The 55,718-nt window shown below is 68.6% G+C and carries 55 protein-coding genes (1 of these 55 cut by a window edge); 26 read left to right on the forward strand and 29 right to left on the reverse strand.

What is annotated here, in order from left to right:
• The 17 genes from JJL56_RS18415 to JJL56_RS18495 form a co-directional block, all read right to left on the reverse strand.
• Window positions 1–415: the start of an AMP-binding protein gene (locus tag JJL56_RS18415; protein WP_247891133.1), read on the reverse strand. Its footprint begins 1,241 nt before the window's first position; 415 of the gene's 1,656 nt are visible here — the first part of the coding sequence; the start codon lies at window positions 413–415; the stop codon falls past the left edge of the window.
• 14 nt (window positions 416–429) lie between these two features.
• The gene (locus JJL56_RS18420) at window positions 430–1,503 is read right to left on the reverse strand and encodes an SDR family oxidoreductase (RefSeq protein ID WP_200485861.1); all 1,074 of its coding nucleotides are present in this window, start codon (window positions 1,501–1,503) and stop codon (window positions 430–432) included.
• A gap of 27 nt (window positions 1,504–1,530) precedes the next feature.
• Window positions 1,531–2,265, reverse strand: a complete 735-nt coding sequence (locus JJL56_RS18425) for an ABC transporter ATP-binding protein (RefSeq protein WP_200485862.1) — start codon at window positions 2,263–2,265, stop codon at window positions 1,531–1,533.
• Window positions 2,262–3,965 carry a branched-chain amino acid ABC transporter ATP-binding protein/permease gene (locus JJL56_RS18430; RefSeq protein ID WP_200485863.1) on the reverse strand — a complete coding sequence of 568 codons (1,704 nt, stop codon included), beginning with the start codon at window positions 3,963–3,965 and terminating at the stop codon, window positions 2,262–2,264. Before JJL56_RS18430 ends, JJL56_RS18425 begins: the two co-directional genes overlap by 4 nt.
• Before the next feature lie 15 nt (window positions 3,966–3,980).
• Window positions 3,981–4,844, reverse strand: a complete 864-nt coding sequence (locus tag JJL56_RS18435; protein WP_145627553.1) for a branched-chain amino acid ABC transporter permease — start codon at window positions 4,842–4,844, stop codon at window positions 3,981–3,983.
• Between the two features lie 210 nt (window positions 4,845–5,054).
• Window positions 5,055–6,212, reverse strand: coding sequence for an ABC transporter substrate-binding protein (locus JJL56_RS18440; protein WP_200485864.1), 1,158 nt, complete (start codon window positions 6,210–6,212; stop codon window positions 5,055–5,057).
• Window positions 6,213–6,287: 75 nt separating this feature from the next.
• On the reverse strand, window positions 6,288–7,034 hold the full coding sequence (locus JJL56_RS18445; RefSeq protein ID WP_200485865.1) for an enoyl-CoA hydratase/isomerase family protein: 747 nt from the start codon (window positions 7,032–7,034) through the stop codon (window positions 6,288–6,290).
• Window positions 7,031–7,432, reverse strand: a complete 402-nt coding sequence (locus JJL56_RS18450) for a MaoC family dehydratase (protein ID WP_200485866.1) — start codon at window positions 7,430–7,432, stop codon at window positions 7,031–7,033. Before JJL56_RS18450 ends, JJL56_RS18445 begins: the two co-directional genes overlap by 4 nt.
• Window positions 7,433–7,434: 2 nt before the next feature.
• Window positions 7,435–7,818, reverse strand: a complete 384-nt coding sequence (locus JJL56_RS18455) for a MaoC family dehydratase (protein WP_145627545.1) — start codon at window positions 7,816–7,818, stop codon at window positions 7,435–7,437.
• Between the two features lie 26 nt (window positions 7,819–7,844).
• Window positions 7,845–8,285, reverse strand: coding sequence for a Zn-ribbon domain-containing OB-fold protein (locus JJL56_RS18460; RefSeq protein WP_247891134.1), 441 nt, complete (start codon window positions 8,283–8,285; stop codon window positions 7,845–7,847).
• 2 nt (window positions 8,286–8,287) lie between these two features.
• A complete protein-coding gene (locus JJL56_RS18465) occupies window positions 8,288–9,436 on the reverse strand; it encodes a thiolase family protein (protein WP_247891135.1) in 1,149 nt (382 codons plus the stop codon).
• Complete coding sequence (locus JJL56_RS18470; protein ID WP_200485867.1) at window positions 9,433–10,281, reverse strand: IclR family transcriptional regulator; 849 nt, start codon at window positions 10,279–10,281, stop codon at window positions 9,433–9,435. The genes JJL56_RS18465 and JJL56_RS18470 overlap by 4 nt, the downstream gene beginning before the upstream one ends.
• Before the next feature lie 217 nt (window positions 10,282–10,498).
• Window positions 10,499–11,665 (reverse strand): iron-containing alcohol dehydrogenase, encoded by a 1,167-nt coding sequence (locus JJL56_RS18475; RefSeq protein ID WP_200485868.1) that lies wholly within the window; start codon window positions 11,663–11,665, stop codon window positions 10,499–10,501.
• A 100-nt stretch (window positions 11,666–11,765) separates the two neighbouring features.
• A complete protein-coding gene (locus tag JJL56_RS18480) occupies window positions 11,766–12,488 on the reverse strand; it encodes an ABC transporter ATP-binding protein (RefSeq protein ID WP_200485869.1) in 723 nt (240 codons plus the stop codon).
• Window positions 12,481–14,277 (reverse strand): branched-chain amino acid ABC transporter ATP-binding protein/permease, encoded by a 1,797-nt coding sequence (locus JJL56_RS18485; protein WP_200485870.1) that lies wholly within the window; start codon window positions 14,275–14,277, stop codon window positions 12,481–12,483. The genes JJL56_RS18480 and JJL56_RS18485 overlap by 8 nt, the downstream gene beginning before the upstream one ends.
• Before the next feature lie 9 nt (window positions 14,278–14,286).
• Window positions 14,287–15,213, reverse strand: coding sequence for a branched-chain amino acid ABC transporter permease (locus JJL56_RS18490; protein WP_345772603.1), 927 nt, complete (start codon window positions 15,211–15,213; stop codon window positions 14,287–14,289).
• Window positions 15,214–15,371: 158 nt separating this feature from the next.
• On the reverse strand, window positions 15,372–16,583 hold the full coding sequence (locus tag JJL56_RS18495) for an ABC transporter substrate-binding protein (protein WP_200485871.1): 1,212 nt from the start codon (window positions 16,581–16,583) through the stop codon (window positions 15,372–15,374).
• 539 nt (window positions 16,584–17,122) lie between these two features.
• On the opposite strand from JJL56_RS18495, the gene JJL56_RS18500 reads away from it, so the two are divergent.
• The 9 genes from JJL56_RS18500 (at window position 17,123) to JJL56_RS18540 (ending at window position 27,153) form a co-directional block, all read left to right on the forward strand.
• Window positions 17,123–18,136: a thiamine pyrophosphate-dependent dehydrogenase E1 component subunit alpha gene (locus JJL56_RS18500; RefSeq protein ID WP_247891136.1), complete on the forward strand. Its 1,014-nt coding sequence runs from the start codon at window positions 17,123–17,125 to the stop codon at window positions 18,134–18,136.
• A 6-nt stretch (window positions 18,137–18,142) separates the two neighbouring features.
• The gene (locus JJL56_RS18505; protein ID WP_145629632.1) at window positions 18,143–19,117 is read left to right on the forward strand and encodes an alpha-ketoacid dehydrogenase subunit beta; all 975 of its coding nucleotides are present in this window, start codon (window positions 18,143–18,145) and stop codon (window positions 19,115–19,117) included.
• A gap of 24 nt (window positions 19,118–19,141) precedes the next feature.
• On the forward strand, window positions 19,142–19,930 hold the full coding sequence (locus JJL56_RS18510) for an enoyl-CoA hydratase/isomerase family protein (RefSeq protein WP_200485872.1): 789 nt from the start codon (window positions 19,142–19,144) through the stop codon (window positions 19,928–19,930).
• 2 nt (window positions 19,931–19,932) lie between these two features.
• On the forward strand, window positions 19,933–21,180 hold the full coding sequence (locus JJL56_RS18515; protein WP_200485873.1) for a dihydrolipoamide acetyltransferase family protein: 1,248 nt from the start codon (window positions 19,933–19,935) through the stop codon (window positions 21,178–21,180).
• Window positions 21,181–21,198: 18 nt separating this feature from the next.
• Complete coding sequence (locus JJL56_RS18520) at window positions 21,199–22,371, forward strand: acyl-CoA dehydrogenase family protein (protein WP_119509756.1); 1,173 nt, start codon at window positions 21,199–21,201, stop codon at window positions 22,369–22,371.
• A 49-nt stretch (window positions 22,372–22,420) separates the two neighbouring features.
• Window positions 22,421–23,935 carry an AMP-binding protein gene (locus tag JJL56_RS18525; protein WP_145629629.1) on the forward strand — a complete coding sequence of 505 codons (1,515 nt, stop codon included), beginning with the start codon at window positions 22,421–22,423 and terminating at the stop codon, window positions 23,933–23,935.
• On the forward strand, window positions 23,932–25,338 hold the full coding sequence (locus tag JJL56_RS18530; protein ID WP_145629628.1) for an MmgE/PrpD family protein: 1,407 nt from the start codon (window positions 23,932–23,934) through the stop codon (window positions 25,336–25,338). Before JJL56_RS18525 ends, JJL56_RS18530 begins: the two co-directional genes overlap by 4 nt.
• Window positions 25,339–25,367: 29 nt before the next feature.
• On the forward strand, window positions 25,368–26,024 hold the full coding sequence (locus JJL56_RS18535) for a TetR/AcrR family transcriptional regulator (protein WP_247891137.1): 657 nt from the start codon (window positions 25,368–25,370) through the stop codon (window positions 26,022–26,024).
• A 697-nt stretch (window positions 26,025–26,721) separates the two neighbouring features.
• Window positions 26,722–27,153: a DoxX family protein gene (locus tag JJL56_RS18540; RefSeq protein WP_145629050.1), complete on the forward strand. Its 432-nt coding sequence runs from the start codon at window positions 26,722–26,724 to the stop codon at window positions 27,151–27,153.
• Between the two features lie 63 nt (window positions 27,154–27,216).
• On the opposite strand, the gene JJL56_RS18545 is transcribed toward JJL56_RS18540, so the two are convergent.
• Genes JJL56_RS18545 through JJL56_RS18555 form a run of 3 tightly spaced genes read right to left on the reverse strand, consistent with a single transcriptional unit; the run spans window position 27,217 to window position 31,145 of the window.
• Window positions 27,217–28,308, reverse strand: coding sequence for an ABC transporter ATP-binding protein (locus JJL56_RS18545; RefSeq protein ID WP_145629052.1), 1,092 nt, complete (start codon window positions 28,306–28,308; stop codon window positions 27,217–27,219).
• 17 nt (window positions 28,309–28,325) lie between these two features.
• Window positions 28,326–29,753, reverse strand: a complete 1,428-nt coding sequence (locus JJL56_RS18550) for an amidase (protein ID WP_200485875.1) — start codon at window positions 29,751–29,753, stop codon at window positions 28,326–28,328.
• Window positions 29,754–29,765: 12 nt separating this feature from the next.
• Window positions 29,766–31,145: an aminotransferase gene (locus tag JJL56_RS18555; protein WP_145629056.1), complete on the reverse strand. Its 1,380-nt coding sequence runs from the start codon at window positions 31,143–31,145 to the stop codon at window positions 29,766–29,768.
• 202 nt (window positions 31,146–31,347) lie between these two features.
• On the opposite strand from JJL56_RS18555, the gene JJL56_RS18560 reads away from it, so the two are divergent.
• The 4 genes from JJL56_RS18560 to JJL56_RS18575 all read left to right on the forward strand — a co-directional run bounded on the left by JJL56_RS18560 (window position 31,348) and on the right by JJL56_RS18575 (window position 35,454).
• Complete coding sequence (locus JJL56_RS18560) at window positions 31,348–32,316, forward strand: transketolase (RefSeq protein ID WP_200485876.1); 969 nt, start codon at window positions 31,348–31,350, stop codon at window positions 32,314–32,316.
• The gene (locus JJL56_RS18565; protein ID WP_200485877.1) at window positions 32,313–33,308 is read left to right on the forward strand and encodes a transketolase family protein; all 996 of its coding nucleotides are present in this window, start codon (window positions 32,313–32,315) and stop codon (window positions 33,306–33,308) included. Before JJL56_RS18560 ends, JJL56_RS18565 begins: the two co-directional genes overlap by 4 nt.
• Before the next feature lie 61 nt (window positions 33,309–33,369).
• Window positions 33,370–34,683, forward strand: a complete 1,314-nt coding sequence (locus JJL56_RS18570) for an aspartate aminotransferase family protein (protein ID WP_145629060.1) — start codon at window positions 33,370–33,372, stop codon at window positions 34,681–34,683.
• Window positions 34,684–34,776: 93 nt separating this feature from the next.
• Complete coding sequence (locus tag JJL56_RS18575; RefSeq protein WP_200485878.1) at window positions 34,777–35,454, forward strand: GntR family transcriptional regulator; 678 nt, start codon at window positions 34,777–34,779, stop codon at window positions 35,452–35,454.
• Between the two features lie 136 nt (window positions 35,455–35,590).
• Here the strand turns inward: JJL56_RS18575 and JJL56_RS18580 are convergent, their stop codons facing one another.
• The 7 genes from JJL56_RS18580 to JJL56_RS18610 all read right to left on the reverse strand — a co-directional run bounded on the left by JJL56_RS18580 (window position 35,591) and on the right by JJL56_RS18610 (window position 42,250).
• The gene (locus JJL56_RS18580; RefSeq protein ID WP_145629064.1) at window positions 35,591–36,334 is read right to left on the reverse strand and encodes an SDR family NAD(P)-dependent oxidoreductase; all 744 of its coding nucleotides are present in this window, start codon (window positions 36,332–36,334) and stop codon (window positions 35,591–35,593) included.
• Complete coding sequence (locus tag JJL56_RS18585; RefSeq protein WP_145629066.1) at window positions 36,331–37,134, reverse strand: ABC transporter permease; 804 nt, start codon at window positions 37,132–37,134, stop codon at window positions 36,331–36,333. Before JJL56_RS18585 ends, JJL56_RS18580 begins: the two co-directional genes overlap by 4 nt.
• Before the next feature lie 30 nt (window positions 37,135–37,164).
• The gene (locus tag JJL56_RS18590) at window positions 37,165–38,415 is read right to left on the reverse strand and encodes an ABC transporter permease (RefSeq protein ID WP_200485879.1); all 1,251 of its coding nucleotides are present in this window, start codon (window positions 38,413–38,415) and stop codon (window positions 37,165–37,167) included.
• 25 nt (window positions 38,416–38,440) lie between these two features.
• Window positions 38,441–39,499, reverse strand: coding sequence for an ABC transporter substrate-binding protein (locus JJL56_RS18595; RefSeq protein WP_200485880.1), 1,059 nt, complete (start codon window positions 39,497–39,499; stop codon window positions 38,441–38,443).
• 80 nt (window positions 39,500–39,579) lie between these two features.
• The gene (locus tag JJL56_RS18600) at window positions 39,580–40,500 is read right to left on the reverse strand and encodes a polyamine ABC transporter substrate-binding protein (RefSeq protein ID WP_200485881.1); all 921 of its coding nucleotides are present in this window, start codon (window positions 40,498–40,500) and stop codon (window positions 39,580–39,582) included.
• Window positions 40,501–40,736: 236 nt separating this feature from the next.
• On the reverse strand, window positions 40,737–41,189 hold the full coding sequence (locus JJL56_RS18605; protein WP_200485882.1) for a hypothetical protein: 453 nt from the start codon (window positions 41,187–41,189) through the stop codon (window positions 40,737–40,739).
• A gap of 161 nt (window positions 41,190–41,350) precedes the next feature.
• Complete coding sequence (locus JJL56_RS18610; protein ID WP_200485883.1) at window positions 41,351–42,250, reverse strand: LysR family transcriptional regulator; 900 nt, start codon at window positions 42,248–42,250, stop codon at window positions 41,351–41,353.
• 146 nt (window positions 42,251–42,396) lie between these two features.
• Between JJL56_RS18610 and JJL56_RS18615 the strand changes: the two genes are divergently transcribed.
• Both JJL56_RS18615 and JJL56_RS18620 read left to right on the forward strand, forming a co-directional pair.
• Complete coding sequence (locus JJL56_RS18615; protein ID WP_200485884.1) at window positions 42,397–43,320, forward strand: pirin family protein; 924 nt, start codon at window positions 42,397–42,399, stop codon at window positions 43,318–43,320.
• Between the two features lie 35 nt (window positions 43,321–43,355).
• A complete protein-coding gene (locus JJL56_RS18620; protein ID WP_145629079.1) occupies window positions 43,356–43,952 on the forward strand; it encodes an NADPH-dependent F420 reductase in 597 nt (198 codons plus the stop codon).
• 137 nt (window positions 43,953–44,089) lie between these two features.
• On the opposite strand, the gene JJL56_RS18625 is transcribed toward JJL56_RS18620, so the two are convergent.
• Window positions 44,090–45,031 (reverse strand): LysR family transcriptional regulator, encoded by a 942-nt coding sequence (locus tag JJL56_RS18625; protein ID WP_200485885.1) that lies wholly within the window; start codon window positions 45,029–45,031, stop codon window positions 44,090–44,092.
• A 156-nt stretch (window positions 45,032–45,187) separates the two neighbouring features.
• Here JJL56_RS18625 and JJL56_RS18630 point away from each other — a divergent pair, with 156 nt between their 5' ends.
• From JJL56_RS18630 to JJL56_RS18685, 11 genes are all read left to right on the forward strand, one after another.
• Window positions 45,188–46,159 (forward strand): MBL fold metallo-hydrolase, encoded by a 972-nt coding sequence (locus JJL56_RS18630; protein WP_200485886.1) that lies wholly within the window; start codon window positions 45,188–45,190, stop codon window positions 46,157–46,159.
• A 239-nt stretch (window positions 46,160–46,398) separates the two neighbouring features.
• Window positions 46,399–47,163 carry an SDR family NAD(P)-dependent oxidoreductase gene (locus tag JJL56_RS18640; RefSeq protein ID WP_200485888.1) on the forward strand — a complete coding sequence of 255 codons (765 nt, stop codon included), beginning with the start codon at window positions 46,399–46,401 and terminating at the stop codon, window positions 47,161–47,163.
• 48 nt (window positions 47,164–47,211) lie between these two features.
• Window positions 47,212–47,523 (forward strand): putative quinol monooxygenase, encoded by a 312-nt coding sequence (locus tag JJL56_RS18645; RefSeq protein ID WP_145629087.1) that lies wholly within the window; start codon window positions 47,212–47,214, stop codon window positions 47,521–47,523.
• A gap of 19 nt (window positions 47,524–47,542) precedes the next feature.
• Window positions 47,543–48,391 carry an oxidoreductase gene (locus JJL56_RS18650; RefSeq protein ID WP_145629089.1) on the forward strand — a complete coding sequence of 283 codons (849 nt, stop codon included), beginning with the start codon at window positions 47,543–47,545 and terminating at the stop codon, window positions 48,389–48,391.
• Between the two features lie 40 nt (window positions 48,392–48,431).
• Entirely contained in the window at window positions 48,432–49,199 is a 768-nt protein-coding gene (gene budC, locus JJL56_RS18655; RefSeq protein WP_200485889.1) for a meso-2,3-butanediol dehydrogenase, read from the forward strand.
• Window positions 49,200–49,352: 153 nt separating this feature from the next.
• Window positions 49,353–50,276 (forward strand): AraC family transcriptional regulator, encoded by a 924-nt coding sequence (locus JJL56_RS18660; RefSeq protein ID WP_247891138.1) that lies wholly within the window; start codon window positions 49,353–49,355, stop codon window positions 50,274–50,276.
• Between the two features lie 144 nt (window positions 50,277–50,420).
• Complete coding sequence (locus tag JJL56_RS18665; RefSeq protein ID WP_145629095.1) at window positions 50,421–51,257, forward strand: oxidoreductase; 837 nt, start codon at window positions 50,421–50,423, stop codon at window positions 51,255–51,257.
• 92 nt (window positions 51,258–51,349) lie between these two features.
• Window positions 51,350–51,493, forward strand: coding sequence for a hypothetical protein (locus tag JJL56_RS18670; protein ID WP_200485891.1), 144 nt, complete (start codon window positions 51,350–51,352; stop codon window positions 51,491–51,493).
• A gap of 177 nt (window positions 51,494–51,670) precedes the next feature.
• Window positions 51,671–51,835, forward strand: coding sequence for a hypothetical protein (locus JJL56_RS18675; protein WP_186453067.1), 165 nt, complete (start codon window positions 51,671–51,673; stop codon window positions 51,833–51,835).
• Window positions 51,832–52,785: a zinc-binding dehydrogenase gene (locus tag JJL56_RS18680; RefSeq protein ID WP_200485892.1), complete on the forward strand. Its 954-nt coding sequence runs from the start codon at window positions 51,832–51,834 to the stop codon at window positions 52,783–52,785. The genes JJL56_RS18675 and JJL56_RS18680 overlap by 4 nt, the downstream gene beginning before the upstream one ends.
• Before the next feature lie 178 nt (window positions 52,786–52,963).
• On the forward strand, window positions 52,964–53,737 hold the full coding sequence (locus tag JJL56_RS18685; protein WP_200485893.1) for an SDR family NAD(P)-dependent oxidoreductase: 774 nt from the start codon (window positions 52,964–52,966) through the stop codon (window positions 53,735–53,737).
• A gap of 15 nt (window positions 53,738–53,752) precedes the next feature.
• On the opposite strand, the gene JJL56_RS18690 is transcribed toward JJL56_RS18685, so the two are convergent.
• Entirely contained in the window at window positions 53,753–55,477 is a 1,725-nt protein-coding gene (locus tag JJL56_RS18690) for a sigma-54-dependent Fis family transcriptional regulator (protein WP_200485894.1), read from the reverse strand.
• Window positions 55,478–55,718: the final 241 nt, after the last annotated feature.

A 55,718-nucleotide genomic window follows, 5' to 3' on the forward strand; every position in this document is an offset into this window, starting at 1 on the left:
AGACGCGCATCGGCGGCAACCGCTCCGCGACCGCCTCGACCCGCTCCGCCAGTTCCCCGTCCACCACCAGGACGGCGGGCGTGGCATTGGTCAGGGTGTGGACGAGATCCTCCCCCACCAATCCTGCGTTCAGCGGCACCCAGATCGCCCCCAGCTTGCCGGCGGCGACCCAGGTCAGAAGATGCTCCGGCGCGTTGCGCAGGAAGCAGGCGACCCGGTCCCCCTTGCGCACCCCCAGCCGGTGCAGGTTGGCGGCGACACGGGTGGACTCCCCGTCCAGCTCCCGGTAGCTCATCGCCCGCCCGGCGACGGTCAGCCGGGGCGTGTCCCCGTGCTGAGCCGCGCGGGCGGCGACCAGCGCCGGCAGGGTTTCCCACTGCACCGGAACGCCGTGAATGCTGCGCGTGATGGTCATGCGGCGGGCCTCTCTCATTCCGGCAGGATGCGGCGCTTCTGAAGTTCCTGGAGGAGATCGACGAACATCTCCTCGCTGTCCACGCAGTCGTGGAAGCCCAGCTTGCGCGCCTTGATGGTGCTCATGTGGTGCGGATTGGGGCGCTGGCCGTAGCCGAACAGGAAGTCGGCGAACTGCCAGGACGGCACCACCTCGGTGTACTTGTAGGGCTTGAGACCGTGCTTGGCGACCACACGGTCCCAGATCGGCTCGTTCTGCGGCATGATGCGGGCCAGCGAGAAGGGCTGTGCCGGTTCCAGCTCCATGCGGAACAGCTCCGCCACCTTGGGGAACACGTTCTCCCAGACATAGACGTCGCCGTTGGCGATGTTGAAGACCTGGTTGGCGCATTGCGGGTTGGTGCCGGCCCATTCGGCGGCCTTGGCGATCAGCCGGGCGTCGGTCGCCTCGCCGATGCGCGACGCCCCGCCGGGGAAGCGCAGCGGCAGGCCGTATTCGCGCGACACGGCGGCGAAGACGCCGATGGCGGTGATGATGTTCAGCGGGCTGCCGACCGCAAGGCCGCAGACGATCTGCGGGCGCAGCACGCTCCAGCTCCATTCCTTGCCCTGCTGGCGTTCGCTGATCCAGTCCTGCTGGTCGTAGTAGAAGTTGGGGCGCATGTAGCGCGGATCGCTCTCGCGCGCCGGCTGGCGGAAGGGACCGAGATGGCCGCCATAAGCCTTGGTGCCCTGCAACAGTGTGATGTGGCGCAGGTTGGGCGACACCGCCTCGACATTCTCCACCACGTTCTTCAGCATGGCGAGGTTGGTCTCGACATGGTCCCATTCCGACCAGCCGCGCGTCACGTCGGGCTTCTCGTAGACGGCGGTGTAGCAGATGTTGGTGACGCCCTTGATCGCGCGCAGCTTGCGGCAGTCGTCGGGGTCGCGCAGATCGACGGCGGCCCATTCGGCGGTGGTCTCGAAATCGGGGGTGCGGCGCGACACGCCGCAGACGTCCCATTCCGTGGAGGCTTCGAAATGCTCCAGCATCGGGCGGCCGACGGTCCCCAGCGCACCCACGATCAGCATCTTCTGACGGGCCATGAACACGATCCTTCTGTGCGGAAGTCTTCAGAAAAGGGTCATCAGGTATTGGCGGTCGCCCAGCGGTTCGGGCGGACCCTCGTAAATCTTGCGGCCGGTGCGCAGCACGGTGACGCTCTGTGCGATGGGCAGGGCGTGGACGACGTTCTGCTCGACCATCAGCACGGCCATGCGCAGCGTCCGGTTGACCTCGGCGATGGCCTCCATGACGCGCTGGACGAGGTTGGGGGCGAGGCCGATCGACGGCTCGTCGAGGATCATCACGTCGGGGCGGTGCATCAGCGCCATGCCCATCGCCAGCATTTGCTGCTGCCCGCCCGACATGGTGCCGGCGATCTGGCCGGCGCGTTCGCGCAGGATCGGGAACAGGTCCATCACCGCGTCGCGGTTCGTCCGGATCTCCGCCGGGTCCTGCGCCGTGTAGGCGCCGAGTTCCAGGTTCTCGCGCACGGTCAGGCTGCGGAAGATGCCATGCCCCTGCGGAACCAGCGCGATCCCCGCCTTCACGTTGTCGGCGCAGCGCCGCCGGGTGATGTCCTCCCCCCGGTAGCGGACGGTCCCGGATGTCGGCCGCAGCAACCCGAAGACGGAGCGCACCAGCGTCGTCTTGCCGGCCCCGTTGTGGCCCAGCAGCACACGGATCTCGCCGGCCCGCACCGTCAGGTCCACCTCATGGACCACCGCCCGCTTGCCGTAGCCGGCGCTGAGGCCGCGCACCTCCAGGACGGGTTCGGCGATCGGCATGGTGTGAATCTCGGTCATCCGAAATACCTCTCGGCGAGTTCGCGGTCGCGCATCAGCGTGTCCGGCGGTCCCTTGGTCAGCACGCGGCCCTCGTCGATGAAGACGATCTCGTCGCAGACGCCGCGGATGACCTCCAGATTGTGCTCGATGATGCAGACGGCCTTGTTGGCGCGGGCGAGGTCGCGGATCACCCCGCAGATGCGCTCCACCGTCACGGTGTCCAAGCCGGACAGCGGCTCGTCGAGCAGCAGCACGTCCGCCCCGGTCGCCAGCAGCCGGGCGATGACCAGAAGCTTCTCCTCCGCGTAGGACAGGTTGGCGGCGGTCTCGTCGGCCTTGGCGAGCAGTCCGACGAAGGAGGCGATCTCCAGCGCGCGGGCGACGTTCTCGCGGTCGGCCCGGCGGACCAGGCCGGGGCGGAAATAGACGTCGAGCGGGCGGTCGCCCGGCTGCGCGGGCAGCGAGACCAGGATGTTCTCCACCACCGTCAGCTTGGTGAACAGCTTCAGGTCCTGGAAGGAGCGGGCCAGCCCGGTGGCCACCACCTCGTGCGGCTTCAGTTTCGTCACGTCGCGGCCCCGGTAGAGGATGGTGCCGCCGGTCGGGCGCAGGAAGCCGGACAGCAGGTTGAAGGCCGTCGTCTTGCCGGCGCCGTTGGGGCCGATCAGCCCGACGATCTCGCCGCGCTTCAGGTCGATGGTCAGGTCCTTGACCGCCTGGATGCCGCCGAAATGCTTGGACAGCGAGGTCGCGGAGACCACCACCTCCCCCGGCGTGCCGCTCGCGCGCTCCAGCGCACCCGTCAGCGGACCGTTGGCGGGAACGCTGGACCGCGCGGCCCCGGTCGGGGTGCGGAACACCGTCTCGGGGAACAGCCCCTCAGGGCGCAGGCGCAGGATGACGATCAGCACGACGCCGTAGATCACCTGTCGCACCATGTCGGCGATGTCGCCCGGCACATGGACGAACTTCAGCCCTTCCGGCAGCAGCACCAGGATCGCCGCCCCGGCCAGCGAGCCCCACAAATTGCCCATGCCGCCCAGGATCACCATGGCGAGGATGAGGATGGTCTCCTCGATGGTGAAGGATTCCGGGTTCACGAAGGCGATGTAGTGGGCGACCAGCGAACCGGCGACCGAGGCCAGCCCCGCCGACATCGCGAAGACCACCAGCTTCATGCGGACGAGGTTCTTGCCGACCGCCTGGGCCGCCGCCTCGTTCTCCCGCATGGCGCGCAGGGAGCGTCCGAAGGGCGAGGCGCCGAGCCTCCAGGCGACGGCGCAGCACAACGCCGCCATCACCGCGGCCAGCGGCAGGAAACTGACCGGGCTGGTCAGCGCGGTGCCGAACAGCGACACCGGGGGGATGCCGGGGATGCCGTCCGGCCCGCCGGTCAGCGGCTTGCTGTTCATCAGCACATCGATGGTGATGGCCTGCAACGCCAGCGTGATGACGACCAGATAGTGGCTTCCCACCCGCATGGCGGGAAAGGCGACCAGCAGGCCGATGGCGGCGGTGACCACCGTGCCGGCCAGCAGGGTGAGGGGAAAGCCGATGCCGAGCTTCGTCGCCAGGATGCCGGCGGCGTAGGCCCCGCTGGCGTAGAAGGTGGCGTGCGCCAGCGCGAAGATGCCGCCGAAGCCGATCAGCAGGTTGAAGGAAGTCGCCAGGATGCCGTAGAGGCAGACCATGACGAGGATGTGAGCGAGATATTCCATGGCTGTGCCTCTCCCTCAAGCCCGGCGGACGATGCCGGAGGGGCGGGCGAGCAGGAACCCGAACAGCACCACGAAGACGATGGTGTTCTGCCACTCGGTGGGGATCTGCCACATGCCCAGGCTCTGCACGAAGGCCAGCAGGAAGGCGGCGATGACCGCCCCGCGCAGCGACCCCACCCCGCCGACGATCACCGCGACGAAGGCGACGAACACCGCGCCGAAGCCCATGTTGGGGTTCAGCCCGTCGCGCAGCAGAACCAGCGACCCGGCCACCGCCGACACCGCCGATCCCAGCGCGAAGACCAGGATGGACAGACGCGTGGTGTCGATGCCGATGACGGTGGCCATCTCGCGGTTGTCGGCCATGGCGCGGATGGCCTTGCCGTAGCGGCTGGCCCGCAGGAACAGCGCGATGCCACAGCCGACCAGCAGCGCCGCCGCCACCTGCCCCAGTTGCACCGTGGTGAAGAAGGCGTTGCCGACGAAATGGACGTCGTAGGCGACGCTGTCCACCGTCTTGACCCCGGTGCCGAAGACGATGCCGATCAGGTTCTTCATGACGATGAACAGGCCGAGCGAGGCGACCAGAACGACGAAGGGCGGGCTGCCGCTGATCTCGAACGGGCGGTAGATGAACAGGTAGCAGCCGACGCCGAGCGCCGCGGTCAAGGCGACGCCCAGCAGCACCGCCGCCCAGAAGGGCAGCCCGACGAGCACCGCCAGCGCCCAGATGGCGTAGGCGCCGACCGCGTAGACCGGCCCGTAGGCGAAATGCACGACGCCGGTCGTTCCGAAGATCAACGCGAACCCCATCGCCAGCAGGGCGAAATGCGCGCCGTTGAACAGACCGTTCAGGGTCAGTTGGATGAGCAAGTCCATGGAATGGCGCTCCTGTCTATGTCCCCCTCTCCCCTCCGGGGAGAGGGTTGGGGTGAGGGGGATGCGCGTGTCGGAGCGTCCGGCAAAAGCGCAACCCCCTCACCCTCCCCTCTCCCCGCTTTCGGCGGACCGAAGGTCCGCCTGTCGCGTCAGCGCAAACTTCGTTTGCGCGTGAGCGGAGGGGAGAGGGTTACTGCATTGAATCCGCAGTCATTCGCCCGAGGTGAACTTCACGAACTGCTGTTCGCCGTTCTCCAGGCGGAACACCGCCACGGGCTTCTGCGCCACGCCGTTCTTGCGGAAGGTCAGTGTCTTGCCGTAGACGCTGTCGAAGGTCGGGTTCTCCCACAGCGCCTGGACCAGACGCTCGCCGCTGTAGTAATCGCCGCCCTTGGCCTTCGCCCGCCGGATCAGCTCGGCGACGACGTAGACGCCCTCGTAGTAGTTGGCGGCGTAGAAGTCGGGCATCTCGCCGAACTTCGCCTTGTAGGCGTCGGCGAAGCGCTTGGACCAGGGATTCTCGTCGGTAGCGGCGAAGTAATCGGTGACGACCTCCACCCCCTCGGCGTGCCGGCCGGCGACCTTGGTGTCCTCGGCGGTCCATTCCATGCAGTAGACCGGCTGCTTCATGCCCAGCTCGCGCATGCGCTTCACCGCCAGCCCGGCCTGCGGCGTGGTCGGCCAGTTGGCGATGGCGTCGGGCTGGGAGGCGCGCAGCTTGGCGACCTGGGTGTCGATGTTGGCGGCGTCGGCCTGGAACTGCTCGGCGGCGACCATCTTCAGCCCCATGCCCTCCCACGCCTTGGTGGTGGCGGCGATGGTGGCGTCGCCGAACTCCGACTTGATGGCGATCTGGGCGAGCTTCTTGGCTCCCTGCTCCGCCGCGCGGTGGGCGATGCCGGCGGCCAGATCCGACGCCATGGAGCGGATGTTGAACATGTAGGGGGAGGTGCCGACCGTCTGGGCGCTGACCCCGCCGCCGTTGATCATCATCACCTTCTTCTGGTCGCCGATGGGCATGGTGGCCAGCGTCACCGTGGAGAAGGAGGGCAGCACCGCCTTCACCCCCTCGACGTCGATCAGCCGGTTCATGCCGGCGACGGCGGCCTGGGCGCTGCCGCTCTTGTGGTCCTCGATGACCAGTTGCAGCTTGATGCCGTCGATGCCCCCCTGGGCGTTGATCTCGTCCACGGCGAGCTGCGCCCCGGCGCTCATCACCTTGCCGTAATGGGGCGAGGCGCCGGTCATCGCGAAGATGCCGCCGATCTTGTAGACCGCCGGGTCGGCGGCCAGGGCGGTGGTGGACAGTGCGGCTGTGGACAGGGCGCTGCTCAGCACGAGCGCGGCGAACAGGGTGCGTTTCGACATCGTTCCCTCCCAGGAATCCGTTGTTCGGGGGTGACGCGGTCCCGTTGGCGGGACTCGTTGCCGTTTCGAAAGAAATCAGCGGGCAAAAGACAGCCCGGACAGCAGCCGCCGGACGGACGGCGCCGCGTGGTTCTCGGCCAGCAGGGGAGCCAGCCTTGCGGTCTTCTCCGCCATCGACGGGCGGCTCTCCATCCGCAGGATGCGCCGGCCCACCGCCAGGGCGTCCAGCCGGTCGCGGTACCAGGCGATGCGCGCCTCCGCCGCCTTGGCAAAGCCGTCGGCGGGCAGGATCTCGGTCAGGAATCCGAAGCCGTAGGCCTCCGCCGCGTCCATCATCCGGCCCCCCGCCAGGATCTGGAAGGCCAGCGCCGCCGGCAGCCGTTCCGTCAGGGCGGCATGGACGAAGGCCGGATAGAGGCCGAAGCGCATCTCCGGAAAGCCGAACTGCACGTCCTCGGCGCCCAGCACAAGGTCGCTGAGGCACGCCACGATGCAGCCGGCGCCCAGCGTCCGGCCATGGACCACGCTGATCACCGGAACCGCCGAGCCGTGCAGCGCCTGCATCGCCGCCCGCAGCGCCTCCTCCTGGGCGGCGAAGGCCTCGGCACCGCGGCTCATCTCGGCGACGTCGCCACCGGCGCAGAAGCCGCGCGGCCCGGCGCCGTCGATCGCCACCAGCGCTATTCCGGCGGCGGGAGCGCCGTCCACAGCCTCGGCCAGCGCCCGCAAGGTCGCGGTGTCGAGCGCGTTGATCTTCGCGGGGCGGTTCAGGGTGATGCGCCGCAGATCGCCATCGTCGCGGACGAGAAGCGTTTCGGTCATGACGCCGCCCTCCCCGCCCCGTGCCGGATGCGTCCGGCGATCACCGTTTCCCCATGCTGGTTGTCGATCCAGACGTCGTAGCCGTCGCCATCGACGCGGCGCTGGCCGCCCGCGGTCACCACGTCGTCCTCGCGCACCGGGCGCAGGAAGCGGATGTCGAGCGTCGCGTCGGACACCGCCGCCTCGCCCAGGCTGCGGCGGACCGACTGCCAGAGCAGGTTCACCGACAGCAGACCGTGGGCGATGATGCCCTTCATCGGCGTCGTCGCCGCGAAGTCTGGATCGACGTGGATCGGGTTGAAGTCGTCGGTCAGCTCGGCGTAGAGCCGGATCGCCGCGCGGTCGATCCGCTTGGTGACCGGGGTCAGGCGGTCACTGGTGGTCGTCCCGTCCGCCATGGTCAGGCCGCCCACAGGATAGTCATACGGCCGCGGAAACAGGGGGTCCCGTCCTCCCCCACCGTCTCGGTGTCGAAATGGACCCAGCGGCGGTCGCGCTTCAGCTCCTTTCCGGCGCAGGCGATGCGGGTGGTCAACCGCTCCCCGACCGCCGGGCGGCGCAGCATCTCGTAACGCTGGGACCCGTGGATGTTCCCCGGCGGGCGCGGCACCACCAGATCGGAATAGGCCCGCATGGTGGCTACCGCGATCATCCCGGCGGGTATCCGCCCGTCCGGCGGGTCGTCGGGGTAGAGGCTGGTCCAGCGCTGCATCAGCGCGTCGGACAGGTGCAGCTCCTGGGCGCCGAAGGCGGTGCCCTCCTGGAGCGTGTCGAACAGATGCATGGATGGTCCCTCCCGAAGGGTTGGGTTCACTCCACCAGGGGCCGGACCTGCGGCAGCGCGCCGCCGCCGGCCAGCGGCTCGAACAGGACGCGGACGCGCAGGCCGATGCGGGCGTCCTCCGGCGGGCAACCGCGCAGATTGACCATCAGGCGGAAGCCCTCGTCGAAATCGACCAGCGCCAGCGCGTAGGGCGTGTCCGCCTTGAAGGCCGGGGTCGGCGCCCGGTGAACGATGGTGAAGCTGTGGATGGCGCCGAGCCCCGCGGACCGCTCCGTCACCGGCCCTGCGGCCCGGCACTCGGTGCAGAAGGGCCGCGGCGGGAACTGGACGTGGCCGCAGGCGGCGCAGCGCTGATAGGTCAGCACCCCCTCAGCGCAGGCGTCCCAGAAGGCGCGGGTGTCGGCGGTGACCAGCGGAACGGGCTTTGCGGCCATTGGATCTTTGGCGGATGGATCGGTCGCGGACATCGTCAGGCCCTCCCCAGGATCAGCGAGCAATGGGCGGACAGGATGCCGCCATCGCCGTGGACGAAGGCGGTTTCCGCCCCCGCCACCTGCCGGGCCTCGGCCTCGCCGCGCAGTTGCCGCACCGCCTCGACGATGTGGAACATGCCGCCCGCCGCCCCCGAATGGCCGTAGGACAGCAGCCCGCCATGGGTGTTGCAGGGCAGAACCCCGTCCAGTTCCAGCGCGCCGTCGAGGATCGCCGGACCGGCCTCCCCCTTCGGGAAGAAGCCGATGGATTCCAGCTCGGCCAGCAGGGTGATGGTGAAGCTGTCGTAGATCTCGGCGACGTCGATGTCCGCCGGGGTCAGCCCGGCCATGGCGAAGGCCTGCGCCGCCGATTGCCGGCAGCCGAAATCCGTCAGCGACGGCATGGCGAAGGCGTGTTCGTGCGTGTTCATCTGGCCGTAGCCGAGGATCGACACCGCGCGGTCCGTACGGTCGGCCGCCGCGTCGGCGGCGCTGATCACCAGGGCGGCCCCGCCGTCCGAGACGAGGCAGCAATCGAACAGCCGCAGCGGATCGGCGATCATGCGGGCGGACAGCGCCTGCTCCATGGCCAGCGGGTCGCGGGCCTGGGCCTTGGGATGGCGGCGCGCGTGGCCGCGCTGGGTGACGGAGATGGCGGCGAGATGCTCCGCCGTGACGCCGCGCTCGAACATGCAGCGCCGGGCGACCAGCGCGTAGGCCGCAGGGATCGACATGCCGTAGGGGCGTTCGAACTGCGGATGCCCGACCTCGGCCAGCGCGGCGACGGCACCGTTGCGCCCCAGCCCGGTCAGGCGGTTGTCGGCGCAGACGGCCAGAACGTTGCGGCAGATGCCCGCCCGCACCAGCGCCGCCGCCTGCATCACCAGCGCGCAGGCGGTCGCCCCGCCGGCCTGGACGGCGGCGCTGTAGGACGGCGAGATGCCGAAATACTCGTTGAAGACCGACGACAGCATCAGATGCGGCTCGGCCAGCGAATAGGCGCAGAGCACGCCGTCCACCTCGTCGGCCCGCAGGCCCGCGTCGGCCAGGGCTGCGGAGGCCGCTTCGGCGTGGAGCGCCATGCAACCGCTGCCGTCCAGCCGTCCGACAGCGGTGTCGGCGACGCCGGAGATCACCGGGGTCATCGTGCGTTCTCCCGTGGGGAAAGGGGAACCGCGGCCCGGCCCTGCCCGGCGAGCAGCCGTCCGATGCGCCGCGTGGTGTCGCGCAGGTCGGCGGCCATCGCCGCGGCGCGCTCGTCGGAAAACTGCGCGGTCAGCCCGACCGCCGACAGCGCCAGGAAGGGCTGCCCCTCGGCGTCGAGGATCGGGCTGGACACCGTCGTCACGCCGCGCGTGAAGCCGTCGCGGTCCACCGCGTAGCCGGCGGCCCGCGCCTCCTCCACCTCGGCCAGGAATTGCTCGAAGGGCGGCGGGTTGTCCTGGCGGACGGCGGCGTACTGGCGGCGCATTTCCTCCACCGGCAGGCCGGCGTGCGCCGCCATGCAGCGGCCGAGCGCGCCGACCAGCAGCGGCAGCCGGTGGCCGATCCGCATGTGGATCTGGATGGCCGAACTGGACACCGCCTGATCCACCAGCATGACGCGGTGGTCGCTGACCCGCAGCCACGCCGTCATCGGCGTCTGCCACGCGGCGGCCAGCCGTTCCAGCTCCGGGTGGAGCAGCCGGGTATAGCCGACCTGATCGAGCGCGCTGCCCGCCAGCTCCAGCAGCCCGGCGCCCAACCGGTAGGCCTTGCCGACCTCCTCGAACTGGACCACCCGCTCGGCGACCAAAGTCTTCAGGATGTTGAAGCAGGTGCTCGGGTTGAGGCCGAGCGCGCGGGCGACCTGCGCGCTCGACACCGCCCCGTCCTGCGCCGCCAGATAACGCAGGATCGCGAAGGCGCTGACCACCGCGCCGACCGGCTTGCCGGCGTTGAACGTCGTCGAAAGGGTGAAGGACTCCCGGTCCCGGTCGTCGGTGAGCATGGCGCGCTCTCCGTTCTCTATTGAGAATTCAATTTTCTATGAAGATTATGAGTGCGCGAATATTGTTGGTCAAACGAATTATCCGCTCTTTGCGTTGTTTGGAATGCATACCCCCATAGTCATTTTGCACGGCTGCACCCCTCCGCATCCCGAACGCGAAACGGCCCCGCCGGGAGGGGCGGGGCCGTTCGTGCCGTACGGTGGTGGCGCCTGCGGATCACCAAGCCAGTTCGAGGATCTCCCGGACATCGGCCTCCCCGGTGATCGGGCGCGGGTTGCTGCGGACCATCATGTTCTGCATGGCCCCGGCGGCGATGGCGGCGAAATGGTCGCGCGTCACGCCGACCGCCCGCAGGCTGTCGGGCTGCCCCAGGGCGCGCACCAGATCGGCGACCGCCGCAGCCGCGTCGCCGTCCTCCCGCCCCAGCGCCTGCGCCACCAGCCGTTGGCGGTCGGCGTTCACCGGGTGGTTCCAGCGCAGCACGCTGGGCAGCATGACGCAGGAGCAATGGCCGTGCGGCACGTTGGCGACGGCGCCGAGCTGATGGCCGATGCCGTGGCTGGCCCCCCACTCCACCCGACCCAGGCCGGTCGAGGCCAGCCAGACGCCGAGCTGGCTTTCCAATCGCGCGTCGAGGTCGTCCGGCCTCTCCCGGTTGGCGGGGAGGGAGCGCGCCAGCATCGCCAGCCCGTGCAGGCAGGTCGCGTCGGTGAAGGGCTGGGGCTTGCGCGAACAGACCGTCTCCACCGCGTGGTCGACGGCACGGATGCCAGTGGACAGCCACAGCCGCTCTGGCGTGTGGACGGTCACGGCGGGGTCGAGGATGACCACCTGCCCGCCGATGTACCGCCCGGTGTAAAGGTCCTTGACCCGGCGGTCGGGGTCGGTGGCGCCGCCCAGGTTGGAGAATTCGGCACCCGACAGGGTGGTCGGCACGATGATCTGGCGCAGCGGCGGGTCCTTCACCGCCGGGACGATGCGGGTCCCGTCCCCGGCGACGCGGATGCGCACAGAGTCGAAGCCGGCGGTGTCGGTGATGCCCTCGGCCAAGGCGACCAGGGCCACCTTCACCGTGTCCATCGGCGTGCCGCCGCCGACGGTGACGATCAGGTCCGGCTCCAGCCGCCGCACCTCCTCGGCCAGCGCCAGGACGGAGGCGCGCGGCACATGCTCGACGCAGGAATCGAAGACTCCGGCGCAGGCATCGCCCAGCGCCGCGCGGATAGCGGCGACGACGCCGGTCCCACGGCTCAACGACCGGCTCGCCACGATCAGCGGGCGCTTGCTGCCCAGCTTGGCGACGGTTTCCGCCACCGCCTCCGCCGCCGGGCGGCCGTAGATGACGCGGTCCTGCGCCAGGAACTCGTAGACGCCTGATTGCATGGTGGTTTCCTCCCGTCGTTGATTGGGGATACTTGCCCCCACCCTAACCCTCCCCCGCTGGGCGGGGGAGGGTTAGGGTGGGGGCAAGCGCAGCAACCACTCACCCACCCAGATAGGCGGCCGACAGCGCCGGGTCGGCGGCCAGCTCCGCCGCCGGACCGCCGCGCACCACCTGCCCGCGCCGCAGCACGCAGCCGGAGTGGGCGACGCGCAGGGCGATGGCCGCCACCTGCTCGCACAGCAGGATGGTGGTGCCGCGCTCGCGGCAGACGGACTCGATGAAGCCGAAGATTTGCTGGACGATCACCGGGGCCAGCCCGAGCGACGGCTCGTCGAGCAGCAGGTAGCGCGGTTCGTGGATCAGCGCCGCCGACAGGATGACCATCTGCTGCTGGCCGCCCGACAGCATGCCCGCCAGGGTCTGCCGCCGCGGCGCCAGCATCGGGAACTGCTCGTAGACGCGGTCGGCCACCGCGCGGAAGTTGCCGCCGCGGTTGCGGAAGTCCCAGGCGACCTTCAGATTCTCCTCCACCGTCATGCGGTGGAACAGCCGGCGCCCCTCCAGCGCGTGCGACAGGCCGCGGCGCGCCCGCTCGTGCGGAGGAAGCCGCGTGATGTCGTCGCCGTCCAGCGTGATGCGCCCCGCCGCCGCCGGGACCAGCCCGGACACCGCCTTCATCAGCGAGGATTTGCCGGCTCCGTTGGCGCCCAGGATGGCGGTGATGGTTCCCGGTTCGGCCCGCAGCGAAACGCCGCGCACCGCCTCCACCGGTCCGTAGCGGACCTCCAGCCCGTGGATTTCGAGACCTGTGGTATCAGGCATGAACGGCCTCCCCCGGATGGGTTTCGGTGCCGAGATAGGCGGCGACCACCGCCGGGTCGCGGTACATGCCGGCCATGCCGCCCTGGTAGATGACCCGCCCGCTGTCCAGCACGACCACGCGGTCGACCAGCTCGTTGAGGAAATCCATGTGATGCTCGATCAGGATCACGCCGACACCCCGTTCCTTCAGATGGCGGACCAGACCGCCCAGCCGTTGCAGTTCGACCTCCGACAGGCCCGCCGCCGGTTCGTCGAGCATGACGAGGCGCGGATCGGCGAGGATGACGCGCGACAGCTCGGTCATCCGCTGGTCGCCGTAGGGCAGGTCGCGCACCGGCGTGTCGGCCAGATGCGACAGGCCGGCCATGGCGATGATGGCGTCGGCGCGGCCCAGCATGGCGGCGTCCTCGCGCAGGGCGCCCGGCAGGTTCAGCGCCGCCGCCAGCGGGTTCTGCCGGTAGAGCCGGTGCCCGCCGAGCAGCACGTTCTCGCGCACCGTGAAGGCGGGGACGAGCCGCGGGTCCTGGAAGGTGCGCAACGCGCCCCGCCGCGCCACCGCGTGGTCGGGCAGACCGGTGATGGCGGCGCCGTCGAAGGTCACGCGCCCGTCACCCGGCCGGTAGATGCCGCTGATGATGTTGACCAGCGTGCTCTTGCCCGAGCCGTTCGGCCCGACGAGGCCGAGGATCTCCCCCGCTCCCACGGTGACCGAGGCGTTGTCGAGCGCCCGCAGCCCGAGGAAGCTGATGGACACCCCCTCCGCGCTCAGCAGCGGCCCGCTTCCCGACGCCGCCGGAGGAGCTGGCGGCGGAACCGACAGCGGCGCCACGTCCTTGGCGAAGCGCGGGCGCGGCAGCAGCAGGCCGGCCAGACCGCGCGGCAGCAGGACGAAGGACAGCAGCAGGATCAGGCCGTAGACCATGAACTGGTACTCGGCGAAGATCTGGAGCTTCTCCGGCAGGTAGGTGAAGACGACGGCGCCCAGCACCGGCCCGGCCAGCGTGCCCAGCCCGCCGACCACCGCCATCACCAGCACCTCCACCGAGCGGTGCAGGCCGAAGGTCTCCGGCCCGAGATAGCCGACGAGATGGGCGTAGAAGCCCCCCGCCAGACCGGCCAGCGCGGCGCTGAGCATGTAGGCGTTCCGCTTGGTGCGGGCGCGCGGCACGCCGATGCTGCCGGCGGCGACCTCACTGACATGGATGGCGAAGAAGGCGCGGCCGAAGGGGCTGGTGACGAAGTTCCGCAGCAGCCACACCACCCCCGCGACCACCGCCAGCATGATCTGGAAATAGGCGACCGGGCCGACGGACCAGCCGAACAGGGTCAGCGTGCGCAGGCCGGGCGACGGCACGCCGCTCAGCCCCATCATGCCGCCGGTGACCGAGGTCCACTCGCGCACCACCTCGTAGAAGATCATGCCGAAGCCGAGCGTCATCATGGCGAGGTAGAACTCGCGCACCCGCCCGGCGGCGAAGGACAGCAGCCAGCCGCTCGCGGCCCCCATCGCCGCCCCGGCCAGCAGGGTCAGCGGCAGCGGCAGCCCGAAGTTCTTCATCAGCAGGGCCGAGCCGTAGGCGCCGATGCCGAGAAAGCCGGCGTGGCCCAGCGAGATCTGGCCGGCGACGCCGGTCAGCAGGTTGATGCTCTGGGCCAGCAGGACGTTGACGAGAAGGAACGACCAGATCTGCACGGTGGAGCCGCTGACGAACTCCGCCGCGACGCCGAGCGCCACCAGCAGGGCCGCGACCACCGGGGTCCGGGTGAGGAAGGAGAGGAAATTCCGCATCGCTGGCCCTTACACCTTCGTGAATTCCTTGCGGCCGAACAGGCCCTGCGGGCGGATGGCGAGGATCACCATCAGGATGGCGAAGGCCATGCCGTGTTCGGCGGCGGTGGAGACGTAGCCGCCGACCAGCTTCTCGATGACACCGAGAGCGATGCCGCCGACCAGGGCGCCCGCGGTGTTGCCCATGCCGCCGAAGACCGCGGCGACGAAGCCCAGCACCATCAGGTTGAAGCCGAAGCTGGGATCGACGGTGCCGGTGATCTGCGCCACCATCACCCCGGCGATGCCGGCCAGCACGCCGCTGGCGACGAAGGACAGCACGATCACCCGGCGCACCGGGATGCCGGCCAGCGCCGCCGCGTCGGCGTCGTGCGACACCGCCCGCACCGCGCGGCCCCAGGCGGAGCGGCGCAGGAACAGTTCCATCGCCACCATCAGGGTGAGCGACAGGCCGAGAACGGCGAGATACTGCGACGACACCTGGACCCCGGCGACATCCACCGAATCCAGGCTGTCGAAGACCAGCGACGGGAAGGCGATGGCCTGCGACCCGAAGACGGTGGAGACGAAGCCCTGGAGGAAGATGCCGAGCCCCAGCGTGGACACCACCCAGCCCATGCTGTCGCCGGATTTCAGCAGCGGGCGGATGGCGATCCGCTCCGCCACCACCATCAGCCCGCCGGCCAGCAGGATGCCCAGCGGCACGGCGAGGGCCGCGGGCATCCCGGCCGCCAGCATCGCCACCGTCGCGACCGAGGCGGTCATCAGCAGCGAGCCCTGGCCGAAATTCAGCGTGCGCGTGGTCCAGAAGGTCAGCGACAGCCCCATGGCGATGAGCGCGTAGACCGCGCCGACGCAGACGCCGGCGAAAACGAGTTGCAGCACGAAATGCATGGCGTCGTCCTTGTTGTCCCTCTCCCCCGTCGCAGCACCCACCTTTGAATCCCCTCTCCCCTCTGGGGAGAGGGTTAGGGTGAGGGGGCCCCGCATCGCCTGCGCTTTCCGTCCCCCGACATCCCCCTCACCCCGACCCTCTCCCCAGAGGGGAGAGGGGGATCGCTCCGGAGACGAAAGGAGGAGAGAAGGGAAACCGGTCAGTTCTTGACGATCGTCAGCCCGATCTTGTCGCCGGTCTTCACATACTCGAAGACCGCCACATCCTCCGGCGCGATGGCGTGGTGCTTGGTGGCGGAGAAGGAATAGGTCGCGTTCACCCCGCGCAGGCCCTGGATGCCCTCGATGGCGGTCGCGATGGCCTTGGGATCGGTGGAGTTGGCGCGCTTGATGCCCTCGAACAGCACGTCGGCGGCGTCGTAGGCGTTGCTGACCGACAGCGACATGAAGATCTGCGGACGCTGCGGGTCGTTGCCCCACCAGCGGTCGGTGCCGTACTTGGCCTTGTAGGCGTCGGCGAAGCCCTGGGCCGCCGGGTTCAGCGTCTCCTCGCCGAACACGTAGACCATCGAGCCGCGCGTGCCGGTCACCAGATCGCCGGCGGCCTCCTGGTAGGGGATCGACAGGGCGCCGTTGGAAGCGACCAGCGGCACGTTGAAATTCAGCCGCGCCATGGTGCGACGGATCACCGCCAGATCGGCGCCCAGACCGACGCAGACCACCACGTCGGCCCCGGCCCGCTGGAGGCGGGCGATCTGCGCCGTCATGTCCTGGGCGCGCTGGTTGTAGGTTTCCGTCGCCACGACGGCTCCGCCCGCCGCCTTCAATTCCTTGGCGATCATGTCGGCGCCGGACACGCCATAGGCCGTGCTCTCGTGAACCAGCCCCGGCTTCTTGAACTGGGTGGCGACGTAGCGGCCGAGCACCATCGATTCGACGTCGTTCTGCAGGGCGAAGGAGAAGACGTTCGGGCGCGGCTTGCCGCCGTCCGGGTAGGTGACGGTCGGGGTCTGCGCCACCGGGTTCATGTAGGGGCGCCCGTCGGCGGCGGCCATCTCGATCACCGCGAGCGTCGGGCCGCTGCCCGCCGGGCCGATGATGGCGACCAGCTCCTTGTTGTCGAGCAGCCGGCGCATGTTCTGCACCGCGCGGTCCGGCACGAGCTGGTCGTCGAGCAGCATCGCCAGCTCGACCTTCTTGCCGTTGATGCCGCCCTTGGCGTTCCACTTCTCGATGGCGAGTTCGACGCCGCGCCGCCCGCCCTCGCCATACTCGTTGTAGGGGCCGGTCAGGGCCGAGGTCATGCCGATCTTGATGGTGTCCTGCGCGGCGGCGGACCCGGCGGACAGGGCGATGGCCGAGGTCAGCGTGACGGCGGCCCCGAGCAAGCGGATGACGGAACGACGGTGCATGGCGCTTTTCCCTCCCTTATGCGGCGGAGCGTGGCGGCTCGCCTTTTTGAATGAACCATGAGTCATTTTTCATCGAGAATGTAACGCGCGTCAACTGTCCGCGCAACGGTGTATTTGAGCGGGATGCGCTTGAGACAGAACCCACACCAAACCTCCCCGCCGGGCAATCGCATCTGGCCTTCATAGCCCTCTCCCCTCTGGGGAGAGGGTGGCCCGAAGGGCCTCTCGCGCTGGCCAGAGGCCAGCGCTGACGGCGGCAGGCGGATGCCTCTGGCATCCGCTGAGAGCCGGTGAGGGGGTTGCGCATGGCGATATGTCCGGCAAAAGCGCATCCCCCTCACCCTAACCCTCTCCCCAGAGGGGAGAGGGAACTTGTGATAGCTCCACCCAGCAGGAGGGGGCCGGCGTGGGGGCAAACACACCCCTTGACTGAAACATGAATCATCATTCATTGTTTGGTCGACCAACGGAGCATCGACTCCGCACCGCGCTTACCCACACACCGGCGGGGCGCGGAAGAAACGCGAAGGGAGGCACCCATGCCGTCATCCGCCGCACAGGCAGATCCGATTCCGGCCAACTCAATCCCGACCGACCGGCGGCTGGCGCTCCACCGCACCATGCAGACGATCCGGGCGACCGAAACCACCCTGTCCCGGCTGTTCGCCGACGGCGAGATCCCCGGCTTCATCCATCTCAGCGTCGGGCAGGAGGCGGTGGCCGCCGGGGTCGTCGGCGCGCTGGGGCCGCAGGACAGCTTCGCCACCACCCACCGCGGCCACGGCCATGTGCTGGCCCGCGGCGTGAGGCTCGACCTTTTCTTCAAGGAGATCATGGGGCGGGCGGGCGGCATCTGCGGCGGGCGCGGCGGCTCCATGCACGTCGCCGACCTGTCGCTCGGCGTGCTGGGGGCCAACGGCATCGTCGGGGCCGGGCTACCGCTCGCCACGGGAAGCGCGCTCGCCCACCAGACGCGGCGCACCGGCGGCGTGGCGGTCGCCTTCTTCGGCGACGGCGCCATGGCCGAGGGCGCCCTGCACGAATGCCTGAACATGGCGGCGCTGTGGACGCTGCCGATGGTCTTCGTCTGCGAGAACAACGGCTGGTCGGAATTCTCGCCGACCTCCACCCAGTTCGCCGCGACGCTGGACAAGCTTGGCGCGGCCTTCGGCGTGCCGCACCGCCGGGTGGACGGCAACGACGTCGCCGCCGTCGCCGAGGCCGCCGCGGAGGTGGTGGAAGCCGCCCGCGCCGGCGGTCCGCGCATCCTGGAATGCCTGACCACCCGCTGGCACGGCCATTTCGAGGGCGACCCGCAGCGCTACCGCAACGCCGACGAGATCGCCGGCCTGCCGCAGAACGACCCGCTGCGCCGCTCCGCCGAGGCGCTGCTCGCCGCCGGAGTCGAGGAATCGGCGCTCGCCGCCCTGGTCGATTCGGTGGACGCCGAGATTAGGGACGCCCTAGAGGCCGCCCGCGCCGACGCCCTGCCCGACGCCGACGCCGCCTTCCGCGACGTCTACACGCCGACCACCCTCACCGCCGGGGCCTGACCGCCGATGCCGAAGCCTTTGCGCTATGTGAACGCCGTCGCCCAGGCCCTCAACGACGCGATGGCCGCCGACCCCGCCGTGATGCTGATGGGCGAGGATGTGGCCGCCGCCGGCGGGCCGTTCAAGGCGACCCGAGGCCTGCTCGACGCCCACGGGCCGGAGCGGGTGCGCGACACGCCGATCTCCGAAGCCTCCCTGGTCGGCGCCGCCGTTGGGGCCGCGCTGACCGGCATGAAGCCGGTGGTCGAGATCATGTTCATGGATTTCGTGACGCTGGCGATGGACGCCGTCGTCAACCAGGCCGCCAAGGCCCGCTTCATGTTCGGCGGGCAGTGCAGCGTGCCGATGGTTCTGCGCACGCCGCACGGCGGCGGGCTGAACGCCGGGCCGCAGCATTCGCAGTGCCTGGAGGCGTGGTTCGCCCACATCCCCGGCCTGCGCGTCGTCTGTCCGGCCACCGTCGCCGACGCCTACAGCCTGCTGCGCGCCGCCATTGAGGCGCCCGACCCGGTCGTCGTCGTCGAGAACAAGGCGCTCTACGCGCTTCAGGGCGACATCGACGTGAACGCCCCGCGCGAGGTCGGCAAGGCGCGCATCGACCGGGCGGGCCGCGACGCCACCATCGTCACCTACGGCGCCACCCTCTACGCCGCCCGCGCCGCCGCCGACCGGCTGGCCGCCGAGGGCATCGAGGCGGAGATCATCGATCTGCGCTGGATTCAGCCCTGGGACGAGGAGGCCGTCTTCGCCTCCGTCGCCAAGACCCACCGGGTGGTGATCGCGCACGAGGCGGTGCAGGCCTTCGGAGTCGGGGCGGAGATCGCCGCGCGCATCGCGTCGGACGCCTTCGACGACCTCGACGCCCCGGTGCTGCGGGTCGGCGCGCCCTTCATGCCCATCGCCTTCGCCAAGACCCTCGAAGCGGCCTATCTGCCCGACGCCGACCGGATCGTCGCGGCGGTCAAGAGCACGCTCGCCTGAACGCCCCACGGGAGGACCAGCATCATGACGGACGAACGCCCCATCCTCACCAGCCGCGACGGCGCCGTGGGCCTGATCACCATCAACCGCCCGGCGACCCTCAACGCGCTCGACGTGCCGACCCTGCTGGAGCTGGAACGGGCGCTGGGCGACTTGGAGGCCGACGACGGCGTGCACGTCATCGTCGTCACCGGGGCGGGCGAGCGCGCCTTCGTGGCCGGCGGCGACATCGCCGACCTCGACAGCCGCCAGGGCCTCGCCCACTATCTCGACTTCGCGGAGATCGTCCATCGGGTGTTCCGCCGGTTCGAGACCTGCGACAAGCCGACCGTCGCCGCTGTCAACGGCTGGGCGCTCGGCGGCGGGACCGAGCTGGTGCTGTCGCTCGACATCCGCATCGCCGCCGACAGCGCGAAGTTCGGCCTGCCGGAAATCAACCTCGGCCTGTTCCCCGGCGCGGGGGGCACCCAGCGCATCCTGCGCCAGATCCCGGCTTGCCGGGCGCGTGAGCTGGTCTTCACCGGCGACCAGTTCACCGCCGCGGAAGCGGTCGCCTGGGGACTGGTCAACCGCGCCGTGCCGAAGGCCGAGCTGATGGCCGAGGCGATGGCGACCGCCCAGAAGATCGCCGCCAAGTCGCCGCTGATCCTGAAGCTGACCAAGCGCACGCTGCGCCACGGCGCGGAGATGCCGCTCGGCGCCTCCCTGGCCTACGAGCAGGCGATGATCGGGCTGGTGCTCGACAGCCGGGACGCGCACGAGGGCTGCCGCGCCTTCCTGGAGAAGCGCAAGGCCGCCTTCACGGGGCAATGACCATGGTCCGCGAACTGGTGATGCCCAAGCTGGGGCTGACGATGACCGAAGGGGTGCTCGCCGAATGGCGGGTGTCGCCCGGCCAGCCCTTCCGCAGCGGCGACGTGCTGCTCGTCGTCGAAACCGACAAGATCGCCTCGGAGGTCGAGGCCGACAGCGACGGCGTGCTGATCGAGACCACCATCCCGGCCGGCGAGACGGTGGCGGTCGGCACCCCGATCGCCCGCTGGTCCGCCGATGGCGCGGGCGCCGCCCCCGCTCCGCAACCGGCGGAGGCGCCCACCCCGATTGCCGCCCCGCTTCCCGTCGCCGCCAACGCCCGCCCCCTGCCCGCCCCGGTCCGCAGCAATGGGGAGCGCATCCTGTCGACTCCGCTCGCCCGCCGGCGCGCCGAGGGGCTCGGCGTCGATCTGGCGGCGGTGACCGGTAGCGGGCCGCGTGGCCGCATCAAGGTGGCCGATGTCGAGGCGGCGGCGCAAACGCGGCCCACGCCTCGACCCGCGCCTCAGCCTGTGCCGCAGGCGCCAAAGGTCGAAGCCCCCGCCGGGGAGCGGTCGAAGCCCACCACCCTGCAAGCGACCGTCGCCCGCCGCCTGACCGCCGCCAAGCGCGATGTGCCGCATTTCTACCTCGCCGCGGAAGCCGAGGTGACGGAGCTGGCCGCGCTACGCGACCGGCTGAATGCCGACATCGAATCCGGGCTGCCGCGGATTTCGATGACCCATCTGGTGCTGGCCGCAGTCGGGCGGGCGCTGGCCGCCATGCCGGAGATGGACCGGGTGTGGGACGACGAGCCTTCCGGCGGCGCGATCCTCGCCCTTGGCCGCGGCGACATCGGCATGGCGGTGGACACGCCGCGCGGGCTGGTCGCCCCGGTGTTGCACGGAGCGGCGACCCTGCCGCTCGACCGGCTGGCGGCGGAGGCCGCGTCGCTGACCCGCCGCGCCCGCGACGGCCGCCTGACGGAGGAGGACTTCCAGGGCGGCGCCGTCACCGTGTCGAACGCCGGCATGCACAACGTCACCTACATGACCTCGATCATCAATCCCGGCCAGTCGAGCATCCTCGGCGTCGGCAGCGTCCGCTCCGTGTTCCGTCCCGATGCGGCGGGCGCGCCGGTGCTGAAGCGCGAACTCGGCCTCGTCCTGTCGGCGGACCATCGGCTGTTCGACGGCGTGACCGCCCTGGCCTTCCTCAACCGCATCATCGCCGGGCTGGAGCGGCCGCTGCGCCTGCTTCGCGCCGCCTGACCCAAGGAACGATTCCCCATGGACTTCCAGCTTTCCGAAGAACAGCGCCTGATGATCGAGACGGCGTCGCGCGTCGGCGCCGAGTTCGGTCCCGACTATTGGCGCGAGCAGGACGCGAAGAAGAGCTTCCCGACCGAGGCCTGGGCCGGCATCTGCGAATCCGGGCTCGGCGGCGTCTCCCTGCCCGAGGAGTATGGCGGCTCCGGCCTCGGCATGCTCGACATGGCGCTGGTGGTGGAGGCGCTGTCGGCGGCGGGCGGCGGCTCGACGCTGGCCCAGCTCTTCATGATCAACCCGATCTTCGGCGGCGTGGCGCTGGCGAAGTTCGGCAGCAAGGCGCAGAAGGACGCCATGCTGCCCGCCCTGATCCAGGGCAAGCTGAATTTCTGCATGGCGCTGACCGAGCCGAACGCCGGCTCCAACAGCCTGGAGATCCGGACCTTCGCCCATGCTGACGGCCAGGGCTGGCGGCTGAAGGGCCAGAAGATCTGGATCACCGGCGTGCCCGACGCGCAGAAGATGCTGGTGGTTGCCCGCACCACCCGGCTGGAGGAAGCCGGCCGCCGCACCGCCGGCATCAGCCTGTTCCTGATCGACGTGGATCGCGAAGGGCTCAGCCACCAGCCGATCGAAAAGGTCGGCACCAACACGCTGGCCTCCAGCACCGTCTACTTTGACGACGTGCGGATCGAACCGGACGAGTTGATCGGCACGCTCGACGGCGGCTGGCACCAGCTTCTCGACGTGCTGAACACCGAGCGCATCGTCACCACCGCCGGACTGGTCGGCGCCGGCAGCCTCGCCATCCGGCTGGCGGTGGACTACGCCAAGGACCGCAAGGTCTTCGGCGACAAGCCGGTGGCCGCCTACCAGGGCGTCCAGTTCCCGCTCGCCCAGGCCCACGCCGAGCTGCAATGCGCCCGGCTGATGAATTTGAAGGCGGCGTCGCTGTGCGACACGGGCCTGCCCTACGGCAGCGAGGCCAACATCGCCAAGCTGATCGCGGCGCAGGCGGCGTCCCACGCCATCGAGCGGTCGATGCAGGCGATGGGCGGCATGGGTTATGCCAAGGAGTATCACGTCGAGCGGCTGTGGCGCGACGCAAGGCTGTTCCGCTTCGCCCCGGTGTCGGAAGAGATGGTGCTGAACTTCATCGCCATGCACGATCTCGGCATGCCGAAATCCTACTGAGCGAAGCCGGCGGATAAGCCGGCCGCACATCCCGAGGGAGGGGACACCCGTGGTCAATCTGAGCGCCTTCATCCGGTTCCACGCGCTGCGCACGCCGGACCGGCTGGCGTTGGTCTACGGCGACCAGCGCATCAGCTACGCCGACTTCCTCGACCGCATCGGGCGCATGGCCGCCTTCCTCCACCGGCGCGGCGTGCGCGAGGGCGACGTGGTGGCGGTGGTGATGAAGAACAGCGCCGCCTTCCTGGAAATCGCCTTCGCCGCCAGCCACCTCGGCGCGGTGTTCCTGCCCATCAACTACCGGCTGGCCGCCCCCGAGGTCGCCTTCATCACCGGCAACGCCGGGGCGATGCTGGTCTTCGCCGACACCGAATTGGCCGCGGCGGTGGAGGACGACCCGAACGCCGTCCTGGTCGACGCGGCGGCGCAGGCGGACGGACGGACGCTGGCCGGCACGGAAGGGCCGGTGCCGCCGATGCGGGTGCGCGGGACGCAGGACCTGTTCCGGCTGATGTACACCTCGGGCACCACCGACCACCCCAAGGGGGTCATGCATTCCTACGAGAACTTCTACTGGAAATGCATGGACCATGTGACGGCGCTGGGGCTGACGGCGGAGGACCGGTTGCTGGCGGTCGGGCCGCTGTACCATGTCGGCGCCTTCGACCTGCCGGGCCTCGCGGTGCTGTGGCTGGGCGGCACGATCTGCCTGCTGCGCGACTTCGATCCCGACACGGCGCTCGCCGCCATCGAGCGCGAGCGACTGACCGGCGCCTGGTTCGCCCCGGTGATGGTCGGGCGCATCCTGTCCCACCCGGAGCGCGGGCGCTATGACGTCTCCAGCCTGAAATGGGCGATCGGCGGCGGCGAGCGCACGCCGGAGCAGCGCATCCGCGACTTCACCGGTCTGTTCGCCAACGCCCGCTACATCGACGGCTACGGCCTGACGGAGAGCTGTTCGGGCGACACGCTGATGGAGGCCGGGCGCGAGATCGAGAAGATCGGCTCGACGGGCCGGGCGCTCGCCCATGTGGAGATCGACATCCGCGACGACGCCGGCACCTCCCTGCCCGCCGGGGAGGTCGGCGAGATCTGCCTGCGCGGGCCGAAGGTCACCAAGGGTTACTGGAAGGACCCGGAAAAGACGGCGCGCAGCTTCTACGGCGACTGGTTCCGCACCGGCGACGTCGGCTATCTCGACGCCGACGGCTTCCTGTTCCTGACCGACCGCAAGAAGGACATGATCATCAGCGGCGGCGAGAACATCGCCTCCTCGGAGATCGAACGGGTCGTCTTCCTGCTGCCCCAGGTCGTCGAGGTCGCCGTCATCGCCGTCCCCGACGAGCGCTGGGGCGAGGTGCCGGCGGCGGTCGTGGTGCTCAAGGAGGGCGAGAGTCTCGACGCCGAGACGCTGGAACAGCACTGCCGCCGGCACCTCGCCGGCTTCAAGGTGCCCAAGCGCCTGCTGCTGCGCGAGGCCCTGCCGCGCAACCCGTCCGGCAAGGTGCTGAAGCGCGTGCTGCGCGATGAACTGGCCCCCACCCATCCGGAGGACACCCCATGACCGCTCCCGACGACACCCTGGCGGCGGCCATCGCCCGCTTCATCGCCGGCCTGACCCTGGACAGCCTGCCGCCCGACGTGGTCGAGAAGGCGCGGGTCTGCCTGCTGAACGGCTACGGAATCGCCCTCGGCGGGCACGGCACGTCTTACGCCCCGGTGGCGCGGGCGGCGGCGCTGGCCCTGCATGGGGAACATTCCGGCGGCGTTACCATGCTGGGGGATGGACGACGGACCAGCGTTCCCGGCGCGGCGCTGGCAGGCTCCGCCCTGTTCCATGGCCGGGCGCAGGAGGACACCTGCGGCGCCGCCCACATCGGCGCCGTGCTGATCCCTCTGCTGACCGCCTTGGTCGAGGCCGGGGACGGCCCGGTCGAACGGCTGCTGCCGGCCCTGGTCGCCGGCTACGAGGCGGGCGGGCTGCTGGAGAACGCCTTCTCACCGCTGACCACGCCCGCCGGCCTGCGCGCCTCGCCGCTCTATGGCACATTGGCCGCCGCCGCCGGGGCGGCGTGTCTGCTCGGCCTGCCGGAGGAGCGCATCGCGGCGGCGCTCGCCAACGCCGCTTCCTTCACCGGCGGCATCCTGCAATCCTTCGACGACGGCACCGACGAGTGGCGCTATCAGGTCGGCGTCGCCGCGGTGAACGGCCTGACGGCGGCGCGGCTGGCGGCGGCGGGCTCCATCTCCGCGCCCCACGCCTTCGAGGGCCGCACCGGCTTCGTCCGCGCCTTCGCCCGCACCGGCTGCGATCCGGTGGAGCTGGCGGCGCGGCTGGGGCGCGACTGGTCGATCCATCGCGTCACCTTCAAGCCCTACCCGGTCTGCGCCTTCAACCAGACCCCGGTCACCGCGGCGCTCGCCCTGCGCGGCGAGGTGGAAGGCCGGGCCATCCGGTCCGTGACCGTGCGCATGAACCCGTTCGAGACCGGCTATGCCGGGATGGATTCCAACGGGCCGTTCGCCAGCATCTCCGGCACGCTGATGAGCATCCCCTTCTGCATCGCGCTGACCCTGCTGCGCGGCGTGCCGACCATGGAGACGATGACCCGCTACGACGACGGCGCGGTCAACGCCCTGGTCGAACGGGTCGATCTCGTTCCCGACGAAGGCGTGCGGCGGCTGTGCTGCGCCATCGAGGTGGTGTTGGAGGACGGCACGGCGCTGACCCGCCGCCAGGACATGACGACCGACGATTTCGCCCTGCCCTGGGAGGCGGTGAGCGCGCTGGTCCGCCGCATCGGCGGCGAGACCGGGGTGCCCGCCGACGCCTACGACCGGATCGAGCGCTTCGCCCGCGCCCTGCCCGACGCGGCGATCGACGACGTGCTGGAGGCGTTCGGGCGGTTGCCCGATCACCCGCACCAGGCGTCGGTTTCTCTCGTCAAAGGCGTGGGGAACGGCTAAATCCGGGACGGATAGGGAGATTGCAGGCGATGGCGGCGATGGGGCGGACGGCGGGAAAGAAGACGCGGGTGCAGCGGTCGGAAGAGGTCCGTGACGCTCTGTTCCAGGCCGCCGCCGAGGTGGTGGGGGAATACGGCTACATCGACGCCTCGATCACCCGGATCACCCAGCGGGCGAACTTGGCGCAGGGCACCTTCTACAACTACTTCGCCTCGCGGCAGGAAATCTTCGACGAGCTGCTTCCGGTGCTGGGCGCCAAGATGCTGGCCCACATCCGCCAGCAGGCCAGCGGCGCCAGGACCTTTCTGGAGAAGGAGGAACAGTCGTTCCGGGCCTTCTTCTCCTTCCTCAAGCGCATGCCCTATTTCCTGCGCATCCTCAACGAGGCGGAAATCTTCGCGCCCAAGGCCCACCGCCAGCATTTCCACAACATCACCGGCGGCTACATGCGCTTCCTGCGCAACGCCCGCAAGAACGGCGAGATCGCCAACCTCGGCGACGAAGCCCTGGAACCGCTGGTCTACATGCTGATCGCCACGCGGGGTTATCTCGCCTTGCGCTACACCGATGAGAACGGTGTCGTCAATCTGCCGGAAGAGGCCGTTCGGATGTATCTTCAGCTGCTGGCCAAAGGCCTTTTGTCCAGGGAACCGCCGGTGTCCGCCGGTTCCGGCCCGCTTGGCTGAACGACGCCGCCGCACTCCCCAAGCCGACCGACTTCAATCGGGCGCCTCGCATCCGGGGCGCGGCACCGGGTCTACGCTCCGGGAAGTGGCGTGTGATGGTGGAGGTGACGGGCGAGGACGGCGCGATGACGCAGCAGGTGATCTGCAAAGGTGCCCCCCGCGGAGTGGACGTCATCGGCCGGAATCGGTGGACACTTTCGCGCCGGAACCACCGCGCGCAATGATGATTGGCTTGCCAAGTCCTACACCACGGCATGGGACACGATCTGCCGTCGCATGGCCATAGGACCGTGATCAGCGCCGCGGCCTGGAAACGCGAAAGGCCGGCTCCGAGAAGGAGCCGGCCTTGGCGAATAGGTGATTTGGTTGCGGGGGCAGGATTTGGCCTTTACCGAACATGCCACGGACACTGAGCGATAACTCAATTCCAATCTGCGGCATGGGGCGACTGGTTCCGCGACCAACATACCGCCGGAACTTCCTGTATGACGCACGCTGGCGTGGCCGGGCAATCGCAGCAAGGGGGGTAGCGCTCGGCCTCTTTTCAGTTTTCTCGAATGTTACGGTCCATTTTATCCCGATTTTCCTGAACGGAGAAGGCGCGTAGATCTCTGTCATCCCCGGCGCCGACGAAGAAACCAGGCGCCGATCCGAAAATCCCGATCACCGAAACCCGATCAAAGCAAGGATGACTGACATGACCATCTCCGCCCCGACCGCTTCGACCTCCTCCCTTCCGATGGCCTCGATCGCCGCCGATGCGGCTCCGCTGGCTGGCCGCGTCTTGCTGGCGGGCCTGTTCCTGGTCTCCGGCTATGGCAAGCTGATCGCACCGACGATGACCATCGGCTACATCCAGTCGGTCGGCCTGCCGGTGCCCGAACTGTCCTATGCGATGGCGCTGCTGGTCGAACTGGTGGGCGGCCTGGCCCTGATCGTCGGCTTCCAGACCCGGCTGGTGGCGCTCGCCATGGCGGTCTTCACGGTCGCGACGGCGGTGACCTTCCACAACAACCTCGCCGACCTCGACCAGTACTTCCACTTCTTCAAGAACATCTCGATCGCCGGCGGCCTGTTGCAGATCGTCGCCTTCGGCGCCGGCCGCTTCAGCCTGGATGCCCGCCGCTGAACAAACCGCCCGACGGTGCGGAGGCGCCAAAGCGCCTCCCCCGCCGGCCGGACGTCGCTCCGGTCAGTGACCGACCGGCAGCGCGATGGCGTCGGCCGGTCCCCATTCCACCCGATAACGGCCGCCCGGGCGCACATGCTGGTGATCGGCGTTGTTGGGAATTTTCGCGACCAGACCGGCGGCCGGACCGTCCGCCAGATGCACGCGGATGTGGTCGCCCAGATAGATCAGTTCGCAGACATGGCCGAACAGGCCCTCTCCTCCGGCTTCGCCGGTCGGCACCAGCCGGACCCGCTCGGGCCGCAATGACACGGTGACCGAAGCCCCGGCCCCCAGCCCGGCGGCAACACGGGCCTGCACCACCAAACCGCTCTCCAGCCTGACGGCCCCGCCATCGCCCTGCCGGTCGGCCAGCACGCCGGACAGCCGGTTGTTCTCGCCGATGAAGCCGGCGACGAAGACGGTGGCCGGTTTCTCGTACAGTTCTTCCGGCGTCGCCAGCTGTTCCACCCGGCCGCGGTTGAAGACGGCGATGCGGTCGGACATGGTCAGAGCCTCCGCCTGGTCGTGGGTGACATAGACCATGGTGACGCCGAGACGCTCATGCAGATGCTTGATCTCGAACTGCATGTGCTCCCGCAGGTTCTTGTCCAGCGCCCCCAGCGGCTCGTCCATCAGCACCAGATCCGGTTCGAACACCAGCGCCCGCGCCAGCGCCACCCGCTGCTGCTGCCCGCCCGAGAGTTGGGAGGGACGGCGCTGCGCCAGCGCCCCCATCTGCACCATGTCGAGCGCGCGGGCCACCCGCCCCTCCATCTCCGCACGTCCCATCCGGCGCACCTTCAGCGGATAGGCCAGATTCTCGGCGATGGTCATATGCGGGAACAGCGCGTAGTTCTGGAACACCATACCGATGTTGCGGCGGTGCGGCGGCACATTCTGGATCGGCCTGCCGGCCACCCGGATTTCGCCGCGCGACGGCGCCTCGAACCCCGCCAGCATCATCAGGCTGGTGGTCTTGCCGGAACCCGACGGCCCCAGCATCGTCAGGAATTCCCCCTTTGGGATCGACAGGTCCAGTCCCTCAATCACCAGAGTGCGCCCGTCATAGCTTTTCTGGACGCCGGCGAACTCCACAAATCCCTGGCTTTCCATGATCGTATCCTCCGGGGTCAGGCGGCGTGGACGGGCGGGCGGCGGTCCCGCCAGGGGCGGGCGCGTTCCAACTGGCCGGCGAGACGGAACAGCGTCGCCTCGTCGCCTACGCGGCCGGTGAACTGGGAGCCGACCGGCAGCCCTTCGGCGTTCCACGACAGCGGAACGCTCATCGCCGGCAGGCCGGCCATGTTGGCGAAGGTGGTGAAGGCCAGGAATTGCATGAAGCGATCCATCACGGCTTCCCCGCCATGCAGCCCGGCATCGAAATGGCCGAGCTTCGGCGGCGGCGAGCCCAGCGTCGGCGTCAGCCAGACGTCGTAGCGTTCCAGAAAGCGCCCGAGGATGCGGGAGAAACCATGGAAGCAGCCGAGATCCGTCACGTAATCCGCCGCCAGGATGCGGCTGCCATGCTCAAACAGATGGCGGTTGAAGGGCTCGACCTCGTCGGCCAGCGCGGCGGGGGAGCGATTGGTGGCGCGGCCGATGCTCCATAGGCTGCGCGTCGCCGTCATCGACCAGAAACGGCGATAGGCCGACTGGTATTGTTCCGCGTCAAAGACCGGGGCGGCGATTTCGACGTCATGCCCCAACTCGGCGCAAAGACGGGCGGTGTCGCGCACCGCGGCCACACAATCGGGATCGACATCGGTGCCCAGCAGCGAGTGGTCGGTGACCGCGATGCGCAGGCGTCCGGGTTCGCGGCCGACCTGCGACAGGAAGCTGTCCGCCGGCGGCGGCGCGCTGTAGGGATCGCCGGCCATCGGCCCGTGGGTGGCGTCGAGCAGGGCCGCGCTGTCGCGCACGGTCATCGTCACCACATGTTCGTTGACGATGCCGCCCAGGCTGTCGCCCAGATCGGGGCCCATGGTGATGCGCCCCCGCGTCGGCTTCAGCCCGAACAGGCCGCAGCAGGAAGCGGGAATGCGGATTGAGCCGGCGCCGTCGCCGCCATGGGCCACCGGCACCATGCCGCCTGCGACCGCCGCCGCGGCACCGCCGCTCGACCCGCCGCTGGACCGGCTGGGGTCCCACGGGTTGCGGGTCGGGCCGAACAGCACCGGCTCCGTCGTGCCGAGCGTCCCGAACTCGCATAGGTTGGTCTTGCCGACCGTCAGCAGGCCGGCGCGGCGGTAACGGGCCATCAATTCGCTGTCATGGTCGACGACGGCCCCGGCCAGCAGGCGAGAGGCGCCGGTGGTCGGCGTGCCGCTGACATGGCAGTAGAGATCCTTGATCAGGAAGGGCACGCCGGCGAAGGGTCCGGACGACGCCTCCCCACTCTCCAGCGCGGCGCAGGCCTGATCGTAGAGCGGCAGGATCACCGCGTTCAGCACCGGGTTCACCGCCTCGATGCGGGCGATGGCGGCGTCGAGCAGTTCGGCGGCGCTGATTTCGCCGTCACGGATCAGGCGGGCCTGATCGAGCAGATCGAGATAAGTCATGACGGGTCCCCCTCAGGCGGCGAGGCTGTCGCGGGACAGCGTGTCGGCGACATCGTCGAGCGCGGCACGCAGCCGCTCCACCAGCGCGTCGATCTGTCCGGGTTCGATGACGTAGGGCGGGCAGAGCGCGATGTTGTCGCCCATGTTGCGGATGATCGCCCCATGGGCGAGGCAGCGCCGCTCCACCTGCGCACCGACCCGCAGGGCGGGATCGAACTCGCGGCCGGTCGCCGGGTCGGCGGTCAGGCCGATGCCGGCCAGCAGGCCGACGCTGCGGATCTCGCCGACCAGCGGGTGCCCGGCCAAAGCCTCGTCCAGGGCGGCGCGCAGATAGGCCCCCAGCCGGCGGGCACGGCCGACCACATCGATCTCGTGATAGATGCGGATCGCCTCCGTCGCGACCGCCGCCGACACCGGATGACCGGAATAGGTGAAGCCGTGGCCGAAGACGCCGATCTCCGCGCTCTGGTCGGCAATCGCCTGATAGATGCGGTCGCTCAGCGCCACCGCGGCGATGGGAATGGCGCCTGACGACAGGCCCTTCGCCATCGACATCATATCCGGCAGGAAGCCGAAGGTCTGGCTGCCGAACCAGTTGCCGGTGCGGCCGAACCCGCAGATCACCTCATCGGCCAGCAGCAGGATGTCATGGCGGGCCAGCACCGCCTGGATTTTGGGGAAGTAGGTCTCCGGCGGCAGGATCACCCCGCCCGCCCCCATCACCGGTTCGGCGATCATTGCCGCGATGCTGTCGGCACCCTCCGCCTGGATCAGCGCCTCCAGCTCGGCGGCGAGCCTTGTCGCGTAATCCTCCCGGCTTTCGCCGGGTTCCGCATGGCGGGCATGGTTGGGGCAGGCGGTGAAGACCACCCCCTGGTCCGGCAGGTTGAAGGCGCGGTGCATGTGCGGCAGGCCGCTGAGCGCCGCGCCCATCACCGTGCTGCCGTGGAAGGCGCCGGTGCGGCTGATGATCTTGCGCTTCTCAGGCCGGCCCCGCGCGGCGTTGTAGTACCAAGCCAGCTTCACCATCGTGTCGTTGGCCTCCGACCCCGAATTGGCGAAGAAGATCTTCCCGCCCTTGATCGGCGAGATGGCCGAGATGGCTTCCGCCAACGCGACGCAGGCGTCGTTCGTGCGGTGGTTGAAGGTGTGATAGGTCGCCAGCGTCCGCATCTGGCGGGCGGCAACCTCGGCCAGCCGCGCCTCGTCGAAGCCGAGCGACGCGCACCACAGCCCGGCCATCCCCTCGATATAGCGGCGGCCGGACTCGTCCACGACATGGACGCCGTCGCCCCGCACCAGGGCGAGCGGCCCGCGCTCCTCATGGGCGCGGGCATTGGTTTGCGAATGCAGATGCAGGTCGATGTCCAAGGCACGAAGGGCGTTGGTCATGGGATCGGCTCATCCTGATTGCGGGGATTGGATACGGGGGCGCCGACGGGGGTTCCGGCCGCAGACCGCGGCGGAATGGGCGGCAACGTCGCGCTTGCCATTCCCAACTTGTATCTTATAAGTTATAAGTTGTCGAGGGCAATTCGGCGCGCCCTTGCACCCCGCCCACACGATCCAGCGCCGATCCGCTGACAGGATGACCATGCCAACGACCGCCATCGCCGGACCGGCGCCCGATCCCATGGGCGCCGGCCGAACTCCGACGCCCGAAATTTTGGCGCCCGAAATTTTGGCGCCCGAAACCATCGCTCATCTGGAGGAACGCGCCCGGCATGTCCGGCTGGAGACGATCCGGCTGATCGCCATCGCCAAGGTCGGCCACTATTCCTCGACCTTCTCCTGCGCGGAGCTGTTCGCGACGCTCTATTACGACGCCATGCGCCTGCGTCACGGCGAGCCGCGCTGGCCGGACCGCGACCGTTTCCTGATGGGCAAGGGCCACGCCGCGGTCGGGCTCTACCCGCTGCTGGCCGACTGGGGCTTCTTTCCGAAGGAGCTGCTGGACGGCTACACCCGTCTCGGCAATCCGCTTGGCGACCACCCGGACATGACCAAGGTGCCGGGGGTGGATTTCAGCTCCGGCTCCATCGGGCACGCGCTGTCCGCCGGTCTCGGCATGGTGATGGGCGGCCGGATGATGGGCCGGCGCTTCGACGTCTATGTCATGCTCGGCGATGGCGAGATGCAGGAAGGGCAGGTGTGGGAAGCGGCGATGGCCGCCGCCCATCAGAAGGCCGGCAACCTGATCGCCATCGTCGACCGCAACGGCTACCAGCTCGACGGCCAAGTCGACGAGGTGATGGGGATCGAGCCGCTGGCCGACAAATGGCGAGCCTTCGGCTGGGAGGTGCATGAGGTGGACGGCCACGACGTCGCCGCTCTCGCCACCCTGTTCCGCCGGCTGAAGCAGGACAAGACCCGCCGGAAGCCGGCCTGCGTCATCGCCAGGACCCTGAAGGGCAAGGGTGTCGGCTACATGGAGCGGGAGGCCGGCTGGCACCTGGGATATCTGGCGCCGGAGGACGAGGCCGCCGCCATCGCCGAGATCATGGGGCAGCCCGCCAGCCCCGCCATCGCCCAAAAAGACGCCGCCCAAGGAGACGCCCGATGACCGCCGCAGAAACCCTCGCCGGGCCGGTCAATCCCGGCAGCTGGCAATACCGGCAGCTCAATGCCCGCGCGCCCGGCCTGTCCTACCTGTCGGATGCGCTGTCGGCGCTGGTGGAGGACGGCCATCCGGTGATGGCCGGGACCGCCGACCTGCAATACTCCAACGGCCTCGCCCGCTTCGCCGCCCGGTATCCCGACCGCTTCATCCAGTTCGGCATCTCGGAACAGAACATGGTGTCCGCGGCAGCCGGCATCGCCACCACCGGCATGATGCCATTCGTGGCGACCTTCGCCTCCTTCCTCGGGCTGCTGTGCTGCGAGCAGATCCGCATGGACGTCGCCTATTCCGCCTTGCCGGTGCGACTGATCGGGCACCATGCCGGCATCGCGCTCGGCTTCTACGGCACCTCGCACCATGCGACGGAGGATCTGGCGATCATGCGCTCCATCGCCGGGCTGACCGTGGTCAATCCGGCCGACGGTCCGCAGCTGGCCGCCGCGATCAAGGCATCGGCCGACCACCCGGAGCCGATCTATTTCCGCATCGGCCGCGGGCAGGAACCGAACGTCTATGACGACCTGCCGGATTTCCGGTTCGGCAAAGCCATCGAACATGAGACGGGCACCGACCTGACCATCATCGCCTGCGGCACCATGGTCCACCCTTCCCGCGAGGCGGTGCGGGCGCTGCGGGCGTCCGGCCTGTCGGTCGGGCTGATCGACATGCACACGATCAAGCCGCTCGACCGCGAGGCGGTGCTGGCGGCGGCCGAACGCTCCCGCATCATCCTCACGGTAGAGGAGCACAACATCCTCGGCGGGCTCGGCGGTGCCGTGGCGGAGGTGATGGCGGAGGCCGGAACGAAGGCGGTGCTGATCCGCCACGGCATCCGCGACGAATACAGCCTGATCGCCCCGCCGACGCACCTCTACCGCCACTACCAGCTCGACGCCGCCGGCATCGAGACGGTCGTCCACGACATCCTGTCCTGAGACCGCCGGCCGGGACGGGCCGATCCGCTGCCCGTCCCGGCAGCCCTGACGAGGACCAACCATGCCAATCGAAACCGACAACGCCGCGCTGACCGCGCGGGCGCGGGCCGTCATGCCCGGCGGGCTGCTCAGCCCCAGCCGTCAGCTGGCTCACCCCTATGTGTTCGTGCGCGCCGCCGGACCGTACCTGTACGACGCCGACGGCAACGAGCATGTCGATTATCACTGCGGATTCGGCGCCAACATGCTGGGCCACTGCGCCGCCGCCGTGCGTGACCGCGTGACGGCGGTGTCCGAACGCATCGACCTGATCGGCGCCGCGGCGCTGGACCTGGAGATCGAGGCGGCGGAAACGCTGGTCCGCCTGATCCCCTGCGCCGATCAGGTGGCCTTCTGCAACAGCGGGTCGGAGGCGACCTACCACGCGCTACGGCTGGCCCGCGCCGCCACCGGGCGGCGCACCGTCATCAAGTTCCAGGGCGGTTATCACGGCTGGCACGACTATGTCGCCATGAACGTGCAGTCGCCCGCCGACCGCATCGGCCAATACGACCCGGTGTGCGACGGCATCCTGCTCGACGCCGCCCGGCACACCGTGGTCCTGCCCTACAACGACGCCCAGGCGGTGGAGGATTACCTGTCCGCCCATCCGGGCGAGGTCGCCGCGGTCATCATCGAGCCGATCGCCCACAATATGGGATCGGTGGTCGCCCATGACGCCTTCCTGCGCGACCTGCGTCGGCTGACCGCCGACCATGGCACCGTGCTGATCTTCGACGAGGTCATCACCGGCTTCCGCCACGCACTGGGCGGCTACCAGTCCATCGTCGGGGTGACGCCCGATCTCGCCACCTTCGGCAAGGCAGTGGCCTCCGGCCATCCGGTCGGGATCCTGGCCGGCCGCGCCGACCTGATGGAACGGCTGGGCCGGACCGGCCAGGGCGCGGTCTTCATGGGCGGCACCTTCAACGGCACGCCGCCCTCGCTGGCGGCCCTCTTGGCGACCATCGGCGAGCTGGAGCGGCCGGGCACCTACGAGCGGCTGTTCGCCCTGGGCGACCGCATGCGAAACGGCCTGTCCGCCATCGTGGAGCGGCTGGGGATTCCGGCGCAACCGGCCGGCTACGGCTCTGTCTGGCTGCTCTATTTCTTCCAGGGCGCCTTCCAGCGCTACGAGGATCTGCTGCGCAACGACAACGCCGCCGACCTCGCCTTCCGCCGGCGGCTGGTGGAGCAGCGGTTCATCTTCCAGCCCCTGCCGCTGAAGCGCCTCTACCTGTCGACCGCCCATGACGAGGCGCTAATCGACCGCACGCTGGGTGTCATCGCCGAGACACTGCATGCGCTGCCTGCAGCGATGCGGGTCGGCGCCTGACCTTTCTGTGTTATAGCTTATAGGATGGCGGGGGCGGGCCCAAGGCATCGCCCCCTGCCGTTCGTCCGTGTGTGAGGAGATGACGTCGTGCGAATGCAGCCGATCGAACCGGGAAACCTGTCGGCGCGGTCCTATGTGGCGGTGCGCGAAGCGCTAATCGCGGGGAGCTTCAAGCCGGGCCAGCGGCTGGTCATGCAGGATCTGGCGGACGAGTTGGGCACCAGCATAACGCCGGTGCGCGAGGCCTGCCTGCGGCTGGTCAGCGAACAGGGGCTGGAACTGCGATCGGGCCGCTTCGTCTGCGTGCCGGGGCTCAGCCTGTCGCGCTATCTGGAAATCCGCACCATCCGCATCGCCCTGGAAGGCCTGGCGGCGGAACTCGGCGCCGCCCATGCCACGGCGGAGGACATCGCCCGCCTGACCGAGGCACATGCCCGGTTCGACGCGGCGGAGCGCGCCCGCGACGTCACGGCGGCGCTTCAGCACAACCGCGACTTCCACTTCGCGGTCTACCGGCTGTCGGGGATGGAAATGCTGGTCGGCCAGATCGAAAGCCTGTGGGTGTCGATGGGTCCGATCCTGAACGTGTTCTACAACGAGGTCGAACACGACGACTACGCCGGCGCCGACGAGCATCTGGCGCTGATAGCCGCACTCCGCGCCCATGACGGCCCCGCCGCGCGGGCCGCCATCGAACGCGACATCATCCGCGGCGGCGAGAGCCTGATCCCCTACCTGGAAAAAATCGGCCAGTCCCTGACGCCGGCCTGATACCAACGGCACCTGAAGGCGCCGTTGGTATCACCCTCTCAATCAACGCTAACGCTTTGATCTGACGGGTTTCACGGTTGGAAAATGATGGAAGTGATCATTTTCCAACCGTATGAGACCGGCGCCGGGGGACCCATCACTCGTCCAGACCGCGCGGGGTGCGCATCCCGGCGGTCTCGCCGCCGTCGATGGTCAGGACGGTGCCGTTGACATAGCTCGAACGCTCCGACAGCAGCCAGACGACCACGTCGGCGACTTCCTCCGGCGCGCCGAAACGGCCAGCGGGGATCCGTTGCTCCAAACGGCGCCGCTTGATCTCCTGCGTCTTGATGCCCTGCATCATGCGGGTGTCGATCTGGCCGGGGCAGACGGCGTTGAAGCGGACCTCATCGCCGAATTCCAGCGCCAGCGCTTGGGTCATGCCGATCACCGCCGCCTTCGACGCACAGTAGATCGCCAGCCCCTCCTCCCCGATCTTGCCGGCGACGGAGGCGACGTTCACCACCGCGCCCCGCGCCGCCCGCAGCCCCGGAAGGGCGAGGCGGGTGAACAGGAAGGCGCTGCGGGCGTTCACCGCCATCACTTGATCCCAATCCTCCACCTGCGCCTCGGCGAAGGCGACGCGGCGCGACATGCCGGCATTGTTGACCAGCCCGCTGATGCGGCCGCCGCCGAGTTCCATCGCACGGGTGACCGCCCGGGCGCAGTCGTCGGGCGAGGCGACGTCGCCGCGCTGGAACACGGCGCCCGGGCAGCGGCCGGCGAGGTCGGCCCCCGCCGCCTCGTCACGGCCGGTGAAAAGGACGGCCTGCCCTTCACCGGTCAGGCGCTCCACACAGGCGCGGCCGATGCCGTGCGTGCCGCCGGTAACGATGATCATGCGTTGCTCCCAGGCTTTGAACCGGTCCCCCGCCCCAGCCGGGCGAGGAGGACCATGAAGGCGACGGTAACGCCGACCAGCAGGGTCGACATCGCCAGGATGGACGGATCGATGGTGTCGCGGATGCCGTCGAACATCTGGCGCGGCAGGGTCCGCTGCTCCGGCCCGCCGATGAACAGCGCCACCACCACCTCGTCAAAGGAAAAGATGAAGGCGAACAGGCCGCCGGACAGCACGCCCGGCAGGATCAGCGGCAGCGTCACCGTGAAGAAAGCGTGCACCGGCGAGGCGCCCAAGCTGTAAGCCGCCCGCACCAGGGTGGTGTCGAAGTTGCGCAGCGTCGCCGTCACCGTGATGACGACGAAGGGCGCGCCCAGCGCCGCATGCGCCAGGATCAGCCCGAGATAGGAGGCGGTCAGGCCGATCCGCGCGAACAGGAAATACATGGCGACGCCGCTGATCACCACCGGCACCACCATCGGCGCGATCAGCAGGCCGAGCAGGAAGGACCGGCCCGGCAGGTCGTTGCGCGCCAGCCCCAACGCCGCCAGCGTACCCAGCAGCGTGGCGAGCGCCATGGCGCCGGTGCCGACGATCAGGCTGTTGCGCAGCGCCGGCAGCCAGGGGCCGGACGCCGCCAGCACCTTCTCGTACCATTGCAGCGACAGGCCCGGGATCGGGTAGGACAGGAAACCTGAGGAGCTGAAGGAGATCGGGACGACCGCCAGGATCGGCCCCACCAGGAAGACCATCATCACGCAGCAGAAGGCATAGTGGAGAACACGGGTCGGACTGGACATGGTTCGGCCTCTCTTCCGGACGCGGGGACCTCATTGGATGCCGGCGATGCGGCCGACGCCGATCAGGCGCCCGACCGTCGCGTAGAGCAGCATGATGCAGGCGAGAAGGATCGCCCCCAGCGCCGAGGACAGGCCCCAGTTGATCGTGGTGTTCGCGTAGTAGGCGATGAAATAGCTGGTCATCTGGTCGCGGGCGCCGCCGACCAGGCTGGGCGTGATGTAATAGCCGACGCCGATGATGAAGGTCATCAGGCAGCCTGCCCCGACGCCCGGCAACGTCATCGGCAGATAGACCTTGAGGAAGCCGACCGCCGGATGGGCGCCCAGCGAGGCCGAGGCCCGCATGTAGGAGGGCGAAATGCCCTTCATCACGCTGAGGATCGGCAGGATCATGAAGGGCAGCAGGATGTGCACCATCGCCACATAGAGGCCGAAGCGGTTGAACACCAGATCCAGCGGCACATCGACGATGCCGAGCCGGGTCAGCAGCCCGTTCAGCACGCCTTCCTTCTGCAGCACGACGATCCAGGCGCTGGTCCGCACCAGCAGCGAAGTCCAGAAGGGCAGCAGCACGCAGACCATCAGGACCGACGCGAAACCACGCGGCAGGCTGACCAGCGCATGGGCGAGCGGGAAGCCCAGCACAAGGCACAGAAGCGTGGTGATGAAGCCGATCCATAGGGTGCGGGCCAGCGTGTCGATGTAGATGCGCTCCTCCGCCGGGGCCCGCGCGATCGAGCCGTTGTCGTCCATCCGCAGGTCGAGCGCCGTCAGCAGGTAATAGGGCGTCAGCGACGGGCTGGCCCGCCGCAGCGCCGCCCAGGTGGCAGGCTCGCCCCAACGCGCATCGATGGCGGTCAACTCCGCCGCCCAGCCCGCCTGCGGCCGGTCGATGCCGCGGACGGACCGCGCGGTCTTACTCAGCAGCGCACGGTAACCGGAGCGTTCGTAATTCAGACGCCGGCTCGCCTCGCCCAGGCGGGGCTCGCCATAGGCGGCCTTCAGGTCACGGGCCAGCGCGGCATAGGCGCTCTCCGGCGGCAGGCCCTCACCGCTCCAGCCCTGCATCTCCGCGGCGACGCCGGGCAGCGCCTCGCCCACCTCGCCATTCTCCACCGCATGCATCAGCATGCCGCCCAGCGGCAGCACGAAGACCAGGGTGAGGAACAGGACGAGCGGCGCGATCAGCAGGGCCGAGACCATCCGGGCCTTCGCACGCGACGACAGGGACGGCGGCGCCAGCGCCCCAGGCCGGTCGATTGTTTCAGTGGTGGTTGCCATGCGCGTCATCACTCCTTCCCGCCGGTCATCGGGAGCGCCAGTTGGCAAAGCGCGCTTCCAACGCCTCGCCATGATCGGCCCAGAAGGCGGTGTCGAGCGGGACCGCCAGCGCGAAATTGGCAGGGCTCGTCGGCAGGTCGGCGGCCAGCTTCGGATCGACGGCCAGGTTGGCCTTGCGGTTGGTCACGCCATAGGCGATGTGGCTGGGAAAGCGCGCCTGCACCTCCGGCCGGCTGGCGAAGGCGATGAAGCGCTCCGCCGTGGCGCGGTTCTTCGCTCCCTTCGGGATCGCCCAGTAATCGACGCCCAGCACCTGCCCGTCCCAGGCGAGCGCGAAGGACCGCCCGCCCTGGTTGGCCGCCGCCACCCGCCCATTGAAGGCGGCCGATATGACCACGTCCCCCGAGGCCAGCCGCTCGATCGGTTCGGCGCCGGAGGTCCACCACAGGATGTCCGGCTTGAGCCTGTCGAGCGACGCGAAGGCACGATCCACCCCGGCGGGCGTCGCGAGCACCTTGTACACCTCGCCCCTCGGCACACCATCGGCCAGCAGGGCGATCTCCAGCGTCATCTTGGCGGTCTGGCGCAGGCCGCGCTTGCCCGGCCAGCGCTGCACGTTCCAGAAATCGGCCCAGCTCTTTGGGCCATCGGCGATGCGGGAGCGGTCGTAGGTCATCACCATCGACCAGACGAAGGCGCCGACGCCGCACTCGCTGTAGGCCTCATCGATGAAATCCTTGCGGTCGCCGACGGCGGTCCAGTCGATCTTCTCGAACAGCCCCTCCTCACACCCGCTCAGTAGGCTGTTCTGCTCGACCTGCAACACGTCCCAACTGACGCTGCCGGTATCGACCATGGCGCGGACCTTCGCCATCTGGCCGGAATAGGAGTCCTCGGTCAGTTGCACCTTGTTGGAATCAGCGAAGGGGTGGAAGAACACCGCGCGTTCGGCATCCTGCAGCACGCCGCCGGCGCCGACGACGGTCAATTGTTCGGTTTGTGCGGGAGATTGCGCCAGGGCCGGCGCGAACAGCAGCCCGGCGGCCAGCGCGCATCCGACGATGCGCGTTGCGTGAAGCGTCATGTTTCTCACCTGTTCAGGGAAATGGTTGCGGCCGGCTCTGCACCCGGTCCGCCCTTGCACCCGGTCCGGTGAACCCGGATCTATTGGGCGACCCAGCGTTCGAAGCGCTGCTGCAACTCGTCTTCGTTGTTCACCCAGAAGGGCGTGTCGATCATCAGCGCGCCCGCCATGTTCTGCGGAGCGGTCGGCAGGTCCGGCTGGATTTTCGGATCGATCAGGGCGGAGGCGCGGCCGTTGGTGACGCCGTAGGGGATCGTCTCGGCAAAGCGCTTCTGCGCGTCGGCGCTGGTCATGTAGGCAACCAGTTCCCTGGCCGCCGCCAGTTTGTCGGTGCCCTTGGGGATCGTCCAGTAATCGGCTGAATAGAGCTGGTGCGTCCACAGCATGGTGAAGGCGCGACCGTCCTTGTTGGCGGCGGCGACCCGCCCGTTGTAGGCGGAGGTCATGACGACATTGCCTGCGGCGAGCCATTCGACCGGCTGCGCGCCGCTGACCCACCAGCGGATATGCGGCTTGATCTGGTCCAGCTTGGCGAAGGCGCGATCCACCCCCGCCTTGGTGCCCAGCGTCTCATAGAGCTTGTCCGGGGCGACTCCGTCGGCCAGCAGGGCGATCTCCAGCGTCATGCGCGCCTGCTTGCGCAAGCCGCGCTCGCCCGGCCAGCGCTTGAGGTCCCAGAAATCTGCCCAGGATTTCACGCCGGGGGTCTTGGCCGGATCGAAAGCCAGTACCTTCGACCAGACGAAGGCACCGACGCCGCAGGGTGCCTTCACCTGCGGGATGATGTCGGCGGCGTTCGGCTGGCTTTTCCAGTCGAAGGGTTCGAGAAGCCCCTCGTCGCAGGCCAGCGTCATCTCGTTCTCGTCCATTTGCAGGACGTCCCATGTGACCGTCCGCGACTGGTTCATCGCCTTCAGCTTGGCGATGCCGCCGGTGTAGGACTCCTCGATCAGCGGCGCACCCGACCGTTTGGAAAAGGGCTCGAAATAGGCGGTCCGCATCGCGTCCTGCAACGATCCGCCGAACCCGACGACGGTCAGGTCGCGCGCATGCGACGACCCGGACGCAATCAGTATGGCGAACAGTATGGGCCCGCAAAGGCGCCTTGCCCGTCTCGTCGTCATCCGACCCTCCTTGTTTGGAATCAATCGGAAGGTCGGCGACGTCCCGCCGCACCGGACCATCCGATGCAGCAATCTTATAAGTTATAAGATACCTGTCAAGGCGTGTGATTTGGTTAGTGCGGCGTTCGGCGAAAGACGGCGCCGACGGCGACGAGGCCGAAGATCAGCAGGAATTCGACCCCTTTGATCGAACCGACGAAGTCCGGCGGCAGTTGCATGGTCAGGACATAGGCGGCGATCAGCATCAGGATCGACAGCGCCGCCGCGACGCCGAGGGCACGCAGTGCCAGGATCGCCGCACAGCCGATGGCGGCCAGAATCGATCCGACGGCAGCGGGATGGAGTCCGGAATGGACTGGGATCAGGTCCGACGCACCGCTGCCGAGTTGACCGGCGATCGACAGCAGGTGATTGCCGAGCCAGCCGAGAAGGCGCTGGTTGCCCGATGGCATCATCAACAGGTCCAGCACCCCCCGAACGACGGAACAGCCGGAGCTTTGCAGCTTGCAGGAAAGGGTCGACAGGGCATCGCCGGCGGCGACGCAGAGGGAGGTGGATTGGCTCATGATCCGCGTCCTTGGATCTTTGGGAGAGATCGGGATCAGGCCGGACGCGAACGGATTGCCGTGCCGGTCAATGCCAGGACGCTAAACGTTCTTATGCGAACGACAAACCAAGCAAACCGAAGAAATCCGTTGCACAATCAGGAACAATCATCGGCGATTCCTCACTTTGCCATCTGGCCTTCGAAGCGTGAAATCAGGAAGGAGGCGGCCGGCCCCGGCGGGCTGTCGGTGCGATGGACGGCCTGCAGCCGGTAGGGACCGCCTTTGCAGTCGGGCATGTCCAGCCGGACCAGCCGCCCGGCGTCCAGATCCTCCTGGATCATCGGCAAGGGCATGTTGCCCCAGCCGATCCCCTCGCGCAGCAGCATGTGCTTGGAGCCCAAATCGGCCAGCCGCCATGTGCGCGTGCCGATGACGGCGAACTCCCAGCCCTGCGTCAGCGTGGAGCGGTCGGTCAGCACCAGCTGCACATGCTCGCGCCCCGCGCCGGGCGGGTTGCGCCCGGCCAGCGCCAGCGGGTGGGAGGGGGCGGCGACCGGCACCAGTTCGACGAAGCCGACGCCGATCCGCTCGATGCCGTCGATCTCCATGTCCAGCGGCCCGCTGATGCCGATCGTCGCCGCACGGTTGAGCACCATCTGGGTCACCGCACCCAACGCCTCGACATGCAGGCGCAGGGTCACGGTCGGATAAGTCTCGCGGAAGGCCTTCAGCGCGTCGACCACCCGCCAGGCCGGCAGCATGACGTCGAGCGCCAATAGCACCTCGGACTCCAGCCCCTCGATCAGGCCCTTCACCTTCGCGCGCAGACTGCCCATGCCGTTGGCGATGGTCCTCGCCTCCGACAAAACGGCGCGGCCGGCGTCGGTCAGCTGCGGCCGCTTGGTGGTCTCGCGGTCGAACAGCGAGACGCCCAGCTGCATCTCCAGGTTCGCGATGGAATAGCTGATGACGGAGGTCGCCCGCCCCAGCTTGCGCGCCGCCCCGGCGAAACTGCCGGTGTCGACCACGGTCAGGAAAACGCGGAGCTGATCGAAGGTCGGGGTGCCGGGATCTGACATTTCCAATTTCTCGAACGTTTCGATCCATCTTATCCCGGTTTATCCGAAGGTCCAGCGGCGTTAGCTTTCCCTCACCAGCAGCGCCGAACCGCTCCTCCAGAGCAGGCAGCCCGGCGCCGCCTCTTCCAAAACCGGGAGTTCCCGCCATGACCGTCCGCCCTGCCGCCGGCGTCGAACACATCCTGCTGCCTGCCGTCCGCGACATCGGCGACGGGTTCCAGGTCCGCCGCGCTCTGCCGTCGGCCATGCGCCGGTCAGTCGGGCCCTTCATCTTCCTCGACAGCTTCGGCCCGGTGACCTTCACCGCCGGCGAGGGCATGGACACCCGCCCCCACCCGCACATCGGTCTGTCGACCCTGAGCTATCTGATCGAGGGCGAAATCGTCCACCGCGACAGCGAGGGCTTCGTCCAGACGATCGAGCCGGGCGCGGTGAACCTGATGACCGCTGGGCGCGGCATCGTCCATTCAGAACGCACCGCCCCCGCCACCCGCCGCAGCGGACACCGGCTGTTCGGTTTCCAGAGTTGGATCGCCCTTCCGACGCAGCATGAGGAGACCGATCCCGGCTTCCAGCATGTGGCGGCCGAGGCCCTGCCGCGGATCGAAGGAGAAGGCATCGACCTGCGTCTGATCGCCGGTTCGCTGCTGGGCCGGCGGGCGCCGACAAACGCCTTCTCCGACCTGTTCAACGCCGATGTCGTTTTGCAGGACGGCGCCCGGCTGCGCATCGACGCCGAACATATCGAACGCGCCGCCTATGTCGTTGACGGCACGGTGGGAGTGGTGTCCGAAGACGGCCTCTTCCGCAAGGACCAGTTGATCGTCTTCCAGCCGGGTGCGGAGATCGTTCTGCGCGCCGTCGGCCCTGCCCGGCTGATGCTGCTGGGCGGCGAACCGCTGGACGGACGGCGGCACATCCACTGGAATTTCGTGTCCAGCCGGCGCGAGCGCATCGAACAGGCCGCGCGCGACTGGCGCGAGGGCCGCTTCCCCGCCGTCCCCGGCGAAACCGAGTTCATCCCACTTCCGGAACCGACGTCAAAGCCCGCGGCACCCCGCGTGGCCTGATCCATCCAAACTCTTGTCCCGAAAGGACCACCATCATGACCACCTATGCAATCCTGGGGTCGGGCGCCATCGGCGCAGCCGTCGCCGGCCAGTTCGCCCGCAAGGGCATCGAGGTTCTGCTCGCCAACAGCCGCGGACCGGAAACCCTGGCCGACCTTGCACACGATCTGGGGACGAGTGTCGTCCCCGCCTCCGTGCGGGACGCGCTCGCCGCCGACATCGTCATCCTGGCGGTGCCCTATGACGCCGTCGGCGATGCCGTGCATGGGGCGCCGGACTGGAACGGCCGGATCGTCGTCGACGCCACCAACGCCATCGATTTCCCGGCCTTCACCCCCCGCGACCTGGCCGACCGGCCGTCCACCCACATCGTCGCCGAAGCCGTGCCCGGCGCCCGCGTCGTCAAGGCCTTCAACACCCTGCCGGCCGCGGTGCTGGCGAAGAATCCACAGGACAACGGGCGGCGCGTCCTGTTCGTGTCGGGCGACGACGATGGCGCCAACACCGAGGTCGCCGGCCTGATCGAGCGGCTGGGCTATGCCGCCATCCCGCTGGGTCCCATTGCCGAAGGCGGTCGCCTGCAGCAATTCGGCGGCGCGCTGATGGTCCACAGCCTGATCAAGCAGGGTTGATCGTCGAACTCCTCGACCGTGACTATCGGGTCATTCGAACGCCGACGGACAGCCGGTTGCCCCCTCTTCGTCCCGCAACCGGCATCCGCAACAGGAATACCCACCGGAAAGGCGGGCTCCATGGCCAAGCTCTTCGGCTAGACCGAAAAGTCTCGGCCGTGACCGCTGTCTTCCCCGAGATCGATGCGCCCCACCAGGAAATCCAGGAAGGACCGCACCTTCGGCGGCTGAATCCGCCCACCGGGAAAGACCGCATGCAGGTCGACATCCGATCCCTTCCAACCGTCGAGCACCCGCACCACCTGCCCGGCCGACCGGTAGGGCCGCATGGCGAAGTCGGTCGCGAGGACCAACCCGCCACCGGCCAGCAGCGTCGGGATCAGCATCTCCGGATCGTCGGCCGTCATCACCGGATCGATGGCCACGTCGACCTCCTCATCGGGATGGCCCCGGTCCACCGGGAACAGGCGCCACCCGTACCCGGAGGGGCGCCGGGCAGTCATGTTCGCCAGCACAAGATGCCGGGCCAGCTCGTCGGGGTGGCCGGGCATCCCATGGGCAGCACAATAGGACGGTGCTGCGTAGACATGGCGGGGCAGGACGCCCAGCTTGCGGGCGGCCATGGTGGAGTCCAGCAGCGTCCCCATCCGGATCGCCAGGTCGATGTCCCGCGCCACCAGATCCAGGTTCTCGTGGCTGAGCACGAGATCGATGCGAATGTCGGGGTAGCGGGCCCGGTAGCCGGGCAGAAGCGGCGCGATGACCTTCATCCCGAAGGACGGCGGCGTGGTGACCCGCAGCCAGCCGCGCGGCGCATCGCGAAGCTGAGCAACCGCACTTTCGGCCTGTTCCAGCTCCTCGGCGATGCGCCGGCACCGCTCGAAATACACGGTTCCCGCCTCGGTCAACCCGATGCGACGGGTGGTCCGGTGCAGAAGCTGGATGCCGAGCCGCTGTTCGAGATCGCGCACCTTGCGGCTCAGCGTCGTCTTGGGCAGCCGCAGCCGCCGGGCGGCGTTCGTGAAGCTGCCCTCCTCCACCACCTTGACGAAGGCGATGGTGTCGTTCAGGTCCTGCATCTGCGTCCATCGATTGGATCTGAAATCGGTACAATGTTGTCCAGGCTGGATGGGTAATCAAGCCGGACTTCGGGTGCTAGTTGCTGGACATGCGTGGTGGCCAAAACGCGGGCCACCGCGGAACCCGATCTCTGGACTGATCCCAAGGACAGGCAAATGAAGTCACACACGCTCCTGCTGGCCGTTGGCCTTCTGTTCGCCGCCATCCCGACCGGCCATGCCACCGACAGGACCGCCGGCCACACTGCCGCCCCGTCGGCGACCCAACCCTCTCCGGCCGGCATCTACCGCTTCGCGGTCGGCGACCTCCGCGTCACCGCACTCAGCGACGGCACCCTGCCGCTCGGCATCAAGCCGCTGGTGCAAGGGTTGCAGCCGGAGCGCATCGATGCGCTTCTGGCCGAGCGGTTCGAGCGCGATCCGCTGGAAACCTCGATCAACGCCTTCCTGATCGACGCAGGGTCGCGCCTGCTGTTGGTCGACACCGGTGCGGGCCAGCTGTTCGGTCCCTATGGCGGAAAGCTCCCGGTCAGCCTGGCCGCCGCCGGCTATCGCCCGGATCAGGTGACCGACATCCTCATCACCCATATCCACACCGACCATTCCGGCGGGCTGGCGCTGGATGGAAGGATCATGTTCCCGAACGCCACCGTTCATGTCGGCCAGGCCGACCTGGATTTCTTCCTCAACCGCGACAATGTCGCCAGGGGCTTGCAGCCCCGCCACTACGATGAGGCGGTCGCCACGGTCGGTCCCTACCTCAAGGCGGGCAAGGTCAAGCCCTTCACCGAACAGTCGGAAATCCTGCCGGGCGTCACGGCGATCCCCACCCCCGGCCACACGCCCGGCCACGCCTTCTATCGGGTAACGAGCCGGGGCGAGAGCATCGAGTTCTGGGGCGACATCATCCATGTCGGCCCTGTGCAGTTCCCTCATCCGGAAGCCACCGTCTCCTTCGACGTCGACCAGGACGCCGTACGCGCCCAGCGTCTGAAACGCTTCGCCCACGAGGCCGGCAGCGGCCAACTGACCGCCGCCGCCCATCTCAACTTCCCCGGCCTCGGCCGCCTGCGGCGCGACGGCGATGGCTACCACTGGGTACCAGTGGAATACCGCAACCGCGAGTGAAGCCGCCCCAGTAGGAGGTCAGCCAGGCCATGCGTCTCGACGGCATCGATGAAGGCGCGAATATCGGCGTTCCCAGTCGACCGCATGTCGAAAGTCCCGTTTGCCCACCTGCCGATTATGCGGCGGATCCGAACAAGCCATTCGAATCCGGGCCGATTATTCCGGCCGGCCTCCGCCGCTAGCTTCTGGACCAGGCCGGCCGATCGACCGGCACCCGATCCAGCAACGAAGAGGCAGCCATGATGACCAGCATCGTCAGCGCGGTAAACGAAGTCGAAGGCAAGGTCGCAATCGTGACCGGTGCGGCCAGCGGCATCGGCCGCGCCACCGTGGAACTGCTGCACGCCCGCGGCGCCCGGGTGATTGCGGAAGACATCAACCCGGCGGTGGAGGAGTTGGCCCGTCCCGGTCTGGTGCCGCTGGTCGCCGACATCGCCGCCGACGGCAGCGCCGAACGGGCGGTGGAACTCGCGGTGGAGCGTTTCGGCGCGCTCGACATCCTCGTCAACAATGCCGGCCGCATCATCTACAAGCCGCTCATCGAGACCAGCCGCGAGGAATGGGAGGGCATCCTGGCGACCAATGTCACCGGCGCCTTCCTGCATTCCCGCGAAGCGATGAAGGTGATGATGCCGCGCAAGAGCGGCGCCATCGTCAACATCGCCTCCTACGCCTCCTACTTCGCGTTTCCCGGCATCGCCGCCTACACCGCATCGAAGGGCGCCCTGGCGCAGCTGACCCGCACCCAGGCGCTGGAGGCGATCCCGCACGGCATCCGCGTCAACGCCATCGGCGTTGGCGACGTGGTGACCAACATCCTCAACCACTTCATGGACGACGGCCGCGACTTCCTGGCCGACCACGGCAAAGCCGCCCCCATCGGCCGCGCCGCCGATGCCGCGGAGATCGCCGAGGTCGTCGCCTTCCTGGCGTCGGACCGAGCGAGCTTCATCGTCGGCGCAGTGGTGATGGCCGACGGCGGCATGACCGTCACGGCCGGTTGAGGCGCAGCAGCGCCACCCATTGTCCCCTCAGCACGGAGCTGTTCCGCGATGAAGATCTTGACCAAGGCGGCGTTCTTCGCCGCCAAACCGGGAAAGGGCGAGGCGCTCGGCGCCCGCCTGCTCGCCCTCGTCGAACCGACCCGGACCGAACTCGGATGCCTGCGCTACGACATCCACCGCTCGGATGAGGATGCGGACTCGTGGTTCGTTTACGAGAACTGGGCAACCCAGGACGATTTCGACGCCCATATGCGCACGCCCTATGTCCAGTCCTTCATGGCCACCCTGCCCGACCTCTGCACGGACGGCGTCACGATCCACACCGCATACCGGCTGACCTCCAATTTCGCCCCACGCTGATCCCCAACAAGAGATTGCGATGAAAAGCAATGACCAGCGCGTCTGGTTGGTGACCGGATGCTCCACCGGCTTCGGCCGGCATATCGCCGGCCACCTTCTCGATATCGGGCAGAAGGTGGTCGTCACCGCCCGCAAGCCCCATCAGATCCAGGACCTTGCCCAGCGTGGCGACGCCCTGATTCTGCCGCTTGACGTAACCGACCCCGCCCAGACGCGGGACGCCGTTCAACAGGCGGAAGCCCGGTTCGGCCGGGTCGACGTTCTGGTGAACAACGCCGGAATCGGCTATTTCGCCGCCGTGGAGGAGAGCGACGAGGCGCAGGTCCGGGCGATGTTCGAGGTGAACCTCTTCGGAGCCGCCTCGACGATCCGTGCCGTGCTGCCCGGCATGCGCCGCCGCCGAAGCGGCACCATCGTCAACCTGACTTCCGTTGGCGGACTGGAGGGCTTTCCGGCCGTCGGCTTCTATTGCGCGACGAAATACGCGGTGGAGGGCCTGTCCGACAGCCTGCGCATCGAGACGGCGCCGCTCGGCATTCACGTGATGACGGTGGAGCCCGGCGCCTTCCGCACGGAATGGGCCGGCTCCTCCATCGAGGCGGCCGGCACCATCGCCGACTACGACGCGACCGCAGGCGAGGCCCGCCGGGCCTATCGTGACTCAGTGGGGCAACAGCCGGGCGACCCCACCCGTGCGGCGCAGGCAATCGCATCCGCGGTGCTGTCGACCAATCCACCCAAGCGCCTGCTGCTTGGCAACGACGCCTACACCGTGGCCATGGCCAAGCTGGAGGAGATGGGCCGCGAGTTCCGCGCCTGGGAGACTCTGACCCGCAGCACGGAATTCACCGACGCGTCCAGGAACTGACCCGGCCCACCGCTCCACACCATCATTCAGGGGAGATCCCATGAACAGGTTCACAGGAAAGGTGATCATCGTGACCGGTGGCGGTTCGGGTATTGGCGAGGCCGCCGTCCGCCGCTTTCTCGCCGAAGGTGCCAGCGTGGTCATTACCGGCCGCAACAGGGACCGTCTGGAAAAAGCCGCCGCGGACATGGCACAGGACCGCATCCTTCTGTTCCCGGCCGACGTGTCAAAACGGCCGGACTGCGATGCCGTGGTCAGCGCCGCGGTCGAGCGCTTCGGGCGGATCGATACGCTCGTCAACGCCGCCGGCATGAATCTGGTCGGCACGGTGGACGACACCTCCGACGACGACTGGCGGGCATGCATGGGGGCCGATGTCGACAGCGTCTTCTTCCTGACCCGGGCCGCGCTGCCGCATCTGCGCAAGACGAAGGGTTCGATCGTGAATGTCGGATCGGTGTCCTCCCTTGGCGGCGGCTGGAGCCATGCGGGCTATAACGCCGCCAAGGCGGCGGTCGCCAATCTGACCCGGTCGGTCGCCTGCGACAACGGCAAGTACGGCGTGCGCGCCAACACGGTGTGCCCCGGCCTGACCGTGACCGGCATGGTCGACGCGATCATGGAGGACGAGGCGCTGCTCGAAAAGGCATGGGAGCGCATCCCGTTGCGCCGGGCCGGCAAGCCGGAGGAGATCGCATCTGCCATTGCGTTCCTGGCGAGCAACGAGGCCCAGTGGATCACCGGCGCCACCCTCGCCGTCGATGGCGGTCAGACCTGCACCGACGGCGGACCCGAATGGGGAAAATAGGGCGACCGGCAATTCGACAGGCTGCCCCCCTGGTCCGATCCTCGCGAAGGGTTGCATGATCCTCCACGGGATCGACCGGGGGACTGGGTGCGTCGGGGCAAACACGCTAGGATGGCAGGCGGCGGATTGACCGGAACGGAAAATGCCATGTTCATGGAGACTGAATTTTCGCTGATCCTGGACCGCGTCACCTCCGACCTGGGGGACGGCGTCCACGAAACGCAAATTTCCCGGCTGGCGGTGATCCGCGCCAGCAGTCCCACCGAACAACTTCACACCGTCTATGAGCCCTCCGTATGCTTCGTCGCGCGCGGGGCGAAGCGCACCATCGCCGGCGACCAGATCCTGGACTACCGCGCCGGCCAGTATCTCGCGGTCTCGCTCGATCTGCCAGTGATCGGGCAGGTGACGCAGGCGACGGCAGACAGCCCCTACCTGTGCCTGCGCCTGACGCTGGATCCGGCATTGCTGAGCGGCCTGATACTGGAAGCGGGATTGAAGGCGCCGCCGCAGGCCGACCAGGGACTTGGCCTGACGACCAGCCTCGCCACGCCGGAGATGATCGACGCGGCGGCCCGGATGGCGCGTCTGCTGGAGACGCCCGACGCCATCCCGGTGCTGGCGCCGCTGGTGGAACGCGAACTGTTCTATCGGCTGCTGACCGCCGACCAGGGCAGCCTGCTGCACCGGATCGCACTGGGTGAGAGCCGCACCGCGCAGATCGGTCGCGCGGTGAAGTGGATCAAGGACAATTTCCGCGAGCCGCTGCGCATCGAAACCGTGGCCGCCAAGGCCAACATGAGCCCGTCGGCCTTCCACCAGCATTTCAAGGAGGTCACGGCGCTCAGCCCCCTCCAGTACCAGAAGCAATTGCGGCTGCAGGAGGCGCGGCGGCTGATCCTGGCCAATCTGACCGACGCCGCCAGCGCCGGCTTCGCCGTGGGCTATGGCAGCCCGTCGCAGTTCAGCCGCGAATATGCCCGTCTGTTCGGGTTGCCGCCCATCCGCGACGCCGCCCGCCTGCGCTCCTCCATGACCGGCGGCGACGCCGGAGCACGGCAGGCCGCGCAGGCCTGACGCCCACGAGCGGACCGGAAGGTCTGGAGGATCAGGCAATCCTGCCGGACCTCTGGTCTACAGGGTGAAGCCCGTCCGCCCCTATTCTTCCTTCATCGGAACCGCACGCGACGGCGGTTCTCCAGCGAAGAAGGAAGACGGAAAATGAGCAAGATCTGGTTCATCACCGGCAGCGCGCGCGGCATCGGGGCGGAGGTGGCGAAGGCGGCTCTGGCGGCCGGCGACCGCGTGGTCGCCACCGGCCGCAAGCTCGACCAGTTGCAGGCGGTCTATGCCGACTACGGCGACCGCGTGCTGACGGTGGCGCTCGACGTCGCCGACGAGGTGCAGGCGGTGGCGGCGGCGCAGGCGGCGGTTGACCGCTTCGGGCGCATCGATGTCCTGGTCAACAACGCCGGCTTTGGCCAGCTCGGCCTGTTCGAGGAGATCGAGGCGGCGGATGTCGAGCGGCAATTCGCCACCAACGTGTTCGGCCTGTTCCACGTCACCCGCGCCGTCCTGCCGGTGATGCGCCGTCAGCGCTCTGGGCGCATCCTGAACCTCTCCTCCATTGGCGGCGTCCTCGGCTTCGCCGGTGCCTCGGTCTATTGCGCGGCGAAATTCGCGGTGGAGGGCTTCTCGGACTCGTTGGCCCCGGAGGTGGCGCCCTTCGGCATTCACGTCACGGTGGTCGAGCCCGGCTTCTTCCGCACCGACTTCCTGGACGGCAGCTCGGTGCGCTACGGCTCCAAGCGGATCGAGGATTATGCCGCTCATTCCGCCGACATGCGGTCGAGCTATGACGGCTACAGCCACAAGCAGCCGGGCGATCCGGCCAAGCTGGCCGCCGCCATGGTCGAGTTGGCAGGCACGTCCGAGCCGCCCCGCCACTTCCTGGCCGGCTCCGACGCCGTGGAGATGGCCGACGGCGTGATCGACCGGCGCCGCGCCGAGATCGCCGCATGGCGTGACCGTTCGGTCGGCACCGACTTCGATGCCTGACGCCACCGGGACCGGGGCGACCACCGCATGCGGGGCCGCCCCGGCACGGGAGGATCGGGCAAGAACATCGTCACGACAGAGGAGATGCCCACATGCTCTGCATCGGGATCGTCACCGCGTCGCTTGGCCTGCTTCTGCTGGTCGGGAACGACCGCAATTTTCAGCTTCCGCCCCGCCATGAAAGGCGCCGGCCCGCCACCCCCTACCGGCCGAGAGGGGAGGAATTGCTGGGGTGAGGATCAGTCGGTGACCGCGCCGGACGAGGCGGACAGCCGCCGACCACCGGTTGCCACGCGCGCAACGGCGCATGACCAAACGGCGTTCGCCGGGGGTCCTGCCGCCCGATAGGCTTCCTTCATCGGCTTCCATGCGGCGATGACGCCGCGGCGGATCACCTGACCAAGGATTCCATCATGAGCAGCGGCTCCTTTCAGAAGACCGGCGCCGGCGTGACGACCACCGACGTCTCGCTGATGATCAACAATGCCGTGGCGCTCGCGCAGTCGAGCAGTTCCATGTCACATGCCACCCTCGCATTGGAGCAGCCGGGCACAATCCAGCGGCTGGCCTCCCGATGAGCGCCGTCGTCCGTTTCCATCATCCCGGCCCTCCATCGGTTCTCGTCCTGGAAGATGAAGACGTTCCCCTGCCCGGCCCCGGTGAGGTCCGCTTCCGGGCACGGGCGATCGGCGTCAATTTCGTCGACACCGCTTTTCGCGACGGCAGCTTCAACTCACCCCTTCCGGCAGCCGGCGGGGTCGAGGCCGCCGGCGTCATCGACGCGGTCGGTCCGGGCGTGAGTGACCATGCCGTCGGCGACCGCGTCGGCTATTTCTTCGCGCCGGGCAGCTACGCCGAGCTGCGCAACGTCCCGGCGGAGGTGCTGATCCGGCTGCCCGACGACATCGCTTTCGACGATGCCGCCGCGATCATGACGAAGGGGCTGACGGCCTGGGTGGCGATCCGCCATCTTCATCCTGTCGAACCGGGCGAGGCGGTTCTCGTTCAGGGCGCCACTGGGGGCGTCGGATCGCTCACCGCGCGCTGGGCGGATGCTTTGGGTGCCCATGTCGTCGGCACCGGTTCCGCCGCCAAGCTGGGAGTGCTGAACGGGTCGGGCGTCAGCGGCGTAGACTCCCGTGATCCGGGTCTGTCCGACCGGCTGCGTCGGCTGGTGCCCGGCGGCTTCGACGTGGTCTGCGAGTTCGTGGGCCGGGGCACCTTCCCAGCCTCCGTGACGGCGCTCCGCGACGGCGGTGAGATCGTCATGATCGGCGCCGCATCCGGCCGCCCGGAGGTCGACCGCGACACACTGGCGGGCCGCCGCATCCGGCTGTCGAGCGGCAGCACGGCCCAGCTGGTCCGGGGATCGCTTCTCGCCAGCGCCAGCGCGGAGGTCTTCGACGCCCACCGACGGGGCGTGTTCGGAACTCTGCGCCTCAGCCGCTATCCGCTGGCAGACGCCGCCCGCGCCCATGAGGACATCGCAACGCGCAACCGCGACGGCCTGCTCCTGCTGATCCCGTGAACTCAGAGTCCGAAGCCGCCACTCAAGTTTCTCGCCGCGGTTGCCCGCCACCCCGGGGCGGGACCATGCCGGCCGGGCCTCCGGCGATGCCGGCGCGAAGCAGGTCCCGAAGGCCGGGCGGCCGGACGCCACCGGCTGCACTCCGCACAATCCCAAGAGGAACCCAGCAATGCTTAGCATGGATGAATTTGCCGGCAAGGTGGTGCTGGTCACCGGGGCGGGCTCCGGCATCGGCCGGGAAGCGGCTCTGCTCTTCGCGGAGCGCGGTGCGCATGTCTTCGCGGCCGACCTGAACGAGGCGGGGCTTGCGGAGACCCTGGAGCGGATCGTCCGGGCCGGCGGCCGCGCGTCGGTGCGCCGGACCGACGTATCCGACGAGAGCGAGGTTGCGGCCTTACTCGCCCATGTCGAACGCGAGGGTGGTCGTCTCGATGCCGCCTTCAACAATGCCGGCGTCACCGGCGGCACCCACCGGGTGGAGGAATACCCGGTGGAGGATTTCGACCGGGTGCTTGGCATCAACCTGCGCAGCATCTTCCTGGGCATCAAGCACGAGGTGCCCCTGATGCTGCGCAGCGGCGGCGGCGCCATCTGCAACACCGCCTCGGTCGCCGCGCTCACCGGCCCTGGCGGAATGAGCGCCTATGCCGCATCCAAGCACGGGGTGCACGGCCTGACGCGGGTCGCCGCCATGGAAAACGCGGCGCGGAACATCCGCGTCAACACGCTGGCTCCCGGCTTCACCGAAACGCCGATGGTCGTCGCCAACGGCTCGCAGAACCCGGCCTTCGCCGCCAATGCCACGGCGGCAATCCCGGCCAAGCGTGCCGCCCACCCGCGAGAGGTGGCCGAAGCCGCGGTCTGGCTGTGTTCCGACCGCGCCAGCTACGTGTATGGTCACATGCTGGTGGTGGATGGCGGCATGACGATCGGCGGGTTCGAGCCGGCATAGCGGAGCCGTGCCGTTCTAGAACGCGTCCCTGGCTTCGTCCTCTTCCACCCCGCGGCTCTTGCGGAACCGGTAGGCGAGTTGGGGGCGCGTCATTCCCAGTTCACGGGCGGCGGCGCTGAGGTTGCCGGATGCACGCTCGACCGCTCGGGCGATGATCTCGTTCTCGAAGGTCTCAAGCGAGAAATTGCCGTCGAGAAGCCGGTCGAGCGAGGGAGTGCCATCCGTCGCCGGCGGATCCTCCGTTCCGCCCATCGACAGCCGGCCCGCCCGTGAAACGCTGAAGAAGCGCGGACTATCCTGATCAAGCGGCGAGGAGAGGTGCGACAGGTCGATCGTCCCGGCATCGGGCGCGAGGATCACCGCGCGCTCGATCATGCTCTCCAGTTCGGCGATATTGCCGGGAAACTCGTAGGTCAGCAGGAATGCGATGGCGCTCTGGGCGACCGACCGAATCCGTTTGTCGTGGCGGCCGGCGAATTCCGTCACGAAATGCTTCAGCAGCAACGGGATGTCCGACCGCCGTTCGCGCAGGGGCGCCAGACGGATCGGAAAGGCGCTGAGCTTGTAATAGAGATCCTCGCGAAAGCAGCCGTCCCGCACCGCCGCCATCAGCCTTGGCATCGATGCGGCGATGACGCGCAGCTTCACCGGGCGCGGCTGGCCGCCGCCGAGCCGCTCCACCTCGCCGGCCTGCAGCACCCGCAGCAGCTTCGACTGCGCCCGCGCGTCGAGGCAGTGAACGTCCTCCAGGAACAGGGTCCCGCCGTTGGCTCGCTCCACCCGGCCGTTGCGCGACACCGCAGCCCCGGCCAGCGCCCCCTTCTCGATCCCGAACAACTCCGCGTCCAGCGCATCGCCGGTCGCCGCCGAGCAGCTGAAATGGACGAAGGGCTGACGCGCGCGATTGCTCAACCGGTGAAGGGCGCGCGCGCTCGTCTTCTTGCCGACCCCCGCCTCGCCGACCAGCAGCACCGGCGCATCGGTCGGTGCGACCTTGCCGATCAGATCCATGGTGGAGACGAAGTTCGGCGACATGCCGAGCAGCCGGCCGTCCGACCATTCCAGAGCCGGCGCCGCCACTCCGGCCGTCCGCTCCCACTGGTCGGTGTCGCTGTTCCACGGCTCGGACAGACACAGGCCGTTTTGCAGGTCGTCGCGGGCACCATCCTCCCAAAGCTCGGCCGGCTTGCCAACGATGCGGCATTGGGCATGGCCCATCGCCCGGCATTCGACCTCGCGGTACAGGATCGGGCGGCCCATGAAGACGCTGGTGTAGCCGGTGGCATAGCCGATGGCGCTCCAGCACACCGGTTCCTTGCTCAGGCCATGTTCCTTCAGATGCGCCTCGACCTCGATCGAGTTGCGCCAGATCCATTCCCCGGCGTGGAAGTTCGTCGCCGGATCGAAGGAATGGGCGACGGGCTCCACCACCACCATGCCTTCGATCGCGTGCAGCCGCGGCCCGGCCAGAAAGTTGGTCAGCATGTCCGATTCCGGCCGGGCGCGGCGCGCCAGCGCCCCGTCGGAACTGCCGCCGGCATGGCCCATGCGCATCAGCATCCGCTTCGCCGCCTCCTGCCCCACCGCCTCGATCAGTTCCTTACGGAAGGCGGCGTAGGCGGAGAGATGCACGAGCATCATACGCTCGCGTTCAAGCCAGATGCAGCCGTCTTCCGGATTGAACCGAAGCCGCGCGGACAGCGCCCCGATATCGACGCCGAGTTCAGGTTCGGTGTTCATGGCGGTAAACCCGATGACGCAGCGGGATGCTCACCCTTGGCGGGCGAACGGGGGACGATGACCGTGGAGTGGAGCATGGACCCTCGTTCACCAAATCATGCAGGCCGGCGGAAACAATGTGTTCAAATGCTCACTTTGGCAACGCCCCCGTTGGGGGCGAGAGACCGCCCAAAGCCCGGCTCAAGCCTAACCTGTTGAAACTTCTAAGTTTTAAAGTTTCGCTACGCCGGTTCGATGATTG

This window comes from Azospirillum aestuarii (genome assembly GCF_016632405.1).
Lineage (GTDB): Bacteria > Pseudomonadota > Alphaproteobacteria > Azospirillales > Azospirillaceae > Azospirillum > Azospirillum aestuarii.

Excerpts from the sequence above, each read along its gene's own strand:
- JJL56_RS18420 (WP_200485861.1), bottom strand. The coding sequence starts at position 1,503 with ATGGCCCGTCAGAAGATGCTGATCGTGGGTGCGCTGGGGACCGTCGGC.
- JJL56_RS18425 (WP_200485862.1), bottom strand. The coding sequence starts at position 2,265 with ATGACCGAGATTCACACCATGCCGATCGCCGAACCCGTCCTGGAGGTG.
- JJL56_RS18430 (WP_200485863.1), bottom strand. The coding sequence starts at position 3,965 with ATGGAATATCTCGCTCACATCCTCGTCATGGTCTGCCTCTACGGCATC.
- JJL56_RS18435 (WP_145627553.1), bottom strand. The coding sequence starts at position 4,844 with ATGGACTTGCTCATCCAACTGACCCTGAACGGTCTGTTCAACGGCGCG.
- JJL56_RS18440 (WP_200485864.1), bottom strand. The coding sequence starts at position 6,212 with ATGTCGAAACGCACCCTGTTCGCCGCGCTCGTGCTGAGCAGCGCCCTG.
- JJL56_RS18445 (WP_200485865.1), bottom strand. The coding sequence starts at position 7,034 with ATGACCGAAACGCTTCTCGTCCGCGACGATGGCGATCTGCGGCGCATC.
- JJL56_RS18450 (WP_200485866.1), bottom strand. The coding sequence starts at position 7,432 with ATGGCGGACGGGACGACCACCAGTGACCGCCTGACCCCGGTCACCAAG.
- JJL56_RS18455 (WP_145627545.1), bottom strand. The coding sequence starts at position 7,818 with ATGCATCTGTTCGACACGCTCCAGGAGGGCACCGCCTTCGGCGCCCAG.
- JJL56_RS18460 (WP_247891134.1), bottom strand. The coding sequence starts at position 8,285 with ATGTCCGCGACCGATCCATCCGCCAAAGATCCAATGGCCGCAAAGCCC.
- JJL56_RS18465 (WP_247891135.1), bottom strand. The coding sequence starts at position 9,436 with ATGACCCCGGTGATCTCCGGCGTCGCCGACACCGCTGTCGGACGGCTG.
- JJL56_RS18470 (WP_200485867.1), bottom strand. The coding sequence starts at position 10,281 with ATGCTCACCGACGACCGGGACCGGGAGTCCTTCACCCTTTCGACGACG.
- JJL56_RS18475 (WP_200485868.1), bottom strand. The coding sequence starts at position 11,665 with ATGCAATCAGGCGTCTACGAGTTCCTGGCGCAGGACCGCGTCATCTAC.
- JJL56_RS18480 (WP_200485869.1), bottom strand. The coding sequence starts at position 12,488 with ATGCCTGATACCACAGGTCTCGAAATCCACGGGCTGGAGGTCCGCTAC.
- JJL56_RS18485 (WP_200485870.1), bottom strand. The coding sequence starts at position 14,277 with ATGCGGAATTTCCTCTCCTTCCTCACCCGGACCCCGGTGGTCGCGGCC.
- JJL56_RS18495 (WP_200485871.1), bottom strand. The coding sequence starts at position 16,583 with ATGCACCGTCGTTCCGTCATCCGCTTGCTCGGGGCCGCCGTCACGCTG.
- JJL56_RS18500 (WP_247891136.1), top strand. The coding sequence starts at position 17,123 with ATGCCGTCATCCGCCGCACAGGCAGATCCGATTCCGGCCAACTCAATC.
- JJL56_RS18505 (WP_145629632.1), top strand. The coding sequence starts at position 18,143 with ATGCCGAAGCCTTTGCGCTATGTGAACGCCGTCGCCCAGGCCCTCAAC.
- JJL56_RS18510 (WP_200485872.1), top strand. The coding sequence starts at position 19,142 with ATGACGGACGAACGCCCCATCCTCACCAGCCGCGACGGCGCCGTGGGC.
- JJL56_RS18515 (WP_200485873.1), top strand. The coding sequence starts at position 19,933 with ATGGTCCGCGAACTGGTGATGCCCAAGCTGGGGCTGACGATGACCGAA.
- JJL56_RS18520 (WP_119509756.1), top strand. The coding sequence starts at position 21,199 with ATGGACTTCCAGCTTTCCGAAGAACAGCGCCTGATGATCGAGACGGCG.
- JJL56_RS18530 (WP_145629628.1), top strand. The coding sequence starts at position 23,932 with ATGACCGCTCCCGACGACACCCTGGCGGCGGCCATCGCCCGCTTCATC.
- JJL56_RS18535 (WP_247891137.1), top strand. The coding sequence starts at position 25,368 with ATGGCGGCGATGGGGCGGACGGCGGGAAAGAAGACGCGGGTGCAGCGG.
- JJL56_RS18540 (WP_145629050.1), top strand. The coding sequence starts at position 26,722 with ATGACCATCTCCGCCCCGACCGCTTCGACCTCCTCCCTTCCGATGGCC.
- JJL56_RS18545 (WP_145629052.1), bottom strand. The coding sequence starts at position 28,308 with ATGGAAAGCCAGGGATTTGTGGAGTTCGCCGGCGTCCAGAAAAGCTAT.
- JJL56_RS18550 (WP_200485875.1), bottom strand. The coding sequence starts at position 29,753 with ATGACTTATCTCGATCTGCTCGATCAGGCCCGCCTGATCCGTGACGGC.
- JJL56_RS18555 (WP_145629056.1), bottom strand. The coding sequence starts at position 31,145 with ATGACCAACGCCCTTCGTGCCTTGGACATCGACCTGCATCTGCATTCG.
- JJL56_RS18560 (WP_200485876.1), top strand. The coding sequence starts at position 31,348 with ATGCCAACGACCGCCATCGCCGGACCGGCGCCCGATCCCATGGGCGCC.
- JJL56_RS18565 (WP_200485877.1), top strand. The coding sequence starts at position 32,313 with ATGACCGCCGCAGAAACCCTCGCCGGGCCGGTCAATCCCGGCAGCTGG.
- JJL56_RS18570 (WP_145629060.1), top strand. The coding sequence starts at position 33,370 with ATGCCAATCGAAACCGACAACGCCGCGCTGACCGCGCGGGCGCGGGCC.
- JJL56_RS18575 (WP_200485878.1), top strand. The coding sequence starts at position 34,777 with ATGCAGCCGATCGAACCGGGAAACCTGTCGGCGCGGTCCTATGTGGCG.
- JJL56_RS18580 (WP_145629064.1), bottom strand. The coding sequence starts at position 36,334 with ATGATCATCGTTACCGGCGGCACGCACGGCATCGGCCGCGCCTGTGTG.
- JJL56_RS18585 (WP_145629066.1), bottom strand. The coding sequence starts at position 37,134 with ATGTCCAGTCCGACCCGTGTTCTCCACTATGCCTTCTGCTGCGTGATG.
- JJL56_RS18590 (WP_200485879.1), bottom strand. The coding sequence starts at position 38,415 with ATGGCAACCACCACTGAAACAATCGACCGGCCTGGGGCGCTGGCGCCG.
- JJL56_RS18595 (WP_200485880.1), bottom strand. The coding sequence starts at position 39,499 with ATGACGCTTCACGCAACGCGCATCGTCGGATGCGCGCTGGCCGCCGGG.
- JJL56_RS18600 (WP_200485881.1), bottom strand. The coding sequence starts at position 40,500 with ATGCGGACCGCCTATTTCGAGCCCTTTTCCAAACGGTCGGGTGCGCCG.
- JJL56_RS18605 (WP_200485882.1), bottom strand. The coding sequence starts at position 41,189 with ATGAGCCAATCCACCTCCCTCTGCGTCGCCGCCGGCGATGCCCTGTCG.
- JJL56_RS18610 (WP_200485883.1), bottom strand. The coding sequence starts at position 42,250 with ATGTCAGATCCCGGCACCCCGACCTTCGATCAGCTCCGCGTTTTCCTG.
- JJL56_RS18615 (WP_200485884.1), top strand. The coding sequence starts at position 42,397 with ATGACCGTCCGCCCTGCCGCCGGCGTCGAACACATCCTGCTGCCTGCC.
- JJL56_RS18620 (WP_145629079.1), top strand. The coding sequence starts at position 43,356 with ATGACCACCTATGCAATCCTGGGGTCGGGCGCCATCGGCGCAGCCGTC.
- JJL56_RS18625 (WP_200485885.1), bottom strand. The coding sequence starts at position 45,031 with ATGCAGGACCTGAACGACACCATCGCCTTCGTCAAGGTGGTGGAGGAG.
- JJL56_RS18630 (WP_200485886.1), top strand. The coding sequence starts at position 45,188 with ATGAAGTCACACACGCTCCTGCTGGCCGTTGGCCTTCTGTTCGCCGCC.
- JJL56_RS18640 (WP_200485888.1), top strand. The coding sequence starts at position 46,399 with ATGATGACCAGCATCGTCAGCGCGGTAAACGAAGTCGAAGGCAAGGTC.
- JJL56_RS18645 (WP_145629087.1), top strand. The coding sequence starts at position 47,212 with ATGAAGATCTTGACCAAGGCGGCGTTCTTCGCCGCCAAACCGGGAAAG.
- JJL56_RS18650 (WP_145629089.1), top strand. The coding sequence starts at position 47,543 with ATGAAAAGCAATGACCAGCGCGTCTGGTTGGTGACCGGATGCTCCACC.
- budC (WP_200485889.1), top strand. The coding sequence starts at position 48,432 with ATGAACAGGTTCACAGGAAAGGTGATCATCGTGACCGGTGGCGGTTCG.
- JJL56_RS18660 (WP_247891138.1), top strand. The coding sequence starts at position 49,353 with ATGGAGACTGAATTTTCGCTGATCCTGGACCGCGTCACCTCCGACCTG.
- JJL56_RS18665 (WP_145629095.1), top strand. The coding sequence starts at position 50,421 with ATGAGCAAGATCTGGTTCATCACCGGCAGCGCGCGCGGCATCGGGGCG.
- JJL56_RS18670 (WP_200485891.1), top strand. The coding sequence starts at position 51,350 with ATGCTCTGCATCGGGATCGTCACCGCGTCGCTTGGCCTGCTTCTGCTG.
- JJL56_RS18675 (WP_186453067.1), top strand. The coding sequence starts at position 51,671 with ATGAGCAGCGGCTCCTTTCAGAAGACCGGCGCCGGCGTGACGACCACC.
- JJL56_RS18680 (WP_200485892.1), top strand. The coding sequence starts at position 51,832 with ATGAGCGCCGTCGTCCGTTTCCATCATCCCGGCCCTCCATCGGTTCTC.
- JJL56_RS18685 (WP_200485893.1), top strand. The coding sequence starts at position 52,964 with ATGGATGAATTTGCCGGCAAGGTGGTGCTGGTCACCGGGGCGGGCTCC.
- JJL56_RS18690 (WP_200485894.1), bottom strand. The coding sequence starts at position 55,477 with ATGAACACCGAACCTGAACTCGGCGTCGATATCGGGGCGCTGTCCGCG.